Annotated in this window: 50 protein-coding genes and 6 tRNA genes (2 of these 56 cut by a window edge); 30 read left to right on the forward strand and 26 right to left on the reverse strand. The window is 53.7% G+C overall.

All coding sequences use genetic code 11. The annotated features are described in order from the left end of the window. Positions 1–252, reverse strand: partial view of a succinate dehydrogenase membrane anchor subunit gene (gene sdhD, locus M2403_RS03550; protein ID WP_152326490.1) — the 5' portion only. Its footprint begins 96 nt before the window's first position; the window shows 252 of its 348 coding nt (coding positions 1–252); the start codon lies at positions 250–252; the stop codon falls past the left edge of the window. Continuing rightward, complete coding sequence (gene sdhC / locus M2403_RS03555; RefSeq protein ID WP_104922897.1) at positions 246–635, reverse strand: succinate dehydrogenase cytochrome b556 subunit; 390 nt, start codon at positions 633–635, stop codon at positions 246–248. Before sdhC ends, sdhD begins: the two co-directional genes overlap by 7 nt. 873 nt (positions 636–1,508) lie before the next feature. Here sdhC and M2403_RS03560 point away from each other — a divergent pair. Beyond that, positions 1,509–2,792, forward strand: a complete 1,284-nt coding sequence (locus tag M2403_RS03560) for a citrate synthase (RefSeq protein ID WP_152326489.1) — start codon at positions 1,509–1,511, stop codon at positions 2,790–2,792. Positions 2,793–2,852: 60 nt separating this feature from the next. Here the strand turns inward: M2403_RS03560 and nei are convergent, their stop codons facing one another. Genes nei through pxpB form a run of 5 tightly spaced genes read right to left on the reverse strand, consistent with a single transcriptional unit; the run spans position 2,853 to position 6,638 of the window. Continuing rightward, entirely contained in the window at positions 2,853–3,647 is a 795-nt protein-coding gene (nei, locus tag M2403_RS03565; RefSeq protein WP_152326488.1) for an endonuclease VIII, read from the reverse strand. Then, entirely contained in the window at positions 3,647–4,297 is a 651-nt protein-coding gene (gene pcp, locus M2403_RS03570; protein ID WP_152326487.1) for a pyroglutamyl-peptidase I, read from the reverse strand. The genes nei and pcp overlap by 1 nt, the downstream gene beginning before the upstream one ends. Positions 4,298–4,322: 25 nt before the next feature. Then, the gene (gene pxpA, locus M2403_RS03575; RefSeq protein ID WP_152326486.1) at positions 4,323–5,060 is read right to left on the reverse strand and encodes a 5-oxoprolinase subunit PxpA; all 738 of its coding nucleotides are present in this window, start codon (positions 5,058–5,060) and stop codon (positions 4,323–4,325) included. Then, positions 5,050–5,979 (reverse strand): 5-oxoprolinase subunit PxpC, encoded by a 930-nt coding sequence (gene pxpC / locus M2403_RS03580; RefSeq protein ID WP_152326485.1) that lies wholly within the window; start codon positions 5,977–5,979, stop codon positions 5,050–5,052. Before pxpC ends, pxpA begins: the two co-directional genes overlap by 11 nt. Beyond that, the gene (gene pxpB / locus M2403_RS03585; RefSeq protein WP_152326484.1) at positions 5,973–6,638 is read right to left on the reverse strand and encodes a 5-oxoprolinase subunit PxpB; all 666 of its coding nucleotides are present in this window, start codon (positions 6,636–6,638) and stop codon (positions 5,973–5,975) included. The genes pxpC and pxpB overlap by 7 nt, the downstream gene beginning before the upstream one ends. Before the next feature lie 228 nt (positions 6,639–6,866). Here pxpB and M2403_RS03590 point away from each other — a divergent pair, with 228 nt between their 5' ends. Continuing rightward, positions 6,867–8,321: an MFS transporter gene (locus M2403_RS03590; RefSeq protein ID WP_152326483.1), complete on the forward strand. Its 1,455-nt coding sequence runs from the start codon at positions 6,867–6,869 to the stop codon at positions 8,319–8,321. Here M2403_RS03590 and M2403_RS03595 read toward each other — a convergent pair. Further along, a complete protein-coding gene (locus tag M2403_RS03595; protein WP_259228564.1) occupies positions 8,318–9,061 on the reverse strand; it encodes a type 2 GTP cyclohydrolase I in 744 nt (247 codons plus the stop codon). The two genes, M2403_RS03590 and M2403_RS03595, sit on opposite strands and share 4 nt — an antisense overlap. Positions 9,062–9,181: 120 nt before the next feature. Between M2403_RS03595 and M2403_RS03600 the strand changes: the two genes are divergently transcribed. The 3 genes from M2403_RS03600 to M2403_RS03610 all read left to right on the forward strand — a co-directional run bounded on the left by M2403_RS03600 (position 9,182) and on the right by M2403_RS03610 (position 11,397). Next, positions 9,182–10,474 (forward strand): FAD-dependent oxidoreductase, encoded by a 1,293-nt coding sequence (locus M2403_RS03600; protein ID WP_405047809.1) that lies wholly within the window; start codon positions 9,182–9,184, stop codon positions 10,472–10,474. Then, the gene (locus tag M2403_RS03605) at positions 10,471–10,743 is read left to right on the forward strand and encodes a ferredoxin family protein (RefSeq protein WP_165059458.1); all 273 of its coding nucleotides are present in this window, start codon (positions 10,471–10,473) and stop codon (positions 10,741–10,743) included. The genes M2403_RS03600 and M2403_RS03605 overlap by 4 nt, the downstream gene beginning before the upstream one ends. An 87-nt stretch (positions 10,744–10,830) precedes the next feature. Further along, on the forward strand, positions 10,831–11,397 hold the full coding sequence (locus M2403_RS03610) for a glycerol-3-phosphate responsive antiterminator (protein ID WP_101075745.1): 567 nt from the start codon (positions 10,831–10,833) through the stop codon (positions 11,395–11,397). On the opposite strand, the gene M2403_RS03615 is transcribed toward M2403_RS03610, so the two are convergent. From M2403_RS03615 to M2403_RS03635, 5 genes are all read right to left on the reverse strand, one after another. Further along, positions 11,394–12,353, reverse strand: a complete 960-nt coding sequence (locus tag M2403_RS03615; protein WP_259228565.1) for an electron transfer flavoprotein subunit alpha/FixB family protein — start codon at positions 12,351–12,353, stop codon at positions 11,394–11,396. The genes M2403_RS03610 and M2403_RS03615 overlap by 4 nt on opposite strands. After that, a complete protein-coding gene (locus M2403_RS03620) occupies positions 12,350–13,132 on the reverse strand; it encodes a hypothetical protein (RefSeq protein ID WP_259228566.1) in 783 nt (260 codons plus the stop codon). The genes M2403_RS03615 and M2403_RS03620 overlap by 4 nt, the downstream gene beginning before the upstream one ends. Next, positions 13,129–14,478: an MFS transporter gene (locus tag M2403_RS03625; RefSeq protein WP_165059453.1), complete on the reverse strand. Its 1,350-nt coding sequence runs from the start codon at positions 14,476–14,478 to the stop codon at positions 13,129–13,131. Before M2403_RS03625 ends, M2403_RS03620 begins: the two co-directional genes overlap by 4 nt. Positions 14,479–14,615: 137 nt before the next feature. Beyond that, positions 14,616–16,070 (reverse strand): FAD-binding oxidoreductase, encoded by a 1,455-nt coding sequence (locus M2403_RS03630; protein WP_165059451.1) that lies wholly within the window; start codon positions 16,068–16,070, stop codon positions 14,616–14,618. 68 nt (positions 16,071–16,138) lie between these two features. Then, the gene (locus M2403_RS03635; protein WP_259228567.1) at positions 16,139–16,924 is read right to left on the reverse strand and encodes an SDR family oxidoreductase; all 786 of its coding nucleotides are present in this window, start codon (positions 16,922–16,924) and stop codon (positions 16,139–16,141) included. 319 nt (positions 16,925–17,243) lie between these two features. On the opposite strand from M2403_RS03635, the gene M2403_RS03640 reads away from it, so the two are divergent. Beyond that, the gene (locus M2403_RS03640; RefSeq protein WP_259228568.1) at positions 17,244–18,533 is read left to right on the forward strand and encodes a nitrate/nitrite transporter; all 1,290 of its coding nucleotides are present in this window, start codon (positions 17,244–17,246) and stop codon (positions 18,531–18,533) included. Positions 18,534–18,546: 13 nt separating this feature from the next. Further along, positions 18,547–20,010 carry an FGGY-family carbohydrate kinase gene (locus M2403_RS03645; protein WP_259228569.1) on the forward strand — a complete coding sequence of 488 codons (1,464 nt, stop codon included), beginning with the start codon at positions 18,547–18,549 and terminating at the stop codon, positions 20,008–20,010. Positions 20,011–20,057: 47 nt separating this feature from the next. Here M2403_RS03645 and M2403_RS03650 read toward each other — a convergent pair whose 3' ends face one another. The 4 genes from M2403_RS03650 to M2403_RS03665 form a co-directional block, all read right to left on the reverse strand. Beyond that, positions 20,058–21,041 carry an MBL fold metallo-hydrolase gene (locus M2403_RS03650; protein ID WP_259228570.1) on the reverse strand — a complete coding sequence of 328 codons (984 nt, stop codon included), beginning with the start codon at positions 21,039–21,041 and terminating at the stop codon, positions 20,058–20,060. A gap of 35 nt (positions 21,042–21,076) precedes the next feature. Beyond that, positions 21,077–22,516, reverse strand: a complete 1,440-nt coding sequence (gene phrB / locus M2403_RS03655) for a deoxyribodipyrimidine photo-lyase (protein ID WP_165059443.1) — start codon at positions 22,514–22,516, stop codon at positions 21,077–21,079. A gap of 10 nt (positions 22,517–22,526) precedes the next feature. Next, complete coding sequence (locus M2403_RS03660) at positions 22,527–23,480, reverse strand: DUF523 and DUF1722 domain-containing protein (RefSeq protein ID WP_259228571.1); 954 nt, start codon at positions 23,478–23,480, stop codon at positions 22,527–22,529. Positions 23,481–23,671: 191 nt separating this feature from the next. Further along, positions 23,672–23,878, reverse strand: a complete 207-nt coding sequence (locus M2403_RS03665) for a YbfA family protein (RefSeq protein WP_095921190.1) — start codon at positions 23,876–23,878, stop codon at positions 23,672–23,674. A 296-nt stretch (positions 23,879–24,174) separates the two neighbouring features. Here M2403_RS03665 and M2403_RS03670 point away from each other — a divergent pair, with 296 nt between their 5' ends. From M2403_RS03670 to kdpE, 6 genes are read left to right on the forward strand one after another with little or no spacing between them, the layout of a single operon-like run. Beyond that, positions 24,175–24,264, forward strand: coding sequence for a K(+)-transporting ATPase subunit F (locus M2403_RS03670; protein WP_101075733.1), 90 nt, complete (start codon positions 24,175–24,177; stop codon positions 24,262–24,264). Next, positions 24,265–25,953, forward strand: coding sequence for a potassium-transporting ATPase subunit KdpA (kdpA, locus tag M2403_RS03675; RefSeq protein ID WP_152326468.1), 1,689 nt, complete (start codon positions 24,265–24,267; stop codon positions 25,951–25,953). A gap of 43 nt (positions 25,954–25,996) precedes the next feature. After that, positions 25,997–28,063 (forward strand): potassium-transporting ATPase subunit KdpB, encoded by a 2,067-nt coding sequence (gene kdpB / locus M2403_RS03680; RefSeq protein WP_152326467.1) that lies wholly within the window; start codon positions 25,997–25,999, stop codon positions 28,061–28,063. Positions 28,064–28,096: 33 nt separating this feature from the next. After that, a complete protein-coding gene (gene kdpC, locus M2403_RS03685) occupies positions 28,097–28,675 on the forward strand; it encodes a potassium-transporting ATPase subunit KdpC (RefSeq protein WP_193333154.1) in 579 nt (192 codons plus the stop codon). Positions 28,676–28,682: 7 nt separating this feature from the next. Then, complete coding sequence (kdpD, locus tag M2403_RS03690) at positions 28,683–31,379, forward strand: two-component system sensor histidine kinase KdpD (protein ID WP_217152806.1); 2,697 nt, start codon at positions 28,683–28,685, stop codon at positions 31,377–31,379. Next, a complete protein-coding gene (gene kdpE / locus M2403_RS03695; RefSeq protein ID WP_259228572.1) occupies positions 31,376–32,065 on the forward strand; it encodes a two-component system response regulator KdpE in 690 nt (229 codons plus the stop codon). Before kdpD ends, kdpE begins: the two co-directional genes overlap by 4 nt. On the opposite strand, the gene M2403_RS03700 is transcribed toward kdpE, so the two are convergent. The 3 genes from M2403_RS03700 to seqA all read right to left on the reverse strand — a co-directional run bounded on the left by M2403_RS03700 (position 32,055) and on the right by seqA (position 35,166). Then, positions 32,055–32,771, reverse strand: coding sequence for a PadR family transcriptional regulator (locus tag M2403_RS03700; RefSeq protein ID WP_217152805.1), 717 nt, complete (start codon positions 32,769–32,771; stop codon positions 32,055–32,057). The two genes, kdpE and M2403_RS03700, sit on opposite strands and share 11 nt — an antisense overlap. A gap of 171 nt (positions 32,772–32,942) precedes the next feature. Beyond that, complete coding sequence (pgm, locus tag M2403_RS03705) at positions 32,943–34,586, reverse strand: phosphoglucomutase (alpha-D-glucose-1,6-bisphosphate-dependent) (protein WP_259228573.1); 1,644 nt, start codon at positions 34,584–34,586, stop codon at positions 32,943–32,945. Between the two features lie 25 nt (positions 34,587–34,611). Beyond that, complete coding sequence (gene seqA / locus M2403_RS03710; RefSeq protein WP_152326461.1) at positions 34,612–35,166, reverse strand: replication initiation negative regulator SeqA; 555 nt, start codon at positions 35,164–35,166, stop codon at positions 34,612–34,614. A 233-nt stretch (positions 35,167–35,399) separates the two neighbouring features. Here seqA and ybfF point away from each other — a divergent pair, with 233 nt between their 5' ends. Both ybfF and ybfE read left to right on the forward strand, forming a co-directional pair. Next, positions 35,400–36,188, forward strand: coding sequence for an esterase (gene ybfF / locus M2403_RS03715; protein ID WP_259228659.1), 789 nt, complete (start codon positions 35,400–35,402; stop codon positions 36,186–36,188). A 255-nt stretch (positions 36,189–36,443) separates the two neighbouring features. Then, positions 36,444–36,725 (forward strand): LexA regulated protein, encoded by a 282-nt coding sequence (ybfE, locus tag M2403_RS03720; protein ID WP_104924773.1) that lies wholly within the window; start codon positions 36,444–36,446, stop codon positions 36,723–36,725. Positions 36,726–36,790: 65 nt separating this feature from the next. Here ybfE and M2403_RS03725 read toward each other — a convergent pair whose 3' ends face one another. Next, entirely contained in the window at positions 36,791–38,455 is a 1,665-nt protein-coding gene (locus M2403_RS03725) for a methyl-accepting chemotaxis protein (protein WP_208951665.1), read from the reverse strand. Positions 38,456–38,865: 410 nt separating this feature from the next. Here M2403_RS03725 and fldA point away from each other — a divergent pair, with 410 nt between their 5' ends. Both fldA and fur read left to right on the forward strand, forming a co-directional pair. Then, a complete protein-coding gene (fldA, locus tag M2403_RS03730; RefSeq protein WP_259228574.1) occupies positions 38,866–39,393 on the forward strand; it encodes a flavodoxin FldA in 528 nt (175 codons plus the stop codon). 316 nt (positions 39,394–39,709) lie between these two features. Then, entirely contained in the window at positions 39,710–40,165 is a 456-nt protein-coding gene (gene fur, locus M2403_RS03735) for a ferric iron uptake transcriptional regulator (RefSeq protein WP_152326459.1), read from the forward strand. Positions 40,166–40,305: 140 nt separating this feature from the next. Here fur and chiQ read toward each other — a convergent pair whose 3' ends face one another. The 4 genes from chiQ to nagE all read right to left on the reverse strand — a co-directional run bounded on the left by chiQ (position 40,306) and on the right by nagE (position 46,350). Then, complete coding sequence (chiQ, locus tag M2403_RS03740; RefSeq protein ID WP_208951672.1) at positions 40,306–40,647, reverse strand: ChiQ/YbfN family lipoprotein; 342 nt, start codon at positions 40,645–40,647, stop codon at positions 40,306–40,308. Between the two features lie 13 nt (positions 40,648–40,660). Next, positions 40,661–42,073 carry a chitoporin ChiP gene (locus tag M2403_RS03745; RefSeq protein ID WP_165059726.1) on the reverse strand — a complete coding sequence of 471 codons (1,413 nt, stop codon included), beginning with the start codon at positions 42,071–42,073 and terminating at the stop codon, positions 40,661–40,663. A gap of 468 nt (positions 42,074–42,541) precedes the next feature. Next, complete coding sequence (glnS, locus tag M2403_RS03750) at positions 42,542–44,212, reverse strand: glutamine--tRNA ligase (RefSeq protein ID WP_217152543.1); 1,671 nt, start codon at positions 44,210–44,212, stop codon at positions 42,542–42,544. 191 nt (positions 44,213–44,403) lie between these two features. Continuing rightward, positions 44,404–46,350: a PTS N-acetyl glucosamine transporter subunit IIABC gene (gene nagE, locus M2403_RS03755; protein WP_217152544.1), complete on the reverse strand. Its 1,947-nt coding sequence runs from the start codon at positions 46,348–46,350 to the stop codon at positions 44,404–44,406. A gap of 473 nt (positions 46,351–46,823) precedes the next feature. On the opposite strand from nagE, the gene nagB reads away from it, so the two are divergent. The 11 genes from nagB to M2403_RS03810 all read left to right on the forward strand — a co-directional run bounded on the left by nagB (position 46,824) and on the right by M2403_RS03810 (position 53,918). Then, positions 46,824–47,624: a glucosamine-6-phosphate deaminase gene (nagB, locus tag M2403_RS03760; protein ID WP_152326454.1), complete on the forward strand. Its 801-nt coding sequence runs from the start codon at positions 46,824–46,826 to the stop codon at positions 47,622–47,624. A 149-nt stretch (positions 47,625–47,773) separates the two neighbouring features. Further along, positions 47,774–48,913, forward strand: coding sequence for an N-acetylglucosamine-6-phosphate deacetylase (nagA, locus tag M2403_RS03765; protein WP_152326503.1), 1,140 nt, complete (start codon positions 47,774–47,776; stop codon positions 48,911–48,913). A 20-nt stretch (positions 48,914–48,933) separates the two neighbouring features. Continuing rightward, a complete protein-coding gene (locus tag M2403_RS03770) occupies positions 48,934–50,157 on the forward strand; it encodes an N-acetylglucosamine repressor (protein ID WP_152326453.1) in 1,224 nt (407 codons plus the stop codon). Between the two features lie 58 nt (positions 50,158–50,215). After that, complete coding sequence (locus tag M2403_RS03775) at positions 50,216–50,968, forward strand: HAD-IIA family hydrolase (protein ID WP_152326452.1); 753 nt, start codon at positions 50,216–50,218, stop codon at positions 50,966–50,968. Positions 50,969–51,330: 362 nt separating this feature from the next. After that, positions 51,331–52,995 carry an asparagine synthase B gene (gene asnB, locus M2403_RS03780; protein ID WP_152326451.1) on the forward strand — a complete coding sequence of 555 codons (1,665 nt, stop codon included), beginning with the start codon at positions 51,331–51,333 and terminating at the stop codon, positions 52,993–52,995. A 227-nt stretch (positions 52,996–53,222) separates the two neighbouring features. Next, positions 53,223–53,299 (forward strand) — tRNA-Met (locus M2403_RS03785). A gap of 8 nt (positions 53,300–53,307) precedes the next feature. After that, positions 53,308–53,392, forward strand: a tRNA-Leu gene (locus M2403_RS03790). 23 nt (positions 53,393–53,415) lie between these two features. After that, positions 53,416–53,490, forward strand: a tRNA-Gln gene (locus tag M2403_RS03795). Between the two features lie 65 nt (positions 53,491–53,555). Further along, positions 53,556–53,630: transfer RNA gene (locus M2403_RS03800), tRNA-Gln, on the forward strand. 92 nt (positions 53,631–53,722) lie between these two features. After that, positions 53,723–53,799 (forward strand) — tRNA-Met (locus M2403_RS03805). Between the two features lie 44 nt (positions 53,800–53,843). Then, a tRNA-Gln gene (locus tag M2403_RS03810) sits at positions 53,844–53,918 on the forward strand. Between the two features lie 108 nt (positions 53,919–54,026). On the opposite strand, the gene ubiF is transcribed toward M2403_RS03810, so the two are convergent. After that, complete coding sequence (ubiF, locus tag M2403_RS03815; protein ID WP_217152545.1) at positions 54,027–55,211, reverse strand: 3-demethoxyubiquinol 3-hydroxylase; 1,185 nt, start codon at positions 55,209–55,211, stop codon at positions 54,027–54,029. Positions 55,212–55,399: 188 nt separating this feature from the next. Between ubiF and miaB the strand changes: the two genes are divergently transcribed. Together miaB and M2403_RS03825 are read left to right on the forward strand one after the other, a co-directional pair. After that, positions 55,400–56,824: a tRNA (N6-isopentenyl adenosine(37)-C2)-methylthiotransferase MiaB gene (gene miaB / locus M2403_RS03820; protein WP_259228575.1), complete on the forward strand. Its 1,425-nt coding sequence runs from the start codon at positions 55,400–55,402 to the stop codon at positions 56,822–56,824. Between the two features lie 268 nt (positions 56,825–57,092). Then, positions 57,093–57,671, forward strand: partial view of a PhoH family protein gene (locus tag M2403_RS03825; protein WP_152326448.1) — the 5' portion only. Its footprint extends 498 nt past the window's final position; the window shows 579 of its 1,077 coding nt (coding positions 1–579); its start codon is at positions 57,093–57,095; the stop codon falls past the right edge of the window.

A 57,671-nucleotide genomic window follows, 5' to 3' on the forward strand; every position in this document is an offset into this window, starting at 1 on the left:
GACATAGTCCGTTAACACCTGCCACATGCCGATCCACGCATGAATCAAAATCGACAGCAATGCCAGCAGTGTGAATACTTTCGTGATGGAGGAAGAGAAGAAGCCATGCCAGACATCAAAAGTCAGTTCCTGAGCCAGAACCACAAAGCCCAGAATATAAAGGATGTACAAGGTGAGGATGATCGCGGAAGCACGCAGTAACAGCCAGTCGTGCACACCATTGCGTCCCAATGCAGAAACGTTGCTTACCATACGAGGACTCCAGCCAGAATTGACAGCACGACGGTCAGACCGATTGCCACCTGGGCAGAACGGGTACCGGCAGCCAAACTCTCTTCGATATAGCCAAAATCCATCAGCAAGTGGCGGACGCCACCGCAAACGTGATAGGCCAGCGCAGTGAGTATTCCCCAAAAGATGAATTTGACGAAGAAGCTATTCATGATGGCCGCAGCCTGTGCAAACCCTTCAGGAGAAGAGAGAGACAAACCTAACAGCCAGAGGAGGATACCGACGGCGACGAAGGTTATTACGCCAGAGACTCGGTGTAAGATGGACGCTATCGCAGTAACGGGAAACCGGATCGTTTGCAGATCCAGATTGACAGGTCTTTGTTTTTTCACGGTTTTGCCCACACAGCTCTTATTATTTTACTTCCTCCGGCCCGGAGCAGTATGTCAGACAGCATCTATCCTTCGTTCTTTGCGCCGCTGGTGCGTTGGCTGCGTTTACTCACCCTAATCACTGACTGGAGTCAGCTCATAGGGACTCGTTCGCTTGCCGCCTTCCCGCAACGCAAATGACCTGGATATATCAGAGCTAAAAGCTCAACTTCTCCCGCGCTCAAACAACGACATCCGATGTGCTTAAACGGCGCGATAGTCAATTTTCAAAGCCGTAACGTAAAGGCCAGGAAAATGATGCTGGGTGCTCCTACTTCGGATTGCCCGGAGACCTTGTAGGAGTATAGGTTGATCACATTCTTATTACAATTGCCCTACAAATGCTTTATTCACATTTCTTTTAAACAGTGAGTTAGCTCTCATTTTCCATAAAAGGCACAAAATAAATTATCTAGTTTGACATTTGATCAACATTTCCATTACATATGAGCTATCCCTAAAGGACTGTGATACTGAGCACATACCGGCTGACACCAACCGCACCAAAAAGGTGAAAGTCTCTGAAGAATCAGTGGATCACACAATCGTGATGCAGGGTCTTCCCTGTAGCCCCAAGTTATGCAAAAGTGGGGATTGTGTAAATCCTCATACTCTTCACAGGTACTGAGCGACAGAACAGTAATGATTTACCGAATCGTTAACAACGATGAAACGCCGCTTGTTGGTCACAGAGCAGTCTGAGACTGCAATTCGACTCAGCTCTACGTTCCCTCCCTATCCGATCGCAGAGTTAAGGCTGACAATAATAATGACCTTTCAAGGCGTCGCTTCCAGGCATTTCTGTTGTTACTGATTTTTAAAAATAAGGCGCTAAGGAGACTGTAAATGGCTGATAAGAAAGCGACACTTACCCTACAAGGTCACGACCCGATTGAACTGAGCGTGCTCACCGGCTCGCTGGGTCAGGATGAAATTGATATCCGTACCCTCGGTTCAAAAGGTCTTTTTACCTATGACCCCGGTTTCACCTCTACTGCATCCTGCGAATCCAAAATCACCTATATCGACGGTGACGAAGGTATTCTGTTACACCGCGGCTTCCCGATTGACCAGCTTGCGCAAGAGTCAACCTTCCTGGAAGTCAGCTACCTGCTGCTGAACGGCGAAGCGCCAACCCCGGAGCAGTTCGAAGAATTTAAAACTAATGTGACCCGTCACACTATGGTTCACGAGCAGATCACCCGCCTGTTCCACGGTTTCCGTCGTGACTCTCACCCGATGGCCGTACTGTGCGGCGTGACCGGCGCACTGGCGGCGTTTTATCACGACTCCATTGATGTCGAAAACGAACGTCACCGCGAAATTGCCGCTTACCGTCTGCTGTCCAAAATGCCGACCGTTGCCGCAATGTGTTACAAATATTCTATCGGCCAGCCGTTTGTGTATCCGCGCAACGACCTGTCTTATGCCGGTAACTTCCTGCACATGATGTTCTCCACGCCGTGTGAAGAATATAAAGTGAACCCGATTCTGGAACGCGCGATGGATCGTATTTTGATCCTGCATGCTGACCACGAGCAGAACGCGTCGACATCTACCGTGCGTACCGCCGGTTCTTCTGGCGCTAACCCGTTCGCCTGTATCGCAGCCGGTATCGCTTCCCTGTGGGGACCTGCGCACGGCGGCGCTAACGAAGCCGCGCTGAAAATGCTGGAAGAAATCAGCAGCGTGGATCACATCCCGGAATTCGTAAAACGTGCGAAAGACAAAAATGATTCTTTCCGCCTGATGGGCTTCGGTCACCGTGTTTACAAAAACTACGACCCGCGCGCCACAGTGATGCGTGAAACCTGTCATGAAGTGCTGAAAGAGCTGGATCTGAAAGACAACCTGCTGGAAGTAGCGATGGAGCTGGAACATATCGCGCTGAACGACCCGTACTTCATCGAGAAAAAACTGTATCCGAACGTCGATTTCTATTCAGGCATCATCCTGAAAGCCATGGGCATTCCGTCGTCCATGTTTACCGTGATCTTCGCGATGGCGCGTACCGTTGGCTGGATTGCTCACTGGAGCGAAATGCACCAGGACGGCATCAAAATCGCCCGTCCTCGTCAGCTTTACACCGGCTACGACAAACGCGATTTCCATTCTCAGCTGAAAAAATAAGTTCTAATTACTCAGACTTTAAAGGCTCCCGCGGGAGCCTTTTTCATTTCAACGTTTTCATCACACCTGACAAACCGGGCACCAGAAAAATGGCCGTGATGACACGCTGGATTTCGCTATCGGATCGCCGCAACGCTCGCAGGGTTTCCCCGTCCGCCCGAAAACTTTAAAACGAAACAGCGCACCGTGATGCACATTTTCATCCATTGTACCGCGCGTGGCGTAGGACAAACGCGCGACGGACAAACAGGCATCGGCCAGTGCATCCAGCTCTGCGTCATTCAGTTCATTCGGTTTATGGTCGGGCAGCAATTTTGCCAGCCACAGAATTTCCGCCCGCAGATAATTTCCTAATCCGGCCAGAAATGCCTGATCAAGCAACATCCCGCCGAGCTGACGGTTGCGGAATCTCGGCGAAAGTAACCGCTCACGAACCTGAGCGACGGTCAGGGTTTCATCCAGCACGTCCGGCCCGATACGTTGCAGGAACGGATGATTTTCAATTTCCGCCGTATCGTAAAGCCCGATCTCAGACGCGCTGTACAGCAAGATCGCCGCATCCGTGGTTTCGAGTTTTACCCGCAGCGAACGCTTGGTTTCCTTCGGGGTTTCACCGGCCTGAATAACCCGCCAGACGCCATAAAGCTGGTTGTGGCTGTAGAGCGTCAGGCCATTGGAAAAGTGCGTCAGCAACGCTTTTCCGCGGGTTTCAATCGCCGTAATTTTGGTACCACGTAATGCGGACTGGTAAGGCTTCAGATTAGGGAAAGCAAACCAGACATCCGTGAGCGGCTTGTTCACCACCGCAGCTGCCAGCAAATCGGCAGCGCGGCGGATTTCAGGACCTTCAGGCATCAGTGAGTCGCACCCTCGGCAATTTTCAAATCCTGCTCAGTATGCAGCGCGATAGCAATTGTCAGCTCAAGCGCATTCAGCACAGTGTGAACTGACATACTCGGCGCGCCCGGATGCTTCGCCGCCTGCTCCGGCAGATAAGGAATATGGATAAAACCGCCCTTCACCACTTTGCACGACGGCTGGGCAAGACGATGCAGCAGGCCATACATAATGTGATTACACACATAGGTGCCCGCCGTTTGCGAGACAGAAGCCGGAATACCGGATTCGCGTAACCCGCTCACAATGGTTTTGATCGGCAAGGTGGAGAAATACGCGGCAGGGCCGTCGGCGACAATCGTCTCATCCACCGGCTGATTGTTATCGTTATCAGGGATACGCGCATCGTTGATGTTTATCGCCACGCGTTCGATGCTGAAATCACTGCGACCGCCCGCCTGCCCGACGCAAATCACCATTTCAGGCTGCACTTCATCAATAGCGACATTCAGCGCGTCGATAGCTTTGCCAAACACGCACGGCAACTGGCGAACCACAATTTTCGCCCCGGACAACTCCAGATCGCCCAACTGCTTCACCACTTCCCAGGACGGATTAATTTTTTCACCATCAAACGGCTCAATACCGGTGACTAAGACTTTACGCATAGGTATTCCCCTGATTTTGCTGAAGTCAGCCTGCGCTGACCTGAATATCCCGCTCACCAAACGCTTCGCGCAGACGGCGCGCAAAGGTCAGTGCATGCTCACCATCACCATGAAGACAAACGGTGTCGGCCTGCACCGGCACCCAGACGCCTCCGCGGCTGAGTACTTTCTGTTCCCGCACCATCGCCAGCGTCTGATCCAGCGCCAGTTCATCGCTCTCAATCATCGCATCCGGCTGGCTGCGCGGCACCAGCGTGCCGTTACTCTGATAACGCCGGTCGGCAAACACTTCCTGCCGCGTTTGCAGCCCGAGACGTTCACCGGCCCGGATAAGTTCGCTTCCCGCCAGCCCGACTAAACGAAGGGTCGGGTCAACGTCATACACTGCGCGGGCAATGGCATCCGCCAGCAGCGCGTCGGTTGCCGCCTGGTTGTACAACATGCCGTGCGGTTTTACATGCACCATTTTGCCGCCTTCGGCGCGGGTGATCGCAGCGAGTGCGCCGAGCTGATACACCACCTGCGCATACACAGTTTCCGGCGGAAGTTGCATGGCCGTCCGGCCAAAGTTCTCGCGATCCGGAAAGCTCGGATGCGCGCCAATCGCCACGCCGTATTTCAGCGCCCAGCGCACGGACTGCTGCATGGTTTGCGCGTCTCCGGCATGAAAACCGCAGGCGATATTCGCCGAACTGACGAGCTGTAGAAGCGCCTCGTCGTTGGCGCAGCCTTCACCCAGATCGGCATTCAGATCAACGACCATGCAGCCCCCGTTTCACCTGTTCAATAAATAATGTCTGTTCACGCAGCGCTTTCTGCGCTTCTTCCGGCGTGCATTTTACAAAGTGAATTGGCTCGCCAAGGCGGATTTGCGCCAGATTGTACAAATCGGCTTCGATTACACAGGCAATGCGCGGATAACCCCCGGTGGTCTGCGCATCGGCCATCAGCACAATCGGCTGACCACCGTGCGGAACCTGCACCACGCCGGGAAGCAGCCCGTGGGAAAGCAGCTCGCGGTCGGTTTCGCGTTTCAGCACATGCCCGTGAAGACGATATCCCATGCGGTTACTTTGCGGGCTGAGCTGCCAGGCGGCGCGCCAGAACTCTTCGCGCGACTTAGCGCTGAACTCCTGATATTCCGGCCCCGGCAAGGCACGAATGCGGTTGCCAAACAGCAGTTGTTTAATGCCGCCGGAATGCTTCGGCTGCCGGTATGAGTCGCCGGTGGGCAGTTGATCGCCGTCCTGCAACTGACGCCCCTCAAAACCGCCAAATCTGGCTTTCAGATCCGTACTGCGTGACCCCATGATTTCCGGCACATCAATACCACCGGAAATCGCCAGATAGCTGCGCATCCCGCGCGCGGGCATTTTCATGGTCAGAATCTGACCCGGCTTCACCGGATAGTTCCAGCCGGTCCAGATTTCTTTGCCGTCGAGCTGCGCATGGCAACCTGCGCCGGTCAGCGCAATCCACCCTTCGCGGTGAAACTCCGCGCTGAACTGGCCCAGCGTGATTTCCAGACCGGCGGCATTTTCGTCATTGCCGACCAGCAGATTGGCAATCCGCAACGCCGGTGTATCCAGCGCACCGGACTGGCTGACGCCCTGCCTGCGATAACCATTGCGCCCCAAATCCTGAACGGTGGTAAACATCCCTGCGCGTAAAACCTTCAACATACGCCCTCCTTTTGTGGCACGAACCGTACGCTGTCACCCGGCAGGAGCAATGTCGGAATTTCACGCAGCGGATCAAACATCACCAGCGGCGTTTGCCCGATCAGCTGCCAGCCACCCGGCGTAGCGAGCGGATAAATGCCGGTCTGGCTGCCGCCGATCCCGACCGAGCCTGCGGGTACAGAAAGACGCGGTTCGCCGTGGCGTGGTGTGGCGAGTTTCTCGGACATACCGCCCAGATACGGGAACCCGGGCTGGAACCCCAGAAAATAGACGGTGTAATCAATGCCGGAATGCAGTGCCACAACGTCGCTCTCAGACATACCGGTGTGGCGCGCGACATTCCCGAGATCCGGCCCGTGCCCGCCGCCGTAAATCACAGGGATCTCAATTAAACGCGATTCAGGCACGATGGCCTCGCTCTCTTCCCACCAGGTTTGCAGGCGCTCAATCGCGTCCAGCGCAGAACTCTGGGCATCGGTCAGAAGAACGGTCAAATTATTCATGCCAGGAATGACTTCACGTACGCCGGGATAGGCAGCACGATCCTGCAAACGCTGGGTCAGCCCCCAGATCCGTTGCTGGCTTGCCAGCGACACCGGCGGTTCCAGTTCCAGCACTACTGCGCGTTCACCCAGCAGATAACATCGTGCTCGTTGCACTCAGGCACTCCTTAAAGAAAGGTTGTGGATCATCAGGTTATTCAGCAACTCAATGAATCGAAACTTACTCTCTGTTATGCGTGAAACTGACCGGACATGTCAACCTGTCCGCCCGTGCTTTCCCGGCTTCAGGGTTTCCCCCGCCGCCTTCAACTGCTACTCTCAGAAATGTTGCTGTTTTTTTTAGCGTTTGGATAACGCTTTCGCCACAAATGAAAGGGAGACGTCGTGAAAAAGCCACTGGCCTTATTTTTTCCGCTCTACACCACCACATTACTGATGCTGTTGGGTTCCGGCCTGCTCACTACCTACATTTCCCTGCGCCTGTCGGCGATTAACGTCAGCGGCGCGATGATCGGTGCCATCATTGCGGCGAACTACATCGGGCTGGTGATCGGCGGCAAAGTCGGCCATATCCTGATCGCCCGCGTCGGGCACATCCGCGCCTACGTATCCTGTTCCGGGATTATCACCGCCGCCGTACTCGGTCACGGCCTGACCGACATTATCCCGGTCTGGGTGGTGCTGCGCCTGATCATCGGTCTGTGCATGATGGTGCAATATATGGTGCTGGAAAGCTGGCTCAACGATCAGGCCGAAGCGAACCAGCGCGGCGTGGTCTTCGGCTTTTATATGGTGGCGTCGTATCTCGGGATGTCGCTCGGTCAGGTCGTTCTGATGCTCAACAGCGATTTAGGCGTCAGCACACTGATCGTTATCGCGCTGTGTTTTGCGCTGTGTCTGGTGCCGATTGCATTAACCACGCGCACCAACGTCGGCCATATGTCTCCCGCGCCGATGGAGCTGAAATTCTTCATCCGTGCCATTCCCAAAGTACTGGCGATCACGTTGGTCATCGGCATGGTGGTCGGTTCGTTCTACGGTATGGCACCGATTTACACCAGTCAGCAATCGCTCACTACGCAGCAAACCGGTCTGTTTATGGCGCTGGCGATTTTCGCCGGGCTGCTGGCCCAGTTCCCGCTGAGCTGGCTGTCTGACCGCTATAACCGCAACATGCTGATGCGGATTAACGCCATTTTGCTGGCGCTGACGGCGCTGCCCCTGGCGCTGTTCAGCCATATCTCTTTCCCGCTGCTGCTCGGCATCGGTTTTATCGTCAGCCTGATGCAGTTCACGCTCTATCCGCTGGTGGTCGCGCTGGCGAATGACATGATTGAGCCGGAGCGGCGCGTTTCGCTTTCCGCCTGTTTGCTGATGGCATTTGGCGTCGGTGCCTGTATCGGGCCGTTAGCCGTTGGCGCGCTGATCCAGCCGCTGGGCGGCAATATTCTGTATGCCTTTTTCGCACTGTGCGGCGCAGGCATTGTGGCGTTAAGCCGTACATCCAAGAAAGAAGAAGAAACGCAAATGGCGGTCGATGCACCCGTTCCGCACATCGCCATGCCGGACAGCCTGAGCAGTTCACCGCTGTCACCGGCGCTGAATCCGGCCTTTGATGAACAGATGATTCAGGACACCATGCCCGCCCCCGAAAACGTGGTTGAACCGGTTATCGGAGAGACAGACGAAGAGCCCGTCGAGGAAGAAGAGGAAAGCAAATATCCACCGCAGGGTGCAGACCCTGAAGTGGATACCGGATTACAGCGGGCATTTACGCTGCTGGAAGACAGCGTTTCAGAAAATAGTATTGCCGAAGAAACAACCGAAAAGAAAAATTAAGCCGGGTTATCGATGTCGATAAACATCACATCTAACCCGTGCTCATTTTGCAGCCATTCGCCCAGCGCTTTCACGCCGTAACGTTCTGTGGCGTGATGGCCAGCAGCGAAGAAATGCAGCCCCATCTCGCGTGCGATGTGAATGGTTTGCTCAGAAACCTCACCGCTGATAAACGCATCCACGCCAAATTCTGCCGCTTTCTGAATATAGCCCTGACCACCGCCTGAACACCACGCCACACGACGGATTTCCGCCGGTGCATTTTGCGCACTGTGCAGAACGCTGCGATCCAGAATTCTTTCGATGCGCTGACGGAATTCGTTGCCGCTAAGCGGCGTATCGAGCTCGCCATACGGCAGCAGCAACGCGATTTCACCCTGTACGGTAATGCCAAACAGTTTCGCCAGCTGCGAGTTATTGCCCAGCTCCGCGTGACCGTCGAGCGGCAAATGATAGGCGTACATATTGGTGTCAGTCGCCAGCAACGTTTTAAGACGGTTGCGTTTCATGCCGCGAATTTCAACCGGTTCGTCTTTCCAGAAATAACCGTGGTGAACCAGAATCGCATCGGCTTCAACAGCGATGGCGGCATCCAGCAGATCCTGAGAAGCCGTCACGCCGGTCACGATGCGCTGCACATTACTGCGGCCTTCGACCTGCAAACCGTTCGGCGCATAATCTTTGTAGTTGCTGATATCCAGTTTCTGGTTAATCAGCTTTTCAAGCTGGAAATTGTTCATGGAGTTTCACTTATCTGTCATGGCGAATGCAGCAGATAATATACGACAACGCCAGTCCTGCTCAAAATCAATGACGGGAACTGCCGGATTGTTATTCTGGTTTCCTCACTTTTCAACGGACTGAAGAAGATGCAGGAAAATGATTGCGACGTCATTATCGTCGGCGGCGGAATAGCCGGTTGCACCAGTGCATTGCTGTTAGCCCGCGCGGGCCTTAGCGTTATTTTGCTGGAAAGAGGCGCACAGGCGGGAAGCAAAAACAGTTCAGGCGGACGCATTTATACGCATACCCTTTCACAAATCCTGCCCGATTTCGCGCAAAGCGCCCCGCTTGAACGCCGCGTAACGCAGGAAAGGCTCTCAATGCTGACAGGCGACAGCATGACAACGTTGGATCACCGGCAGACTGCTGACGCCGCATGCTCATGGACCGTATTGCGTGCGCGGTTTGATCCCTGGCTGATGGAACAGGCGCAGCTCGCCGGTGCGCAGTGCATTACGGATACGCAGGTCGAAGGGTTGATGAAGCAAGGCAACCGCGTGACCGGCGTCAGAATCGGCGATGACCTGCTGACTGCGCGCGCCGTTATTCTGGCGGAAGGTGCGAATTCGCTTCTGGCGCAACGGTGTCTCGCCTCGCCAAAACCCTCTGCGGAAAACATGGCAACGGGCGTAAAAGAGGTGCTCGCGCTGCCGCGTGAAAAGCTGGAAGAACGTTTCGGGCTGGAAGGCGATCAGGGCTGCGCATGGCTGTTTTCGGGGCAGCCGACCGCCGGAAAAGTCGGTGGCGGTTTTCTGTATACCCATCGAGACACCCTCTCGCTCGGCGTGGTCTGCAACCTTTCTCAGCTCAGCGATAGCGCGCGCAGCCTGCCGCAGATGCTCGATGACTTCAAACAACATCCCGCCCTGCGCCCGTTGCTTAAACAGGCTGAAGTCATGGAATACAGCGCGCACATGATCCCCGAAGGCGGGCTGAATGCCCTCGCACCGCTGTCAGGCGATGGCTGGCTGGTTGCCGGTGACTGCGCCGGTTTTTGTCTGAATGCCGGGCACACGGTTCGCGGAATGGATCTGGCGATGATGTCTGCGCAGGCTGCGGCCGTAACGCTGATTCATGCGCACCGGAAAAGCGATTTCAGCGCCGCCTCACTTTCCCTATACCGCGAGCATTTGCAGCGCAGCACGCTGTGGCCGCTGATGACGCAATACCGCCATTTGCCCGCCGATTTACTCCGATCGCCGCAGGCTTTCAGCCGCTATCCGCAACTTTCCGCTGATATGCTGCACAGTCTTTTTCACGTCGGCGAACAACCGTCCGTGCCGCTTCGCCGTTTACTCTGGCGTCATGCCCGCCGTGCCGGGTTGTGGCAGTTACTGAAAGACCTGCGTAAAGGAGCGCGTAGCCTGTGAACCTGAATGACAAACTCGCCAAAAATTACTATCAGCCGGAAAATACCGCCCACATCGTGGTGGCCGGCAACGCGCAGCAAAGTGCGCTGAAGATCCTGCTGAATGCCTGCCCGGCCGGGCTTTACCGGATGAACGAAACCGGAGAAATCACCTTTGATCCGAACGGCTGTCTTGAATGCGGCACCTGCCGCATTGTCTGCCACGACGAGGCGTTTTCCCTCTGGCGTTATCCGGCTGCCGGTTGCGGTGTGACATTTCGTTTCGGGTAAAACTCTGGGAGGTGGCGCGGGGTTGTAAACACGGAAAGCTGCTATGTTTTCAGTTGCATAACATTACATTTCAACGGAGCTTCTCCTGTGTCTATTTTGCAATTATTGAATCAACACCCGGTCATCGCCGCAGTGAAAGACACTGAAAGCCTGAACGCTGCCCTGCTGTCGGACTGCAAGATAATCTCAGTGCTGTACGGGAATATCTGCAATATCGGCGCGATTGTTCAGCGGATCAAAAAGGCTGAAAAATACGCGTTTATCCATGTCGATCTGCTGGACGGCACGTCCAATAAAGAGATCGTGATTAATTTTCTGAAAATCGTCACCACGGCAGATGGCATCATCAGCACCAAAGCCTCGATGATCAAAGCCGCGAAAGCGCAGGGATTTTTTGGTATTCACCGGATGTTTCTGCTCGACTCGATTTCATTTCACAACATCGATAAACAGGTGGCGCAGTCGAACCCGGATTGTGTGGAAATCTTGCCGGGCTGCATGCCGAAAGTGCTGGGCTGGGTATCGGAGAAAATCGATCTGCCGATTATTGCCGGCGGGCTGGTATGTGATTTAGAAGATGCTACCAGCGCGCTGAACGCCGGTGCCGTGGCCGTTTCCACCACCAACACCGGCGTCTGGCAGCTGAAATTCTAAACGCTGGTGCAGGAATAACACGCGGCGAGCGCGGACAAAACATCATCCAGATCGTCCACAATGCCGACGTCCGCCTGCGCAAAAATCGCGGCATGCGGGTCGGTATTGATTGCCACGATAAACTCACTGCGATCAATGCCTGCCATCAACGCCGCGGCACCTGACGCTCCGGCCACGATGCACACGTCGGGCGCTGCGACCACGCCGGAAATCCCCACCATCCGCGACATCTCACACCAGGCATTCATCGCCACAGGACGGCTGCATCCCGGCTCTGCGTGGATTTGCCGGGCGAATGCCTCCAGCCGCCGCACTTGTTCCGCGCTGCCTGCTCCCTGCCCGATCACCAGAACGGCGGAGGCATAATGCAAACCGTTATCCGGCAGTTGCGGTTCCTGCTGAAAATCCACCAGCCAGCCAGCTGGCGCAGACGGCGCTGAAAAATCCGTTTCCTGGGCGTGAACTGGCGTGGTTCGCGCGGGTTTCCCGCCCGTTGCCGCCACCGAAATACACAGCGAAGAACCGTTCAGCGTTCGCGTCGCCCACATCCGGCTGCCGTACGCGGGCCTGACCACACGCCAGTGCGTATCACTTCTTTCGGCTTTAACGACGCCGGTTCCACTGACACAACCGATCCGGTACGCCAGCCGTGTGGCCAGTTCGTCCGCCGCTTCACCGCTTGCGCACAGTAAAAGTTTTGCCGGACGCTGATCAAACAAAGCCGTCAGTGCCTCTAGCGCCGGTTCTGCCAGGCCGTTTTCGGGAAGCGAAATCCAGACGATATGCCGCACATCGCAGGCCATTTGCGGTAAGACATCCGGCTTATCTGCGTCATACAACAACCACATCTCGGCGGAACCGGATAACATCGGATTCGCGCGGAGAAAATCATTTTGCATCTGCGCCTGCGACAAAAATCCCCGCTGGCGGCAGTCAAGAATAATAGCGATGTTCATCGGTTTCCCCGCGATTTCAGGTAACCGGTATACAGCGTCAGGGCTTTGTCCGCCGGGCTGCCGCCTTCGATGATCATTGCGCCGCGTCGCGCATTTCTCAGAGCCAGCGTAACGACCGGCACCGGCGGTAATTTCGCGAGCGATTCTGCCCGCAGGACATCAAGAGGTTTGCGCGCCGCCGCCAGTTTTTGTTTCAGCGTCGGAATACGCAACAGGCGATCCTGCGCAGCCTGCCCGGCGACCAGCACTACCGGCAGCCGCACAGTGAGTGTCTGCACCGCTTCCGGCGTTTTCCTGACGACGCGCAACAACGTTGGGTCTTCAGCGCGCCTGATATCGCAAACCTGCGTGATACACGGCCAGCCCAGCATTTCCGCCAGCAGCGGCCCGGTTTGCCGGTTCTGCCCTTCACTGCTCTGCGGGCCTAAAATAATCACCCCGGTTTTATCGTCCTGATGATGGAAACCGGCAATCAGCACAGCGATGGCTTCGGGATGAAAACGCAGATCCTCAGCCCCTGCGTCAATGCGCACCGCGCGCTGAAAATCCAGCGCCAGCAACGTTTTCAGCACCGGTGTGGTCTGTTCGCCGCCGACGGTGAGCAATGTCAGGCTGGCGTCGGTGAGGCTCAGGGCCATGTCTGCCGCGCTCTGGTCAAATCCGCTCAGCTGCCGGCGGGCGAAATCATAGGAAATGCCCTTTTGCTCAGCCGCCTGCCAGTCGCTGGCCGAAAGCATCGATAAATCCGGTTCCACTTTTACGCACACAACAATATTCACAGGCCATTTCCTTGTTTCGCCACGGTAAGCGGTGAAGACGCGCCGACCAGCGTCATTCCTTTAGTTTCCGGTGCCCAGAGAATCGAAATGACCGCGCCCAGCAGCAATATTCCCGCCAGCAGCAGCGTGGTGTTTTGGATCCCCAGCGTCAGCACGGAAACCGGCAGTAAACCGGTGCCGATAGCCGAACCGAAACGGCTCATCGACGTCGCAAATCCGACGCCCAGCGAGCGGATATCGGTGGGGAAACTCTCAGCCGGAAACACGCCGACCAGATTGCTGACCGCTGAAATAGCCAGTGTGAACAGGGCAAACAGAAAGAGCGTTAATCCGGCATAGCCTTCAGGAAGTACGCTCATCACAGCGAGACAAAACGTCAGCAAAAGGAACGAGCCAATCAGAAAGCCGCGTCGGGAGCAGGTCACCGTCAGGCCGATTCCGGCCAGCGAGCCCGCCACCAGCAAGGTATTGAGAAGCAAATCAGTGCTCAGGCCGGGCGTCAGGCCAATGAGGGCGATAATGGCGGGCAAAAATGTATAAATCGCAAAATACGGCACCACCAGACAGACAAAGAACAGGCTGTTAAACGCCGTCCGCCGCCAGTATCTGGCCGAAAAAAGGGTTTTAAGATGATGCGAAGTCGCCACGGCGATCTCATCGTTAAGCGTGACGTTCGGGCCAAAACAGCGCAGCACCACGCGATGCGCCGCTGCGAATTGCCCTTTTTGCATCAGCCAGCGCGGAGATTCCGGCGTGCCGATGCGCAGCAACATAATCAGAACCGCCGGGATCGCCGATGAGGCCAGAAGCCAGCGCCAGGCGTCCGGGCCGAAATCGGCCATCAGATGGCCGGTCAGCGTGGCGCTGACGTAGCCGAGCGTCCATATCACGCTGAAAGAACCGAGCAAAATGCCCCGGTGTTTACGCGGGGAAAACTCCGCCAGCATGGTGTGCCCGACGGAATAATCACCGCCCAGCCCGATACCCACCAGCACGCGCAGCCAGAACAACTGTTCCGGCGTCTGGGCAAAAAACTGACCAACAGAGGCCAGCGTGATGATGATAAAGCTGTAATTAAAGATTTTCTGGCGGCCAATATGATCGGATAACCATCCCAGAAACAGGCTGCCGATAAACAGGCCAAACAGCGCGGAACTGCCGATCAGCCCCTGCCAGAACGGCGTCAGCTGCATTTGCGGCGTGAGCTGAACCAGTGCAAAACCAATCATGCCGAGCACATAACCGTCTGTCAGATGCGCGCCGAACGTCAGCCCGGCCATTTTGATGTGAAAGGCGTTGAGCGGAATGTCATCCATACTGACCTGAACCGTTTTATCTGCGGCCATGTTTCGCTCCGTGTCGGGTGATTCTCATTATTCTTCCCTTTTAAGAAGGGAAAATGGGGGGTGAACTCAAACTGCATAGCCGCCAGCCAAGCCCCCTCCTAACACCTCCCCCTTCACAGGGGGAGGTGTAAATCACATTATTTTTCAATCGGATAAATTGTGCCCGCATTCATGATCCCTTTCGGGTCGTAAACGTCTTTCAGCGCCTTCAGAATGTAGTAGGCGCTGCCGTGCTCATCTTTGGTCCAGTGCGTGCGGTGTTTGCCGATGCCGTGGTGATGTACCATCGAGCCGCCCTGTTTGATGGTTTCCTCGACAATGATTTTGTTCAGCGGATTGTGGTACTTGTTGATTTCCTCTTCCGGCTTGCAGTCCATCACGTTGTAATCGTAGACAAAATACATGTTTGTGCCGTTGATGTAGCTGTGTGAGGAGTGACCGCCGAGCATGGTGATATCGTCCGCGTGCGGGAATTCATCGCGAATGCGGCGAATGACATTTTCATAAATAGTATGAATGCTCGACCAGTCGCCGGAGACTTCCGTGGTGAAGCCCATGTTATTGGTCTTCAGGATTTGCTCACGCTCTGCGGCCACTTTTTCCGGGCCCCAGTTCAGGTGGTTAAACCAGCGTTCGATGAGCGCGCTGTCCACTTTCTGACATTCCGGATGCTGCGCCACAATCCCTTCGATGCCTGCACCAGTCGCCCGCGCAATGCCCGGCGTCCCTTCGGCCATGAAGATCAGCACGCATTTACCGTCAGCGAAATGCGTAAAATGCTGGCTGCCGTCTTCGGCGTCATACAGACGGGCAATGGACGGACGATAACCGTCAACCATCACTTCACGCAGAATGTCGAAACCGGTTTGCATGTTTTCCAGCGTATAACCGTAGAACAGATTATTTTCCGGCATGTATTTGAAAATTTTCACCGTCACTTCAGTGATATAGCACAGCGCACCTTCGTTACCGATAATCACATGGCGGATATCCGGCCCGGCCGCCCGGCGTGGCACGTTTTTGATGCGGGTGATTTTTCCGTCCGGGAACACTGCTTCCAGCCCTACCACCATGTCTTCAATGGCACCATACAGCGTGGAAAACTGCCCGATGCTGCGCGTGGCGACCAGGCCGCCCATCTGCGCCAGCGGCTTGGACTGCGGCGAATGTCCGGTGGTGTAACCCTGCGCACGCAGCTGATTTTCCAGCACTTCCAGCGGCACGCCGCACTGCGCCGTCGCCTGCATATTGCGGATATCGATTTTGACGATTTTATTCAGACCGGAACCGTCGAGCACCACCGAGTTTTTCACCACGGTTTCCAGCCCGCCTTCAGTGGCGGATGCGCCGGTACGCGGCACGCAGTTAATTTCGTGTTTATTCAGAAACGCCAGCACGTCGGATACCTGCTGCGTGTTGTGCAGCTTCACGACCGCCGCAGGCAGTGGCAGCGTGAAAACGTTATGAATATCGGCATACTTACGGAAGCGATCGACGCTGTTTTTCTTCAGCACTTCCTCATCGGTAATGACCTGCGCCGGACCGACGATCTCTTTTAAATGATCAACAATGGCTTCACGGGATAACGACATAAATAATCCTTATTTCTTCAGTAAATTTAAATCAGACTCAGGAACCACCCTGAATACGCATAACAAAATTAACGGACTAAATAACCGCCATCGACAACCACAAGGTGTCCGTTAACATAATTTGACGCGCGACTGGCTAAGAAGACCATTGTCCCCATTAAATCCTGGGTTTCTCCCCAGCGGTTTGCCGGAATGTGATCTAATACGCGCTGATTGGTGACCGGGTTTTTGCGGGTTTCAACCGTAATATCGGTGGCGTAATATCCCGGCGCAATCCCGTTGACCTGAATGTTATATTGCCCAAGTTCGTCGCAATACGCTTTGGTAAAGCCGGCCAGCGCATGTTTTGTGGCGGAATAAGCCGGAGACCATTGCCCGCCCAGATATGAGAACAGCGAACAAATATTAATAATTTTCCCTTCATTTTTAGGGATCATGATTTTCGCGGCTTCATGGCTTAATTCGAACGCCGCGGTCAGATTTATATTAATCATCGGATCCCAGTCTTCACGACCAAAATCCAGCACTTTATTGAGCTTACAGATCCCGGCGTTGTTGACCAGAATATCCACCGTGCCGAAGGTTTTCAGACATTGCTCAATCACACGCGCCGGTGCGCCTTTCTCGGTGATGTCTACCTGCATAAACTCAACGCGACTTCCTTGCAATTCAATCAGTTCACGCGTTTGGCCTTTGTCCATAATGAAACTCGGAATAAACAAATTGGCTCCGGCCTTGGCCAGTGCGACCGCAAAGGCCTGGCCCAAACCACTATTTCCGCCAGTGACGATGGCCGTTTTTCCTTTCAGAGAGAAGAAATCCAGTGAAAACTCATTCAGCGCGTTCAACGACATGGTGAAGCTCCTTACCTGAAAAAATCCAAAAAAAAAGAGAAAAGCAATCTTCCCCGGAAATAAAGGGAAGCTACTTTTCTCATCGGCTCTAGTAACTGGCTTTAAGGTGTACCATGTTTAATTAGCCGGATTCCGTGAGCAGACTCACAAAAAACTCGTTTAATAATTCTGTGAGATTTCTCACGGTAAATTAATATTGCGGCATGCTATTACTATTCTCAGTTACCAGAGATCAAGAGAAAAGTAACTTCCCTCCTGCGGGGAAGTCTGCTTTTCTCTTTTTTTTTGCCTTAATCCGCTAAAAATACAGGGCAGCAATATGGAACCTTCTAATTTTCGTCGCTGGCTGACGCTGGCAATAATAAGTATCAGCGGCGGTGTCAGTTTTGATCTGGCTTACTTACGTTATATCTACCAAATACCCATGGCAAAGTTCATGGGATTTTCCAATACCGAAATAGGGTTAATTATGAGCACATTCGGTATTACGGCGATTATTTTATATGCACCCAGCGGAATTATTGCCGATAAATTCTCACACAAAAAAATGATGAGTTTTGCCATGATCGTCACCGGCCTGCTGGGCTTATTAATGGCCGTCTATCCGCCATTCTGGGTGATGATCGTCATTCAGGTGGCGTTCGCCATTACCACGATTTTAATGCTGTGGTCCGTTTCCATAAAAGCCGCGTCGTTGCTCGGAAATCACGAGGAACAGGGCAAAATCATGGGCTGGATGGAAGGCCTGCGCGGGGTCGGCGTCATGGCGCTGGCGGTCTTTACGATGTGGGTCTTTTCCCTGTTCGCCCCGGAAAATCCGGCCAGCCTGAAAGCCGTGATCCTGATTTACAGTGGCGTTTATATCCTGCTGGGCGTGCTGTGCTGGTTCTTCGTGCAGGACGGTTTTACGGTCCGCAGCGACGAGAGCGGCACGCAAAAGTTCAGCCTGAAAGACATCACTTCGGTGCTGAAAATCAGTACCACCTGGTATTGCAGCCTGATCATTTTCGGCGTTTACACCATCTACGCGATCCTCAGCTATTCCACCAACTATCTGACGGAAATGTATGGCATGACGCTGGTCGCCGCCAGCTATATGGGCATCGTCATCAACAAGATTTTCCGCGCACTGTGCGGCCCGCTGGGCGGCATTATCACCACTTATACCCGGCTGAAATCCCCGACCCGCGCCGTCCAGCTACTGTCACTCGTCAGCATCATCACACTCGGTGTTTTGCTGATGACCAACGCGCATCCCTCATCCGTCTTCATTGGCATCGGGCTTATTTTGCTGCTGGCGTTCGCCTGTTACGCTTCGCGCGGGTTGTATTTTGCCTGCATCGGCGAAGCCCGCACGCCGAAATACATCATGGGCACCACGGTCGGGATTTGCTCAGTGATTGGCTTTCTGCCAGACGTGTTTGTTTATCCGCTGGTCGGCCACTGGCAGGACACCCTGCCCGCCGCCGTGGCCTATCGCAACATGTGGCTGCTCGGCCTGGCGGCCACGGCCATGGTGCTCATTTTTACAGCATTACTGATCAGAAATATCCGCAGCTACGCCGTTCCTGCCGGGACCGCAAAGCAGCCAACACAGGAATTCATCTAACGGAGCGTTAAATATGGACAGCTTTTCAATGAACAAAAAATATCTGATGGGCGTGGATGTCGGTACACAAAGTGCAAAAGTGGTGATTTTCGATACGGAAGGCAACGTCATTTGCGAAGGCAAACAGGCGTTGCGAAAACTGGATATCCCCGCGCCGCTGCTGGCTGAACACCCGGACGATGACCTGTGGGATTCCCTGAAAGTCGCCTTCGGTAAAGTCATGGACAACTTCCATGCGCAGGGCGGCGACGCGAGCCAGATTCTGGCGATGGGCGTGTGCGTCATCCGCTGCTGCCGCGTGCTGCTCAAAGGCAACGGCGAGCTGGCGTGGCCGGTGATCAACTGGATGGATAAGCGCCTGAATAAACCTTATCAGCCACTTGAGTGCTACGGCGAGGTGAAATATGTCACGACGACATCCGGCTACATCACTCACCGCCTGACCGGCGAATTTAAAGATACCTGCGCCAATTACATCGGCTGGTGGCCGATGGACAATGACATGCTGGACTGGAGCACCGATCCTGCGCAATGGGAAAGCTGCAACCTGAGCCGCAGTCAGGTTTTCGATGTGGTGAAACCCGGTGAGATGCTCGGCTATCTGAGTGAAAAAGCCGCGCGCCAGATTGGCCTGCCCGCCGGGATCCCGGTGATTGCTACCGCGCACGACAAAGCCGTCGAGGCGCTGGGCGCAGGCACGCTCGAACCGGGTATCGCACTGATTTCGTTGGGCACCTACATTGGCGCGATGGTTCACGGCCACGAAAACGTCAAAAATGCGCAAAACTTCTGGCCGTTCCAGGCGTCAGTTCCGGGGCATTATTTGTATGAATGTATGGGCGTGCGCCGCGGAATGTGGACCATTAGCTGGTTCCGCGACCAGTTTGGTGCCGCCGCGCTGGCCGATGCGCAGGAGAAAGACCTGAGCATCGAAGAATTACTCAACCGTGAAGCGACGAAAATTCCGGCAGGCTGCGAAGGATTGCTGACGGTTCACGACTGGGCACCGCCGTCAGAAGCCGAGTTCCGCAAAGGCGCGATGATAGGATTTGACGGACGCCATACCCGCGCACATATGTACCGCTCAATGCTCGAAGGCATCGCGTTTACCATGAAAAATCATATGGATAAGATGGCGGAAGAACTGGGCATACCGTTCAAAGGCCTGATTATTTCCGGCGGCGGCGCAAACAGTGATTTATTCATGCAAATCTTCGCCGACGTGTTTGGCGTACCGACCCGACGTAATCTGATGAAAGGCTCGGCCGCCGTCGGGTGCGCGGTCAACGCCGGAATGGCCGCGGGTGTTTTTGACAGCTACGAAAAAGCGACCGAAAAGATGGTGCGGATGGGCGGACATTTCACGCCCGACGGGAAAAATCATCAGCTTTATAACGCCCTGAATGCAGACGTTTATCAGAAAATGAATACCCATTTAGATCCGCTGTTGCAGGCGCTGAGCCCGCGGGTGGATTAACGCGATACAGCTCAGAGGGAAACGGCCGTTTCCCTCTTTTTTAGCCCCTATTCCAGCGTCAGTCTGTCACCCTGCTGCATCCGGACAAACTTCAGACCCAGATTATTGCCTTTCTCAAGCTGCGCCATGATCTCTTTTTCGGGATCGGCACCGGCTTTCAGGCTGGGTTTGACGTGGCTGATAATTACCGTCAGCCCGTTCAGCGAACCTTCGCCACCGGCGTATTGTTGCAGGTAGCCAAGTTCTTTGAGCAACCAGTCTGGCGTCAGATGTCCGAAAAGTTTGCTGTCAGGCACGCCGTCCGGATACGACGTTTCGATGATTATCCCTTTCAGGCGTTTCGCTTTGACCTCTTCGCCGAGCACGCGCCAGGTGGCGTCGAGGTTTTTCGATTTCTCCACTTCATCCGGACCGGTATCACCGAAGAAAGCAAACGACTCTTTATTGCGGCTGATCAGAATCATGCTCGATGGCGTGCCGCCATGGCTAAGCGGGAAGATGCGGCCATCAAGGCCGGTCAGCCCCAGCGAGAAACGCTGATCGGGGCGTTGCAGATTCAGGCGGTACGTGCCGATGCGCAGGCCGCTGCCGGAATCCGTGAAATTCGGCCAGACGCGACCATTGAAGTAATGCTGACGCAATGTGCCGATAGTGTCGGCGGTGCCGTAAATCGGCTTTTTCGTGTCTTCCGGCGAGCTGATAATCAGCCCGGCCAGATGGTCGAGATGACCATGACTGATAAAATAACCGCCAATCAGATTACGGAAGACCGCGCCCTGCGGCGTCAGCGGGGTGGCGTTTTCTGCCGTCACCTCAGGGAAACTCCCCTTCTCCAGCGCCTTGCGGATCCCCGGTAAAACCGACCCGGCATCCAGCCCGAGATACAGTTTCTGGTCATCGCTGCGCACCAGATATGACGTCAGATTGCCCTCTTCGACGCCGCCGTTAACCCCGAGGGCGATGACATCAAAGCCCGCGGCTGCCGGGTTAATCCAGCAGCCAATCATCAGCGCCAGCAGGTATTTTTTCATCACATCGCTCCTTGTCGTGGTGAGCCTCGATAAGGTCAGCCCTCAGGCTGACTGCGCTTTTTCGCCGCCTCAAACGCCGCCAGCGTGTCCTTGCGGGCACGGGCGTGATCGATAACCGGCAGCGGATAGTCTAGCACGCGATGCTGTTTTTCAGCCCAACGATGCGGTTGATGAATGTCTCGTTCCGGCACATCCGCCAGTTCCGGCAGCCAGGCCTTGATAAAGCGTCCGGCTTTATCGAACCGTTCGCCCTGTGTGGTCGGGTTGAAAATGCGGAAATACGGTGCGGCGTCGGTACCGGTGGAAGCGCCCCACTGCCAGCCGCCATTGTTAGCGGCAAGGTCGCCGTCGAGCAGTTGCGACATAAAATAGCGCTCGCCTTCGCGCCAGTTGATCAGTAAATCTTTCACCAGGAAACTGGCGACAATCATCCGAAGACGGTTGTGCATCCAGCCAGTGGAATTTAGCTGGCGCATCGCCGCATCCACAATCGGATAGCCGGTTTTACCGTTTTTCCACGCCTGCAAATCGTCCGGCGCATCGCGCCAGCGCACGCTGTCAGTCCATTCAACAAAAGGCTGATGTTTGCAAAGCTTCGGCCAGGCGACGATCAGATGGCGGTAAAACTCGCGCCACACCAGTTCGTTCAGCCACCCGAATGCGCCGCCGTCGGTTTTTTCCAGCACGTCGGGGCATTCCGTGCGCAGACGGTTAAGGCACTGACGCGGCGAAAGCACGCCAATCGCCAGATAAGGCGACAACGAACTGGTGCCGTCGATGGCCGGTAAATCGCGCTGTTCGAGATAATCCTGCACCTGCTCGCGGCAAAAACTGCGCAACTGATTCCGGGCGGCTTCCTCGCCGATTGCAAAATCATCGCCGATGGCCGCCAGCGGATAATCAAACGGCATCAGTTTATGCATCACCGGTTTTTCTACGTTTTCACGCGCCTGCGGCGCAGGCAGGGAACGGCTGTCAGACTCCGTTAGCCGCGCCAAAAAAGCCCGGCGGAACGGCGTGTAAACCTTGTACATTTCGTCGTTACCGGTGGTGACAGATCCCGGTGGCAACAGCAGGCTGTCATCAAAAGCGTGGCACATGACGGTATCGCTGACCGCTTTTTCCAGCGCCAGATCCCGCTGACGCTCGTTGATTTCATACTGTTTGTTGTAGAAAAGCGCATCAACCTTTTCACTGGCGCAAAAATCTTTCAGCCAGCTCACGCTGTCAGCAAAATCATCACACTGATGGTAATGCAGCGCAATACCGCGCTCTGCCAGGGAATGCTGTAATGCCTGAAGGTGCTGGTAGATAAACGTCGCCTGACGCGGCGCCATCTCGTGCTGTTTCCACTGCTCCGGCGTGGCAATAAATATCGCGATCACGCGCGCCTGCGGATCCTCACAGGCGGCGTGTAAGGCACGGTTATCGGTAATGCGCAGATCGTTGCGGAACCAGACTAAATGCGTGGTCATAACTGTCCTTCTAATGTCCGTATCGTAAGCATAAGGCTTCAGGATAGGGCTCAAAATAACGCTGGCCCGAAAGGTAGGCGTCGGGATATTCCGACATGTAATGTTTCAGTAACGTGATGGGCGCGAGAAGCGGCTGCACGCCCTGACGGTAACGGTCGATCAGTCCCGCCAGTTCCTGGCGCTGTGACGAATTCAGCTGTTTACGGAAATAGCCCTGAACGTGCATCAGCACATTGGTGTGATTGCGCCGCGTGGCTTTGTGCTGCAACAGATTCATCAGGCGCTGGCGGTATTCAAGAAAGTATTCATCGAGGGAATCCCATTCCGCCATCGCGGCGACAAAACGCCCGAGCTCACGGTATTCCGGCTGCGAATGGGCCAGCAGGGAAAGTTTGTAGCGGCTGTGAAACGCCATCATTTTGCCGCGTGTCAGGCCGCTTTCGCGCAGCTGATTCAGCTCAAACAACGTGAAAACGCGTTCAACGAAATTCTCGCGCAGGACGGGATCATTCAACCTGCCGTCTTCTTCCACCGGCAGCCACGGATGCTGTTTCATCAGCTCCGCGGTAAAAATTCCGGTGCCGCTTTTCTTTGCATCCTTGCCGTTGGCGCTGTAAACCCGCACGCGTTCCATGCCGCAGCTTGGGGATTTCGCGCAAACGATATAGCCACACAGGTGCGTCATAGGCGCGACACGTTTTTCAGAATAGCTCTGCATTTTGCCGGTGATATCGACGGTTTCGTCATTGCTGAAACGCATCGCAACGCCGTCATCCATTCTGACCAGTCGCAGTGCCGGACGCGGCGTCGGCAGACCAACCGCCATTTCAGGGCAAACCGGTTCGAAGCGAACATAAGGCGCGAGTTGCTCTACCGCAAATGCGAAACGCTTGTGGCCGCCATCGAAACGGACGTTGTCACCCAGCAGGCATGCGCTGATACCAATAGGAATTGTTTTCGTCATTGTCAGCTCCCGGCGTTGAAGGAAGAAATGGGAGTGTCAGCAGATCATCACCCTCATGTATAACCTTATCATAAGTTATACATAAAAATAATGTTGTACAGGTTTCTAAAAAGGACAATAAAAAACCCCGTTGGGAAACGGGGTTTCTGGCTCCTCCCCCTGCGAAGGGGGAGGCCGGGAGGGGAGCTAAATCAGTAGAAATCCTGGGTCGCCATTTCAGCATGACTCAGCCACACCGGCTTATCGCTGGTTTTCATCCAGACACGGTGTAAATAGCTGTAAAAACGGGCGCGGTCAGCGCGAAACAACATGACCGGCAGGGCCAGCACACCGGCTGCGATAACAAAAGCGCGGCGGGCCAGTATGCGGGTCATTGTGTACGGCGTGTATTCATTCATGGCGTTGCTCCTGTATCTATTTTTCGGAAACTGTAAGTTGCGAAAAATTTTACTGCAACCGGTGAAATTTTACTACTCATCTGACCACTTTGAAGTGTAAATTTTCGCCATTTTTGGCTATCGCTGTAATTGAGTTACAAAATGGTTAAATAAATACGTATGTAAAGTTTCTTTTGGGTTTCATTTTTGCGCATTTTTATACTTTTTTTACACCGCGATGCCCTTTCTTTTCAGGATCTTTTCCCGCCTTTTCTTATTCTCCTCCCAACATAAAAACACACCTGTGGAGGTGGATTGTGACTGTTGGCGTAATCTGCGGCGCATTGCTGGTTCTCCTGCTGCTCGGCTATCTGGTTTATGCCCTGCTGAATGCGGAGGATTTTTAAATGGCCGCAACCGGATTCTTAATGATTGCCAGTTTTATGCTGGTGCTTTTGCTGCTGGCAAAACCACTGGGTAACTTTATTGCTCAACTGATTGAAGGACAGCCCGGCGCATTTTTACAGCGCATCGAATACGGCGTATTACGCACTTCCGGCAGCCGCGAGGCTGAGATGAACTGGTGGCAGTACGCGCTGGCGATCATGGTATTCAACATTCTGGGGATTATTGTCCTGACCGCCATGCTGATGGCGCAGGGCGTTTTACCGATGAACCCGCAGCATTTCGGCGGGATGTCCTGGGATCTGGCGTTTAACACCTCCGTCAGTTTCGTGACCAACACCAACTGGCAGGCGTACAGCGGCGAAAATACGCTGAGCTATCTCAGCCAGATGGTCGGTTTAACGGTACAAAACTTCCTTTCTGCCGCCACGGGTATCGCCGTTGCCTTTGCGCTGATCCGCGCTTTTGCACGCCCTTCCGCGCAAACCATCGGTAACGCCTGGACGGATTTATGGCGCATCACAATCTATCTGCTGCTGCCGGTGTCGTTCCTGCTGGCGCTGTTCTTCGTCAGTCAGGGCGTGATTCAAAACTTTGAAGCATATCAGCACATCACCACGCTGGAAGGCTTGCAGCAGACGCTGCCGATGGGGCCGGTGGCCTCTCAGGAAGCCATCAAAATGCTGGGGACCAACGGTGGCGGTTTCTTCGGTGCAAACTCCGCGCATCCGTTTGAGAACCCGACGGCGCTGACCAACATGGCGCAGATGCTGGCGATTTTCATCATCCCTTGTGCGCTGTGTTTTGCTTTTGGTCGCGTGGTCGGAGACAACCGCCAGGGCAACGCGCTGGTCTGGGCGATGTCGGTGATTTTCGTCGTCTCAGTGGTAGTGGTGATGTACGCAGAGCTCAAAGGCAATCCGCACTTCACGATGCTTGGCGCTAACAGCAACATCAACATGGAAGGGAAGGAAAGCCGCTTCGGCATTCTGGCCTCGGCAATGTATGCGGTCGTCACGACGGCGGCCTCCTGCGGCGCGGTTAATGCCATGCACGATTCTTTCACTGCACTCGGCGGCATGGTGCCAATGTGGCTGATGCAAATCGGTGAAGTGGTGTTCGGCGGTGTGGGCTCCGGGCTGTACGGCATGCTGCTGTTTGTGCTGCTAACGGTGTTTATCGCCGGGCTGATGATTGGCCGCACGCCGGAATATCTCGGCAAGAAAATCGACGTTTACGACATGAAGATGACCGCGCTGGCGATCCTCGTGACACCCACGCTCGTGCTGCTCGGCACCGCGCTGGCACTGGTCACCGATGCCGGCCGCGCGGGGATCGCAAACCCCGGTGCGCACGGGTTCAGCGAAGTGCTTTACGCCGTGTCTTCTGCCGCCAATAACAACGGCAGCGCGTTTGCAGGGCTGAGCGTCAATACGCCGTTCTACAACCTGTTGCTGGCGGTATGCATGTTCTTCGGACGCTTTGGCGTAATCCTTCCGGTACTGGCTATCGCCGGTTCGCTGGTAGCGAAAAAACGTCAGAAAGCCGGCAACGGCACACTGCCGACGTCCGGTCCGCTGTTTATCGGCCTGCTGGTCGGCACCGTGTTGCTGGTCGGTGCGCTGACCTTTATTCCGGCGCTGGCGCTGGGGCCGGTCGCAGAACATTTGCAGGTTTGGTCAGCACAGTAATGCTGCGTAATTCGTTGAATTAATGAATATAGAGATTAATAAAATGAGCCGTAAACAACGTGCATTATTTGAACCTCAACTGATCCGCACCGCCCTGCTGGATTCAGTGAAAAAACTGGATCCGCGCGTTCAGTGGCGCAACCCGGTGATGTTCGTGGTGTATCTGGGCAGTATTCTCACCACGCTTATCTGGCTGGCGATTCTGTCACACCACACCGACGGCAGCGCTGCTTTTACCGGCAGTGTGTCGCTGTGGCTGTGGTTCACCGTGCTGTTTGCTAACTTCGCCGAAGCGCTGGCGGAAGGCCGCAGTAAGGCGCAGGCGCAGAGCCTGAAAGGCGTGCAGAAAACCAGCTGGGCGAAGAAGATTTACGAACCGCGCCCGGAATCACCGGTGATCAAAGTCGCGGCCGATACGCTGCGCAAAGGCGATTATGTGCTGATCGAAGCCGGAGACACCGTGCCGTGTGACGGCGAAGTGCTGATCGGCGGCGCGTCCGTCGATGAAAGTGCCATCACCGGGGAATCCGCACCGGTGATCCGCGAATCCGGCGGGGACTTTTCGTCCGTCACCGGCGGGACACGCGTGTTGTCCGACTGGCTGGTGGTCGAGTGTTCGGCCAATCCCGGTGATACTTTCCTTGACCGCATGATTGCCATGGTCGAAGGCGCGAAACGTCGCAAAACCCCTAACGAAGTGGCGCTGACCATTTTGCTGGTGGCGCTGACGCTGGTGTTCGTGCTGGCAACCGCCACGCTGTATCCGTTCTCGCTGTTCAGCGTGGACGCCAGTCACGCCGGTATTCCGGTCACCGTCACCGTTCTGGTCGCCCTGCTGGTGTGTCTGATCCCGACCACCATCGGCGGTTTGCTGTCAGCTATCGGCGTTGCGGGGATGAGCCGCATGCTGGAAGCCAACGTTATTGCCACCAGTGGCCGTGCGGTGGAAGCCGCCGGTGACGTGGATGTGCTGCTGCTGGATAAAACCGGCACCATTACGCTGGGTAACCGCCAGGCATCGCAGTTTCTGCCCGCACCTCAGGTGACGGAACAGGAACTGGCCGATGCCGCGCAGTTATCGTCGCTGGCCGATGAAACACCGGAAGGCCGCAGTATCGTGGTGCTGGCGAAACAACGCTTTAACCTGCGCGAGCGCGATATTCATTCGCTGAATGCGACCTTTGTGCCGTTCTCTGCGCAAACCCGCATGAGCGGCGTGAACGTCGGCGACCGGAATATCCGTAAAGGTGCGGTGGACGCCATCCGTCGTCATGTGGAATCCAACGGCGGTACGTTCCCGAAAGCCGTTGACGGGCTGGTGGAAAACGTGGCGCGTAAAGGCGGCACGCCGCTGGTCGTCGCAGAAGGTGCGAAGGTGCTGGGCGTGGTGGAGCTGAAGGATATCGTTAAAGGCGGTATCAAGGAACGCTTTGCCGAGCTGCGCAAAATGGGTATCAAAACGGTGATGATCACCGGGGATAACCGTCTGACCGCCGCCGCGATCGCCGCTGAAGCGGGTGTCGATGATTTCCTGGCCGAGGCCACGCCGGAAGCCAAACTGGCGCTGATCCGCCAGTATCAGTCGGAAGGCCGTTTAGTCGCGATGACCGGCGACGGGACCAACGACGCCCCGGCGCTGGCGCAAGCTGACGTGGCGGTGGCCATGAACTCCGGTACGCAAGCGGCGAAAGAAGCCGGGAACATGGTGGATCTGGATTCCAACCCGACCAAACTGATTGAAGTAGTGCATATCGGTAAGCAAATGCTGATGACGCGCGGTTCGCTGACCACATTCAGTATCGCCAACGACGTCGCGAAATACTTTGCGATTATCCCGGCAGCCTTTGCGGCGACCTACCCGCAGCTGAACGCGCTGAACGTGATGCATCTGACTTCTCCGTCGTCGGCCATTATGTCTGCGGTTATTTTCAACGCCCTGGTGATTGTGTTTCTGATCCCGCTGGCGCTGAAAGGCGTGAGCTATAAAGCCATGAGCGCCGCATCGCTGTTGCGCCGTAATCTGTGGATTTATGGCGTCGGCGGCCTGCTGGTGCCGTTTGTCGGTATCAAACTGATTGACGTGATCCTGACCGTTTTACATCTGAGCTGATTTTTGAGGAAGACCATTATGTCCGTTAAAAGAATGTCCTATGTCCGCCCGGCTCTGGTGATGACGGTTCTGCTGACGCTGGCGACCGGCGTCGCTTATCCGCTGCTGACCACCGGCGTTTCAGAGCTGGTATTCCGCGCGCAGGCGACAGGTTCGCTGATGAAAGACAGCAGCAACAAAATGATTGGCTCAGAACTGATCGGGCAAAATTTTACCCGCAATGATTATTTCTGGGGACGTCCGTCCGCCACCTCTGACTCGCCGTATAATCCGATGGCGTCCGCAGGCAGTAATCTGGCGGCCAGTAATCCTGCACTGGATCAGGCGGTGAAAGACCGTGTGGCGGCGCTGCGTAAGGCTAATCCGCTAAGTCCTGCGGCTGTGCCGGTGGATCTGGTGACCGCCAGCGCCAGCGGTTTAGATCCGCAAATTTCGGTGGAAGCCGCCCAATGGCAGGCACCACGCATTGCGGCTGCGCGGGGTCTGCCACTGGCGCAAGTGAATAAATTGATTGATGATAATACATCATCACCGCTGATTGGTTTCCTCGGCCCCGACGTCGTTAACGTACTCGGTCTGAATCAGGCACTGGATGAACTGAAATCTCAATAAGGAAAATATGACTGACGATCGCCCTGATCCAGACAGCCTGCTGGCGCTCGCTAACGAGAAGCCGCGCGGGCAACTGAAAGTCTTTTTCGGCGCCTGTGCGGGCGTCGGGAAAACGTTTGCCATGTTGCAGGAAGCGCAGCGTCTGCGCGCCACCGGTCTCGACGTGCTGGTCGGCGTGGTGGAAACCCACGGAAGGCAGGAAACGCAGGCGCTGCTGCCGGGGCTTTCTCTGTTACCGCCAAAACGCATTCACCACCGCGGCCGTCAGGTTTACGAATTTGACCTCGACGCCGCGCTGGCCCGCCGCCCTGCCCTGATCCTGATGGACGAACTGGCGCACAGTAATGCCGCCGGTTCGCGCCATCCAAAGCGCTGGCAGGACGTCGAAGAACTTCTCGATGCCGGTATCGACGTGTTTACCACGGTGAACGTTCAGCATCTCGAAAGCCTGAACGACGTGGTCAGCGGCGTGACCGGCATTATTATTCGTGAAACGGTGCCCGACCGTTTATTTGATGACGCCAGCGAAGTGGTGCTGGTGGATTTACCGCCCGACTCCCTGCGCCAGCGCCTGAAAGAAGGCAAAGTTTATATCCCCGGTCAGGCCGAACGCGCCATCGAACATTTCTTCCGCAAAGGCAATCTGATTGCCCTGCGCGAGCTTTCCCTGCGTCGCACCGCCGATCGCGTGGACGATCAGATGCGCGAATACCGCGACGATCAGGGCGTCAGCCGCGTCTGGCATACCCGCGATGCGTTGCTGCTGTGCATTGGTCACGACGGCGGCAACGAGAAGCTAGTTCGCGTCGCGTCACGTCTGGCGGCGCGTCTGGGCTGCGTTTGGCATGCGGTATATGTCGAAACCCCGCGCCTGCACCGTTTGCCGGAAAGCCAGCGCCGCGCGATTTTGCATGCGCTGAAACTGGCGCAGGAGCTCGGCGCGGAAACCGCCACGCTGGCCGATCCGCAGGAAGAAAAGGCCATTCTGCGTTACGCCCGCGAGCATCGTCTGGGCAAAGTGATGACCGGCCGCCGTCGCGAGAAACGCTGGAAATTCGGCCCGAGCTTTGCCGATAAACTGGCGGAGATCGGGCCCGATCTCGATCTGATTGTCGTCGGTCTGGAAGACACCCCGAATAATTCGTCGCGAAAAGAGCAGGATCCCCGGACATTCGTTGACCGCTTCAGCCGCCAGATCCGCGGGTGTGCGCTGGCCGTCGCGCTGTGCGCCATCATTACGGTGCTTTCGCAATGGCTGGTGCCCGCGTTCGATCAGGCCAACCTGGTGATGGTGTATCTGCTTGGCGTGGTGATCGTGGCGCTGTTTTATGGCCGCTGGCCCTCGGTGCTGGCGGCGGTAATCAACGTCGTCAGCTTTGATCTGTTTTTCGTGCAACCGCGCGGGTCGCTGGCCGTCACAGACGCGCAATATCTGGTGACGTTCGGCGTCATGCTGATCGTCGGGATTTTGATCGGGAATCTCACTGCCGGTGTGCGTTATCAGGCGCGCATCGCCCGTCACCGTGAAAAGCGCGCGCAGCATCTTTATGAGATGTCCAAAGGGCTGAGCCAGTCGCTGACACCGGAAGCGATCGCGCAAACCAGCCGCCACTTTATTTCCTCCAGCCTGAACGCCAAAACGGCCATTTTGCTGCCCGATGAATACGGTGAACTGGTGCAACCGGCCGGTGAAATCACCTCGATTGTGGTGGACGACGCCATTGCCCGCTGGAGTTTCGATAAAAAACTGCCCGCCGGTGCCGGGACCGATACGTTGCCCGGCGTGCCGTATCAGCTTCTGCCGCTGGTGGCCTCGGGCGAATCGCGCGGTTTGCTGGCGGTTGAGCCGCCGAATATCCGTCAGCTTCTGGTGCCGGAACAACAGCGGCTTTTGCAGACATTTACGGTGCTGATCGCCAACGCCCTTGAGCGTCTGCATCTTGCGGCCAGCGCGGAAACATCACGTCTGGAAACAGAGCGTGAGCAACTGCGTAACTCGCTGCTGTCCGCGCTTTCCCACGATTTACGCACCCCGCTCACCGTGCTGTTTGGACAGGCGGAAATCCTGACGCTGGATCTGGCCTCCGAAGGCTCGAAACATGCGCCACAGGCCAGCCAGATCCGCCAGCAAGTGCTGAGCACCACGCGACTGGTGAACAATCTGCTGGATATGGCGCGCATTCAGTCCGGCGGATTTAATCTGCGCAAAGAGTGGCAGTCGGTGGAGGAAATCACCGGCAGTGCCCTGCGGATGCTGGAACCGGTGCTGGCACATGACCATATTGAAATCGATTTGCCTGCCGAAATGGTGCTGGTCAATTGTGATGCAAGCCTGATCGAACGGGTGCTGATCAATCTGCTGGAAAATGCCCATAAATATGCCGGTGTCGGTGCCACCATCGGCATCAGAGCGTTACCGCTCGGCGACTGGCTGGAGATCGAAGTCTGGGATAATGGTCCGGGAATTCCGGAAGGCGCGGAGCATGCGATTTTCGAAAAATTCGCCCGCGGAAATAAAGAGTCAGCCATTCCCGGCGTGGGTTTGGGATTAGCGATTTGTCGTGCCATTATTGAAGTACACGACGGACGGATTTGGGCTGAAAATGGCCCGGACGGCGGCGCGCGTTTCCGCTTCAGGCTGCCGCTGGAAGCAGTGCCTGACATGGAAACGGATATGGACACAGACATCGACGAGGCAACGTGAGCGCATCCCCGGTAAATATTTTAATTGTGGAAGACGAGAAAGAAATCCGCCGCTTTGTGCGCACAGCGCTTGAGGGGGAAGGTTTACGGGTATTTGAAAGTGAGACACTGCAACGCGGGCTGATTGAGGCCGGAACCCGTAAACCGGATTTGATTATTCTCGATCTCGGTTTACCGGACGGTGACGGCCTGACCTATATCCGCGATTTGCGCCACTGGAGTGCCATCCCGATTATTGTGCTGTCGGCACGCACCAGCGAAGAAGATAAGATTGCGGCGCTGGATGCCGGTGCCGATGATTTCCTCACAAAACCATTTGGCGTCGGTGAACTGCTGGCGCGGGTTCGCGTCGCGTTACGCCGTCATTCGGGCAGTTCGCAGGAAAGCCCGCTGGTGACGTTTGCTGATGTGACGGTGGATTTGATCAACCGGCGCGTACAGCGCAACGGTGAAGATTGTCATCTGACGCCGATTGAGTTTCGCCTGCTGGCTGAACTGCTGGCAAACAGCGGCAAAGTCATTACTCAGCGTCAGTTACTGAGCCATGTGTGGGGCCCGAATTACGTCGAACACAGTCATTATCTGCGCATCTACATGGGGCATTTACGCCAGAAACTGGAGGCCGACGCCACCCGGCCGCGTCATTTACTGACCGAGACCGGCGTGGGCTATCGTTTTATGCCTTAGGTTCATCAGTCTCCGGTTTAGCATCGCCGAATTCGGCTTCCAGACTTTCAGCCGCCTGTTGCAAAATTGCATTCACCCGCACAACCTGCTCCGGCGTCAAATCCGCGCGCATCATGTTTGTGCGCAGCGCATGACGCAGACGGTGCATAGATTCATGAATGCCTTCTGCCAGATTGTTTTCAGGCGGACGCTGTGCGCCAGCCAGACGGGCAAAAATCACATCTACCGCAGCCTGATGTTGCGCCAGTTCCACTTTCCCGGCTTCGGTAATCTGATAGCTTTTACGGCCATTGCCGGTGGCGACAGGCTCGAGGAAATCCTGTTCTTCCAGCAGGGTCAGCGTCGGGTAAATCACGCCTGGGCTTGGCACGTAAAGGCCAGACGACGCTTCTTCAATCGCCTTGATCAGCTCATAACCGTGACTCGGTTTCTTCGCCACCAGCGCCAGCAGTACACGGCGCAAATCACCGTGTTCAAACAAACGATGTACACCGCGATCGCCACGCCCCCCGCGACGACCTTCGCCACGTCCGCGACGTTCACGCCCTTCCTCACCGCGTTCTTCACCACGATGGCGGCCATCGCGGCGCAACATGTGACGTTCGCTGTGATCGCTGCGTTCTGATTCATGACGGCAATGACCGCGATGCCCTTCTTCCCGGCAACCATGACCGCGATGGCGCCCTTCAAACATTTTGCTAAACATAATTTATGTCCTATTTAGATATATCGATTTATTTCGATATATCTAAATTAGATCGGATTTCAGAAACTGGCAAGCCCAAAAATGCATTTAGATATATCTTTTTATGTCTGAAACGCGGGCAAAAAAAAAGCGCTGAATAATCAGCGCTTTTGATGAGATGAAGAAAGGGACTTATTTCGCGTCGGCCAGCACCTTGCTGACGATTTCTACCGCTTCTTTCTCGATTTGTTCGCGGTGTTCAGCACCGAGGAAGCTTTCACAATAGATTTTGTAAGCTTCTTCTGTACCGGACGGACGTGCCGCAAACCAGCCGTTTTTGGTCATCACTTTCAGGCCGCCGATTGACGCGCCGTTACCCGGAGCGTTGGTCAGACGGGCAGTGATCGGGTCACCGGCCAGCGTGTCAGCTTTCACCTGTTCAGGAGAAAGTTTAGACAGCGCGGCTTTCTGCGCGTGAGTCGCAGGTGCCTGAATACGGTTGTAGCTTGGCGCGCCGAAACGGGCAGCCAGTTCGTTGTAATGTTCCTGCGGGTTTTTACCGGTCACGGCGGTGATTTCCGCGGCCAGCAGGCACATGATGATCCCGTCTTTGTCGGTAGACCACGGTGTGCCGTTGAAACGCAGGAAAGAAGCCCCTGCACTTTCTTCGCCACCAAAACCGAAGCTGCCGTCAAACAGGCCATCCACGAACCATTTGAAACCCACCGGGACTTCGACCAGTTTACGGCCTAAGTCTTCAACAACGCGGTCGATCATCGCACTGGAAACCAGCGTTTTGCCAACGGCGACGTCTTTGCCCCACTGCGGACGATGCTGGAACAGGTACTGAATCGCCACCGCCAGATAATGGTTCGGGTTCATCAGACCGGCAGGCGTCACGATACCGTGGCGGTCATAATCCGGGTCGTTTGCAAAGGCCAGATCGAATTTATCACGCAGCGCCAGCAGGCCGGCCATTGCGGATTCAGACGAGCAGTCCATGCGGATCACACCGTCGTGGTCGAGATGCATGAAGCGGAAAGTCTGATCGACTTCATCGTTAACCAGCGTCAGATCCAGTTTGTAATGCTCTGCGATACGCTTCCAGTATTCGATACCGGAACCGCCGAGCGGATCCACACCGAGTTTCAGGCCCGCTTTCTGAATCGCGGCCATATCGACGATGTCGGTCAGTCCTTCAATAAACGGCTGAACCAGATCCTGCGCCACCAGATGGCCACTTTTCCACGCCAGATCCAGAGACTGACGCTTGACGCCTGCGAGCTTAGCCGCCAGCAATGCGTTAGCGCGTTTCTCAATCACGGAGGTCAGATTGGTATCTGCCGGGCCGCCGTTGGTCGGGTTGTATTTGATACCGCCATCTTCCGGTGGGTTGTGCGAAGGCGTGATGACGATGCCATCCGCCAGCGCGCCGCCGTTGAGATTGTGGGTCAGAATCGCGTGAGACACCGCCGGAGTCGGGGTGAAACCGTTATTTTCCTGCACAATGACATCTACGCCATTCGCCGTCAGCACTTCCAGCACAGAGATAAACGCCGGTTCGGACAGGGCGTGGGTGTCTTTCCCCACATAGCACGGGCCGGTTGTGCCCTGCTCTTTACGCACTTCAGCAATCGCCTGCGCAATCGCCAGAATATGCGCTTCATTAAAGCTGTGACGCAACGAACTGCCGCGGTGACCGGACGTACCGAATTTCACGGCATGGGCCGGGTTTTGCGGGTCCGGTTGCAGAACGTAATACTGTGACGTTAACTGCGCCACATTAATCAAATCGCTTTGCTGAGCAGGTTGCCCTGCACGGGGGTGATTAGCCACTGGCGCTTCTCCCTTACGCTGAAATTTAGAGGGTGCCGCACACTTTGTCAGTCAGTTCCGCCGGGAACTGCATGAGCTGCATGATGTGTTCGATCATGCTGCGTTTGCGACCTGTGTTGGTGTTAGTAATAACCCAATACGGCGTTCCGGGAACGTGTTTAGGCTTGGTATGAATGCCGTTTTGCAGCAGGGTTTGCTGGTCGCCGGCAAAATAGGTACGCGTGCGGCCATGAAGTGAATCGGTCGCAGCGGCAAATTCTTTTGGGTTCAGGCAATACAAGGTCGACAGGATCAGCATAAAGCGGTTAACCGCTTTGGTCTGCTCTGCATATTCGTCAGACAGTAACAGTTCGCGAACGGCGCGGACTTTATCACGCGACGTCGGCGCGGCGGCGGCAACAGGTTTTTCCTGTGCGACGGTCCCGGCAATAACGGCGGATGTTACTGGCGCGGCAGGAGCGGTCTGGCCAGCAGTAAATTTCAACATACGGCGCAAAATATCAGACGCACTTTCACCGATTGCTTGCGTGTGGCTGGCAATGTAGCGGTAGAGTTCTTCGTCAACCTCAATAGTTTTCATCTTTATCCAGTACTGTTTTTTCTACTAAATTCATTCAAAAGGATTATACAAATTTCTACGCGTTTACGAACAGGTGAATTGCGTCGCTAAGCAAAAAGCAGATTACTTCCCGTTTTCGCTGCCTTCGCCTTCTGTTCCACGTTGTCAAATCCCACTCAGGCATCTGGCAGAAACTTTCTGTTTTAAAAAAATCATCCGCTACTCATGATAACCTAATGAGATTGTTTATCTGTATGAACTTCGCCATGAAATTACATTATCGCCTGCAAGAACCTGAAGTCGCTGGCAGCGATGCGCTGCCGGTTCTCCTGATCCACGGACTGTTCGGAACCCTTGATAATCTGGGCGTTCTCGCCCGCGACCTGAAACAACAGCATAGAGTGTTGCAGGTTGATTTGCGTAATCACGGGCAATCCGGGCGTTCGCCGGAGATGTCTTACGCCGCAATGGCGCAGGATTTAATGGAAACGTTAGATGAAGTCGGTTTCCAAAAATTCATCGTAATCGGCCATTCCATGGGCGGGAAAGCGGCTATGGCGCTGACGGCGCTGATTCCCGACAGAATTGAGAAGCTCATCGCCATTGATATCGCGCCAGTGGATTATCACGTGCGCCGTCACGATGAGATTTTTGCTGCGATTAATGCCGTCACCGGGGCCGGATTGCGCGACCGTACCTCCGCTACCGAATGTATGCGTGAGTATATAAAGGAAGACGGGGTGATTCAGTTTCTGCTGAAATCCTTCCAGCAGGGAGAATGGCGCTTCAATGTGCCGGTTCTGCTGAACGAGTATGCCAAAATTGTCGGCTGGGAAGAGGTTCCGGCGTCGGATCGTCCGGCGCTGTTCATCCGTGGCGGGGATTCGCCTTATGTGCAGGATGCGTATCGCGAAGATATTGGCCGCCAGTTCCCGCAGGCAAAAGCCTATGTAGTCGCCGGAGCCGGTCATTGGGTGCACGCAGAAAAACCCGACGCCGTCCTGCGCGCTGTGCATCGTTTCATCGATTCGCCGTCGGTTTAACATCCTGGGGATAAATTGTGCAAAAAGTCTGCACAACTTCGAAAGTTAACGTGAAATCAGGGCAATCAGGCGTTGTGAACCCCAGGCGCGCCAGTGTATGATTGCGCGCTATAATTTTGCCGCCCCGTTTTACTCGAAGTGAGTTACGGGGGGTAAATTGGGTCAGGGTTTCTTAGCCCGAAATGTGTGAAACGCTCGTCAGGAATCGGCTTGCCGTTTTCCGATGTAAAAACTTCCCTGGTTGTACCGCTACCTATGGCAAAAGAACAACTGGATCGCACGACGATTGATCTGTTCGCAGATGACCGCCGTCCGGGGCGTCCAAAAACTAATCCGCTTTCCCGTGATGAACAGCTCAGGATCAACAAGCGCAACCAGTTACGCCGCGATAAAGCGAGCGGTCTGCGTCGCGTAGAGCTGAAAATGAACGCCGATGCTGTTGATACCCTCAATAAGCTGGCAGAAGAACGCAATATCAGTCGTAGCGAACTGATTGAAGAGATGTTGCTGTCGCATCTTAACGGTCAGGAAGGCTGATAAAAAAGCGGATAACCTCCCGGTTATCCGCCTGTTTTCTTTCCTTTTACGCCTTAACTCTCATCTCAGAACGTTTCCCAGTTTGCACTGCTTTTCGATGTCATTACACCGGTTGCAGGCCGTAACAACGGCTGAGAAACCACGCTGGCGGGTCGTTTTCCGACATTCGTGATACTGTCTTTGAGTTTGAACGTCGCGACGGCGTTGTTCAGCAATGCAGCCTGCTCTTCCAGCGAAACCGCCGCGTGTGAAGCCTGTTCCACCAGTGCGGCGTTCTGCTGCGTTACGCTGTCCATTTGTGTGACTGCTACCGCAACCTGGCTGATGCCTTTGCTTTGCTCATCAGACGCCGAAGCGATTTCCGCCATAATATCCGTGACATGCGTGATTGAACGCACCACTTCGTTCATTGTCTGACCGGCGTTTTCCACCAGTTTTGAACCGCTGTCGACGCGGGAAACGGATTCACTGATCAGTGATTCGATTTCTTTCGCCGCCTGCGCACTGCGCTGGGCCAGATTTCGGACTTCACTGGCAACCACCGCGAATCCACGCCCCTGTTCGCCTGCGCGCGCGGCTTCTACCGCGGCATTCAGCGCCAGAATGTTGGTCTGGAAGGCAATGCTGTTAATAACCGAGGTGATCTCTGCAATTTTCTTCGAGCTGCCGGAGATATCTTTCATGGTGCTGACGACGTCAGCCACAATGTTACCGCCTTTTTGCGCGGTAGAAGACGCTTCCATCACCAGCTGGCTCGCGTGATGCGCATTGTCTGCGTTGTGTTTTACCGTTGCAGTCAGTTCTTCCATACTGGCTGCCGTTTCTTCCAGTGCAGACGCCTGTTCTTCGGTTCGGGAAGACAGATCATTATTCCCGGCAGAGATTTCGGACGCGCCCTGATAGATGTGGTTGGTACAGTTGCGGATGGTCTGAACGGTATTTTCCAGACTGGACTGCATAACGTTGAGCAACGGGATCAGTTTACCCGCGCAGTTTTTGCCGAACTCTTCCAGATAATGCGTCAGGTCGCCGCTGGCAATTACGGCGAAATGATCGCGGATTTTATCCAGCGGTTTCACCAGTGCCATCACCAGATAACGGTCGGTCAGCAGCAAAATAAGCAGGCCGAGAGAAAAAGCCGTCAGCAGAATAACTTTGCTGTAATAAGTCAGATGGTTTGATTTGGTCTGCGCCGCCTCGAAATCGACCGCAATCTGCCCGCTGACTTTCGTCATTGAGGCACCAAAATTGCGGCTCAGCGCTGGAACGGTATCGTTCGCCAGCTGATTATAGGCATCGAAATTTTTGCCGATGGCCGCTGAATATAACGGCGTAACGCCTTGCGCGACCAGACTTTCCCAACTGGAGACCAGTTCCTGAACTGACGCTTCATCTAATCCCGGATGCGGAGCCGTTTTGAAACTCGCCAGCGCCTGTGACAGACCATCGAGTGACTGTTTTGCCGTATCAAAAATTTCCTGCCCTTTTGACGGATCCGCCTGGAGCTGCCCCACGGCACGACTTAAACGTGTCACGGTACGAAAGTACTGATCATTTCCTTTATTGATCAGCGCCATATTGTTGACCAGTTCGGTACTGTTTTGGGTGTTCTGAGTCAGCGTATTCAGGGAGGTGACGGTGTAAATAGACACACTCGCCCACATGACGCAAAAAATGCCCAGAATCGTTAATAATGCGGCCCTGATGGTAATATTTTTTAAAAACTGCACGATATGCCTCTCTCGAAACAGGACTGTTTCTGGTCTGAGGATTGACGGGGATGCGGAGAATCAAGACAGGTAGCCAGCAGGCGTTTGCCCCCGGACATGTTTGAACACCTCTCCGGGCATCGATTTCTTTATTATGTTGAGATTCCTCTCGCATCATCTATCGGCGTTCAACGGGCAAACTTAAGGAGTGGCGGGAATTATTTCTTAATTTTGCTTTTGCCCTCAATAAGTTTGAGGTTATTAAAAGCACACGAAGGCGATAACACTTAAAAAGATTGCCCGATAAACTTATTCACCAGTTAAGAAGGCGAGCTGAAACATATTCTCCGCCGCGCGAGTTTGCTATCATCTGCGTTATTATTGCCTGCAATGCAGAGCACTTCATTAAGAACAAGAGGTTAGGTAATCTTATGGCCGTAGTAGGTATCTTCTTTGGATCCGATACAGGTAACACCGAAAACATCGCGAAAATGATCCAGAAGCAATTGGGTAAAGATGTTGCAGAGGTGCATGACATTGCGAAGAGCAGCAAAGAGGATCTGGAAAAATTCGATATTTTGCTGATCGGTATTCCAACCTGGTATTACGGTGAAGCGCAGTGTGACTGGGACGACTTTTTCCCGACGCTGGAAGAGATAGATTTCGAAGGTAAGCTGGTTGCGCTGTTTGGCTGCGGCGACCAGGAAGACTATGCCGAATACTTCTGTGATGCGCTCGGTACCGTGCGTGACATCATCGAGCCACGCGGCGCGGTGATCGTAGGTCACTGGCCAACTGAAGGCTATCACTTCGAAGCTTCAAAAGGTCTGGCTGATGATACGCACTTCATCGGGCTGGCAATTGACGAAGATCGTCAGCCGGAACTGACCAACGAACGTGTTGATGCATGGGTCAAACAGATCACAGAAGAACTGAGCCTTTCAGAAATTATTGGCTAAAAACCCTGTTGGCCCTGAGGATTTATTCTACAATTGAAGGGCCAAACTATTACTGAAATTAACAATTTAACCGCTACAAAATTGTAACTTTCGGTGGTATCAAGGTACACTGAGTTCATCTGTTTTTTCTATCGATCAAGTCGTTGCATTATTGAATGTGACAGGCATTTTGTGATCTTTATTAACAGGCTACGTTTTTGAGAATCGGCACACTTCCCTTAAACGAAGAATCCTTAAACGACAAATTTTTGTGCCGCCGATGCCACAGGCTGCATGCCTCAACTTGATTAGCACATAGTAACAGGACTGAATCCGCATGACTGACAACAACACCGCACTGAAGAAAGCCGGCTTAAAAGTCACGCTTCCGCGCCTCAAAATCCTGGAAGTGCTGCAAGCGCCGGAAGGTCATCACGTTAGTGCGGAAGATCTTTATAAGCAACTGATTGATATGGGCGAAGAAATTGGTCTGGCCACGGTTTACCGTGTTCTTAACCAGTTTGATGATGCCGGTATCGTCACCCGTCATAACTTCGAAGGCGGCAAGTCTGTTTTCGAACTGACTCAGCAACATCATCATGATCACCTGATCTGCCTTGATTGCGGCCGCGTTATTGAATTCCGCGACGAATACATTGAAGGCCGTCAGCGTGAGATTGCGAAGAAACACGGTATTAAACTGACCAACCACAGTCTGTATCTGTACGGACACTGTGAAGCGGGCGATTGCCGCGAAGATGAATCTTTGCACAATGACAAACCTGCGCAGTAATCTGCACGGTCAGTCCGAATAAATTAACCGCTGAAAGGCGGTTTTTTTATGTCTGTGTTCCAGGATGAGAGTTAAAACGCAAAACCCCGGCAAGCCGGGGTTTTGCGTTCCATGATGGTGCTTGTTTCAGATCCCTGCTTTTAGTTAACCGGATTAGGTGCGTTATTGGCTTTGATTTCCTGCCAGATCTTGCCGCAATCCGCCGCATACGCCTGCCCGTCACCGGTCTTACGCGCCGTCAGACAGCGCTGATAATCCACCACACGAACCGTTTCCTGTTCCGCAAATTTCTGGTGGGCTTTTTCCTGTTTGAGCTTGTTCAGCAATACCTGACAGGAGGCCAGTTTGTCCGGATTGCCTTCTGCCGAATTAATACACGCGCTGTATGCCTCACGCGTTTGAGAAATCTGAGCCTGATCCGCGGTTGGCGCACAACCTGCCAGCACAACGGAGGAAACCACAATCATCAGTAATTTTTTCATCGACATAGCGACCTCAGAAAATAGTGAATGGAGCGATAACGATGAATTTCACGTCTTTTTCATCCTGGAAAATGTTGCCGTACCCGCCGCCCCAGCTCGGGATATCCGAGTGGTTGTCGTACTGGGTGTAATGCAGTTTGAACAGCGTACCTTTCGCGCGCCCTTCCTGAATGGTGTACAGCGCATCAAGGCTCCAGGCACTTTCTTTCAGGCGCTGGCTCTGATCATAGATTGGATTGGTACTCGGTTTGGCATCCCACGCGTAAACATAAGAACCGCCCACTGCGAAGCCCGGCAGATCCCATTTCGCCAGATCGTAAAGTACGCCTGCGTACACCGCTTTTTCGCCGTTGGCGTTGAAGTCAGAACGGTTGTCCCACCACACATCAAGACGTCCGTTAGAAGAAGAATACGTCGGGGTCATGCGTTGTAAAAAATAACCCTGATTCCCCTCAGCTTTGACCATCGTCCCTTCCAGACGCCAGTTGAACTGGCCGGTGGTGTAACCGAAAGTCAGTGCCTGCAACCAGGCCAGACCGTCATACAGGCTGTTCGGATCGTTCTGGTTGCTGATACGATCTTCCGCACCATAGAATTGGTAGCTGGTGGTGAGCGGATTGCCCATCAGATCAATTTTGTACGACGCTTTGGCGAAGTACTGATCGACGTAACTTTCTGCCTGACCGAATGCCGCTTCCAGTACGAGATCATTTTTGAAGTCGTATTTCGCACCCAGCGAGTGGATATAGGAAACACCGGTTTTCTTGTCGTTCTGGCGGAAATCATCCATCTCCAGATGCCACGGCGATTTGTATTCATCTGCCCACATGTAGGAGAAACTCAGTTCGCCCGGATCGCCAAAATCATGTTTATACCCGGCTTCGGCACCGCGATAGGTACCCGGCATAAAGCTCCAGTGCGGGGCGATCAGCGTTTGTCCGGTGGGCTGAATGTAACCAGCATGGCCCCAGAATCCGCCGTATTTGAATTTACCGGCCGCTTTGTAGAGGCTGACGCCACCTTTATCGCCGGAATAGTCTTCGTCATACGCATGGTTTTTGGAGGAGAACGCGATTTCGTTCGGATGACCGCTGTCGCTGGCTTCGGCTAATTCGATCGCGGTAAATGCGGCGACGTCGATACCGAACATGTCCCAGGCATAGCCGGAAGAGAAATCAAGGTTCAGGTTGGCGGTCGCGTGCGAAAGGTTGGTGGCGTATTTATCGTAATCGGGGTTATTCACCGTGACTTTTGTGCCGTCAGGGCGGGTTTCTTCTTTGGTTTTGTTCAAATCTTTGCGGTCGCGTTCGCGCTGCCAGTAATACACACCGCCGGTCAGCGTCGAATCATCAATAAAGCCAGCCGCTCTGGCCTCTTCAGGGAACATCATTCCGCCGCCCAACAAAGTGCCAGCCAGCGTGTACATCACAGGTTTCAGGTAAGCCGATCCCCTGCCCCTGTTAAGGTGCTTGTGCATAGAAATTCCTCATTTTGACTAAAAAAACGTGCAAAACCCAAACGGGTATTAAAAGCGGCCGCCAGAGGCGTAACCGTATAAAGCAGGATTAAGAGTATTTTTCGCGACGCGAATTATCAATGGGTAATTAAACCCTGATAGCTGAAGTATGACAAAGTGCACATAAAGATGAAAAAGTGTTACAAACGAGGAATGCGAAGGTTTAAATCAGTGGACTCTGACAATCGATAACTAAAACAGATAATTAAGTAAAAACCGTATTGACTTAAACGTTTCAGCACGCTGATATTCGGAAAGGAAGGTCCTAAAAAGCAAACATGAAAAACGCATTAATTCGCGATGAAAAAGAAAATTCCGTGAATTTCAGACATAAAAAAACGCAGCCGGAGCTGCGTTTAGCAATCGTTCATCGGTGACTTACGCGACGGGTTTTGATTCCCAGGTATCACGCAGGCCAACGGTACGGTTGAAGACCAGATTTTCAGCGCTGGAATAGCGGCTGTCAGCACAGAAGTAACCTTCACGTTCAAACTGCAGGCTGATTTCAGCCTGTGCAGCCACCAGAGAAGGCTCAACGAAACCGTGCGCGATCACCAGGGATTCCGGGTTGATCGTGGTCAGGAAATCTTCTGCCTGGCCAGGATTCGCGACGCTGAACAGACGGTCATACAGACGGAATTCCGCCGGTTTGCCTTCAGACGCAGAAACCCAGTGGATCACACCTTTTACCTTGCGGCCATCGGCCGGATCTTTGCTCAGCGTTTCGATATCGTAAGAACAGAAGATCGTCGTCACATTGCCTTCGGCATCTTTTTCAATGCGTTCCGCTTTGATGACATACGCATTGCGCAGACGAACTTCTTTGCCCAGCACCAGACGTTTGTATTGCTTGTTCGCTTCTTCGCGGAAATCAGCCTGATCGATATAAATCTCACGGGTGAACGGCACTTCGCGCGTCCCCATCTCCGGTTTGCTCGGATGATTAGGCATTTTCACCATTTGCACATCTTCACCGGTAAAGTTCTCAATGATCACTTTAACCGGATTGATGACAGCCATGGCGCGCGGCGCATTTTCGTTCAGATCGTCACGGATACAGGATTCCAGCGCCATCATTTCGACATTGTTATCTTGCTTGGTCACGCCGATACGACGGCAGAATTCACGGATAGACGCAGCAGTGTAACCACGGCGACGCAGGCCTGAAACGGTCGGCATACGCGGGTCATCCCAGCCTTCGACGATCTTATCCGTCACCAGCAGGTTCAGCTTACGCTTGGACATGATGGAATATTCAAGATTCAGACGGGAGAACTCGTACTGACGCGGGTGGCAAGGGATGGTGATGTTATCGAGAACCCAGTCATACAGACGACGGTTGTCCTGGAATTCCAGCGTACACAACGAATGGGTGATCCCTTCCAGCGCATCGGAAATGCAGTGGGTGAAATCATACATCGGGTAGATGCACCATTTTTTGCCAGTCTGATGGTGTTCCGCAAACTTAATACGGTAGATAACCGGATCGCGCATCACGAAGAATGGCGAAGCCATATCGATTTTTGCACGCAGACACGCCGCGCCTTCAGCGAATTCACCGTTGCGCATTTTTTCGAACAGCGCGATGTTTTCTTCTACGCTGCGATCGCGGTACGGGCTGTTTTTGCCCGGAGACGTCAGTGAGCCACGGTATTCGCGGATTTCATCCGGAGACAATTCGTCAACGTAAGCCAGACCTTTGTTGATCAGCTCCAGCGCGTAGCCGTGCAGTTGATCGAAGTAGTCGGAAGAATAGTGAATATCACCGCTCCAGTCGAAACCTAACCACTGGACGTCGTGTTTGATCGACTCAACGAATTCGATGTCTTCTTTTGCCGGGTTGGTATCGTCAAAACGCAGGTTGCACTGCCCCTGATAGTCTTGCGCAATACCGAAGTTCAGGCAGATAGACTTCGCATGGCCGATATGCAGATAACCATTAGGCTCGGGCGGGAAACGGGTATGAACGGTATTGTGTTTCCCGGTCGCCAGATCTTCATCAATAATCTGACGGATAAAATTTGTTGGGCGGGCTTCAGCCTCACTCATTGTGCAATTCCTCTACGCAACATTGACTCTACAGATAACCTGTTATGTTCCAACAAGCCACGTCGGGAAACAACCGTTACTTGCATAAAATAGTGGTTATCTGCATACCGCGTGTCCGTAAACAATAAAAAGCGGGAAGAGATTGCTCTCTTCCCGCTAAGACTTAACTCAACTGAATCAGCGTCAGGAAATTATTTACCCTGAATCTCAAACAGTTTGGTCTGACCGGCTACGACTGAACCGCTGGCCAGTGAAATCACACCGGTGTAATCATCGATGTTGCTGACCACAACCGGGCTAATCATTGAGCGCGCGTTAGCGTTCAGGTAAGCCAGATCCAGTTCCAGTACAGGCTGACCGGCAGTGACCGTTGCGCCTTCTTCAATCAGGCGGGTAAAGCCCTGGCCGTTGAGTGCAACGGTGTCGATCCCCATGTGCACCACGATTTCAGCACCGGAAGTGGTTTCCAGGCAGAACGCATGGTTGGTGTTGAAGATTTTCACCACGGTACCCGCAGCCGGAGCGACAACTGTTTTATCCGTCGGACGAATCGCGACACCATCGCCCACCGCTTTGCTGGCGAAGGCTTCGTCTGGCACCTGATCCAGCGCTACGATGTCACCGGTAACCGGAGCCACCAGCGTTTCAACGACCGCTTTAACGCTGTTTGGTACAGCCTGCGGAGACGCTTTCACAACCACGGGGGCTGCTGCGCTGCCTGCCGCAACCGGACCACGCGCCATCACTTTCTTCATTGCATCAGCCAGAGATTCCGCTTTTGCACCGACGATAACCTGAATGCTTTGTTTGTTCAGACGAACAATACCGGACGCACCCAGACGTTTGCAGGCTGCATCATCAACAGTACCAGCATCTTTCACGTTCAGACGCAGGCGGGTAATACAGGCATCAATACCTTTGAAGTTATCAGAACCGCCCAGCGCACTGATGTAGCTCACGGCCAGCTGGTTCAGACCTTCTTCAGTATTGCTGTTCGCTTCCGGTTCACCGATATGGTCGGCGTCGTCTTCACGGCCCGGCGTTTTCAGGTTGAACATGCGGATAATTACGCTGAACAGTACGAAGTAGATGACGAAGAACACAACGCCCATCACCAGCAACATCCAGACGTTTTTACTTGCCGCCGGCAGGTTGTACATCAACGCGTAGTCAATCGCACCCGCAGAGAAGGAGAAGCCAGCATGGATACCCAGCGCAGTTGCAACGTACAGGCTGATCCCGGTCAGGATGGCGTGGACTAAATACAACAACGGAGCAAGGAACATGAACAGGAATTCTAACGGCTCGGTCACACCGGTCAGGAATGCAGTCACCGCAACGGAGACCAGCATACCGCCCACCAGTGGACGACGTTCTTTCGGTGCGGCGAAGTACATTGCGCATGCTGCGCCTGGCAGACCAAACATCATGATTGGGAAGAAGCCGGACATGAACATCCCTGCGGTGCCGTCACCCGCGTAGAAGCGGTTGATGTCGCCGTGGAATACTGTGCCTGCTGCGTTGGTGAAGTCACCAATCTGGAACCATGCGATAGTGTTCAGAACCTGATGCAGACCGGTTGGGATCAGCAGACGGTTTACGAAACCGAAGATACCCGCACCGAATGCGCCTGCGCCTACGATCCACTCACCACCGGCGCGGATTGCATCCTGCACCGGAGGCCAGACGTAACCGAAGATCGCGGCCAGAATCAGACAGAAGAAGCCTGTTGCGATAGGAACAAAACGTTTCCCACCGAAGAAGCTCAGGAAATCAGGAAGTTTGATATCAGACCAGCGGTTGTAAACCATACCGCCGACCAGACCGGTGATGATACCTGCCAGAACGCCCATATTGACGGCCGGGTTGATGGTAATCATCGCCTTGGTCAGAATGAAATAACCAATACCACCCGCCAGTGCCGCAGCACCCGCGTTATCTTTAGACCAGCTTGATGCCACACCAATAGCAAAAATCAGGGCCAGGTTATCGAAGATTCCGCCACCGGCTTGCGCGATGAACGGCATATTAAGAAGATCAGGCTGACCGAAACGCAGCAGTAACGCAGCGACAGGTAGCACGGCTATCGGCAGCTGAAGTGCTCTGCCTAAACGCTGAAAGAATCCAAGAATATTCACATTTCCCCCTATCCGCCGCCAGGCGAATCACCTAAGTAGTTTAATTAGTATGGTTACTACCTTTACTCACTTACCGTTCCGATTTAACCAACTGCTTTGCGAGTGTAAAAAGATTATTTCGTATCGCAAATTAAAACCTCTATTTTTGTGATAATTATCACCAAAAAGAGGTCATAACATGCCATCAGGCTGGTCAACACACAAAACTTATTTTATCATTAAAAAAATCTAGACGGCATTGTGCCAGCCACAAACCGTCACGGTGGTTTACGCTTAACATGACCGCCCTGAACCAAAACAGCTTTGACTTCCTTATCCGGAGTCACTGGGTTACAGGCAGGCGGCAATCGAAAAATCCGTTGCGCTTACTCCGTTAAGCCAGGCAGAGATTCGAAAGCAGCCAACACCCCTGCAACGTCAAGGACAAAGGATATACACAGTATATTCAATATTCTGAAACTAAGAGGTACGTGATGAGACTTATTCCTTTAAACACCACCACTGAAGTTGGCAAATGGGCAGCACGTCATATCGTTGAGCGTATTAACGCCTTCAAACCCACTGCCGACCGCCCGTTCATTTTGGGCTTACCTACCGGTGGCACACCACTCGAAGCTTACAAACATTTAATCGCCATGCATAAAGCAGGCCAGGTTAGCTTTAAGAACGTGGTTACTTTCAATATGGACGAATATGTTGGCTTACCGCAGGAACACCCTGAGAGCTATCATACGTTCATGTACAAAAACTTCTTTGATCACGTTGATATTCCACGCGAAAATATCAATCTGCTGAATGGTAATGCACCAGACGTCAACGAAGAATGCCGTCAGTACGAAGCAAAAATTAAGTCTTACGGTAAAATTCACCTGTTCATGGGTGGCGTGGGCAACGACGGTCACATTGCCTTTAACGAACCGGCATCTTCACTGGCTTCACGCACCCGTATCAAAACCCTGACACACGAAACCCGCATCGCGAACTCCCGTTTCTTCGACAATGACGTATCTCAGGTGCCAAAATACGCCCTGACCGTTGGCGTAGGCACACTGCTTGATGCAGAAGAAGTGATGATTCTGGTCACCGGCCACGCGAAGGCGCAAGCGCTTGAAGCGGCCGTCGAGGGAAACATTAACCACATGTGGACCATCAGTTGCCTGCAATTGCATGCAAAAGCCGTTATGGTGTGTGACGAGCCGTCCACCATGGAACTGAAAGTCAAAACTGTTAAATATTTCCGCGAGTTAGAAGCGGAAAATATGAAAAACCTTTAACAAAATTTATGCCCAAAGCCAGTCGCGTTGCAGCAAGGCGGCAATGACGCGAATCTCCGGGAGTTTACTGAAGTAAGTGAGCGGAGTGAGTGAGGCAGCCAACGCAGCAGCAGCGTGACTGGAGAAGGGCAAGCGAACGAGGGGGCATGATGTACGCTTTGATTAACGGCCGGATCTATACCGGCCACGACGTTCTGGATAACCATGCGGTCGTGATTGCCGATGGCAAAATCGAACGTGTCTGCGCGGTCAGCGAGCTGCCGGACAATGTGGAAACCCGCGATCTGGACGGTGCCATTCTTGCCCCCGGATTTATCGACCTGCAACTTAACGGTTGTGGCGGCGTGCAGTTCAACGATTCACTGGAAGCGATTTCCGTAGAAACGTTAGAAATCATGCAGAAAGCCAACGAAAAATCCGGCTGTACCAGTTTCTTACCTACGCTGATCACCTGTAGCGATGACTACATGAAGCACGGCGTCAGCGTAATGCGCACGTATCTGGAAAAATATCCGAATCAGGCGCTGGGTCTGCATCTTGAAGGCCCGTATCTGAGCCCGTTGAAAAAAGGCACCCACAATCCGGCCTTTATCCGTAAGCCCGACGACGCCATGATTGATTTTCTGTGTGAAAACGCCGATGTCATCACACAGCTGACGCTTGCACCGGAACAGGTTGAAGCCCGCTATATCCGTCAGCTGAGCGCTGCCGGTATTGTGATTTCCGCAGGCCATTCCAATTCGACGTATGCCGAAGCCCGCGCGGGTTTTGCGGCCGGTATCACCTTCGCAACGCACCTTTATAATGCAATGCCAGCGATTACAGGTCGTCAGCCTGGCCTTATTGGTGCAATCTTCGATACACCGGAAGTGTATACCGGTGTGATTGCCGACGGTTTGCATGTCGATTACGCCAATATTCGCAACGCGAAAAAGCTCAAAGGCGAGAAACTGGTGCTGGTCACCGACGCCACTGCGCCAGCGGGTGCCAATATTGATGAGTTCATTTTTGCCGGTAAAACAATATACTACCGTGACGGACTCTGTGTGGACGAAAACGGAACACTGAGCGGCTCTGCGCTGACCATGATCGAAGCAGTTCAAAACAGCGTTGAACATGTCGGCATTGCACTGGATGAAACGTTGCGTATGGCATCGCTTTATCCGGCCCGCGCGATTGGCCTCAACGGCCAGCTGGGTAGCATTGAAGCAGGCAAAGTCGCCAACCTCACCGCGTTCACTCATGATTTTAAAATCACAAAAACTATCGTTAATGGTGACGAAGTTTAATTGAGCGGATAACAGCATTGATGACAACTGGCGGACAGCAGGCACAAATCGGCAACGTTGATCTGGTTAAGCAGTTAAACGGCGCGGCGGTTTACCGCCTGATTGACCAACAAGGGCCCATTTCGCGCATTCAAATCGCCGACATGAGCCAGTTAGCGCCCGCCAGTGTCACCAAAATTACCCGACAGTTACTCGAGCGCGGGCTGATCAAAGAAGTGGATCAGCAGGCTTCCACCGGGGGTCGCCGCGCTATTTCGATCATCACCGAAACCCGTCCTTTTCATACCATCGCTGTTCGTCTTGGCCGACATGACGCGACCATCACGCTCTACGATCTCAGCGCCAAGTCACTGGCCGAACAACATTATTCCCTGCCCGAACGCACTCAGGAAACGCTTGAGAACGCCTTATTTGAGGCAATCGCGCAATTTATCGAGCTGAATCAGCGTAAAATCCGCGAACTGATTGCCATTTCTGTCATCCTTCCAGGCCTGGTCGATCCGAATAAAGGCATCGTCCGCTATATGCCGCATATCAGCGTCGGTGCGTGGAAATTAGTCGATGCGCTGGAAGCCAGATTCAAAGTCACCAGTTTTGTCGGCCACGATATCCGCAGTCTGGCCCTCGCCGAGCACTATTTCGGGGCAACCCGCGACTGTCAGGACTCCATTTTGGTTCGTCTTCACCGCGGTACCGGCGCAGGAATTATCGTTAACGGCCAGATTTTCCTGGGCAGCAACGGCAACGTGGGTGAAATCGGCCACATTCAGATCGACCCGCTGGGCGAACGATGCCATTGCGGCAACTTCGGCTGTCTGGAAACAGTCGCCGCGAATGCCGCTATCGAAAACCGTGTACGCCATCTGCTCACGCAGGGTTACGCCAGCAAACTCAGTCTGAACGATTGCTCAATTTCCGCTATCTGCAAAGCCGCCAATCGCCATGATGCGCTGGCCACTGAAGTGATTGAGCATGTGGGCCGTCAGCTTGGCAAAGGCGTTTCCATTGCGATCAACCTGTTTAATCCGCAAAAAGTGGTGATTGCCGGTGAAATTACCGAAGCGGATAAAGTCCTGCTGCCGGCCATCCAAAACTGCATTAATGCTCAGGTTTTGAAAGATTTCCGCCGCAATCTACCGGTTGTGACTTCCGCGCTTAATCATCAGTCCGCGATTGGTGCATTTGCGCTGGTCAAACGGGCTATGCTGAATGGCGTTCTGTTGCAGCGTCTGATGGAAAATTAAGGCGTGCTATAGTAATTGGCTGCCAGGAATGGGGCTGAAAAATGTGGGTTTGGAAATCATGACAATTAAGAATGTAATCTGTGACATTGATGGCGTGCTGTTGCACGACAACACAGCTGTACCCGGCGCCGATCGCTTTCTGGCCCGAATTCAGGAACAGGGAATGCCTCTGGTCATTCTCACCAACTACCCTTCCCAGACAGCGCAGGATCTGGCAAACCGCTTCAGCGCTGCCGGTCTTGAAGTGCCGGAAAGCGCGTTCTTCACGTCCGCGATGGCGACAGCTGATTTCCTGAAACGTCAGGAAGGTAAAAAAGCCTACGTCGTTGGCGAAGGCGCTCTGATTCACGAGCTGTATAAAGCGGGTTTTACCATCACAGACATCAATCCTGATTTTGTGATCGTCGGCGAAACGCGTTCGTACAACTGGGACATGATTCATAAAGCGGCGTATTTCGTGGCGAATGGCGCGCGCTTTATTGCGACAAACCCGGACAATCACGGCCACGGTTTTGTTCCAGCCTGTGGCGCGTTATGCGCACCAATCGAGAAAATTACCGGACGCCAGCCGTTTTACGTCGGCAAGCCGAGCCCGTGGATTATCCGCTCGGCGCTCAATAAAATGCAGGCGCATTCCGAAGAAACGGTCATTGTGGGCGACAATCTGCGAACAGATATTCTGGCGGGTTTCCAGGCGGGTCTGGAAACTATTCTGGTGCTGACCGGCGTTTCTACCCTCAATGATATTGAGGGAATGCCGTTCCGTCCGACCTGGATTTACCCTTCCGTTGCCGATATCGACGTGATTTAACAGCCACTCATAAATATATGAAAACGAGCCCGGATTGCTATCCCGGCTCGTTTTTTTTCGTCCTGCTGCTTGATTTTCATTCACTTTTCTCTTTTTTTGAATCCCCCTCAATTTTCGGCGATTAAATTAATAATCCGCTAATGAAAATGCCATAAAACTACTGATTCGTTAAAGATTACCTGCACTCAACCAACTATTTATCAGAAGAGCGTTAAACCACTTGCACAACACAGGGGTTTTGACGCATTTTCATAGTCAGCAACGCAACAAAGCCTGACTAAAACTGAAAGAACGGCAACGTTGATCCTCATTCGCAAACATAAAAATGACAGCCAGAGAAACGTCGTTAGGGAGATAGATATATGTGTTCAATTTTCGGTGTGCTCGATATCAAAACTGACTCCGTCGAGCTGCGCAAAAAAGCGCTGGAACTCTCGCGCCTGATGCGTCACCGCGGGCCTGACTGGTCCGGCGTGTTCGCCAGCGACAAAGCGATTCTGTCGCATGAGCGTCTGTCGATTGTCGACGTGAACAACGGCGCACAGCCTTTGTACAACGCAGCACATACCCACGTTCTGGCTGTAAACGGCGAAATCTACAACCATCAGGCTCTGCGCGCTGAATTGGGCGATAAGTATGAGTTCCAGACCGCGTCTGACTGCGAAGTGATTCTTGCGCTGTATCAGGAAAAAGGCCCTGAATTCCTCGATGAACTGCAAGGCATGTTCGCCTTCATTCTCTATGACACAGAAAAAGACGCGTACCTGATTGGCCGCGACCATCTGGGCATCATCCCGCTGTATATGGGTTACGACGAACACGGCAACATGTACGTGGCGTCTGAAATGAAAGCGCTGGTGCCGGTTTGCCGCACCATCAAAGAATTCCCGGCAGGCAGCTACCTGTGGAGCCAGGAAGGCGAAATCCGTGAATATTACCAGCGTGACTGGTTCGATTTCGAAAACGTCAAAGACAACGTCACTGACGCTGCGGCGCTGAAAGATGCGCTGGAAGAATCGGTGAAAAGTCACCTGATGTCTGACGTGCCTTACGGCGTGCTGCTGTCCGGTGGTCTGGATTCTTCCGTGATTTCAGCAATTACCAAGAAATTTGCCGGTCGCCGCATTGAGGATAAAGATCAGAGCGAAGCGTGGTGGCCACAGCTGCACTCCTTTGCGGTCGGTCTGGAAGGTTCTCCGGATCTGCGCGCTGCTCAGGAAGTCGCAAACCATTTAGGCACCGTGCACCATGAAATCCACTTCACCGTGCAGGAAGGTCTGGATGCTATCCGTGACGTGATTTATCACATCGAAACTTACGACGTGACCACCATTCGTGCGTCAACGCCGATGTATCTGATGTCCCGTAAAATCAAAGCGATGGGCATCAAGATGGTGTTGTCCGGCGAAGGTGCTGACGAAGTCCTGGGCGGTTACCTGTACTTCCATAAAGCGCCGAACGCGAAAGAATTCCACGAAGAAACCGTGCGTAAATTGCTGGCCCTGCACATGTATGACTGTGCCCGTGCCAACAAAGCGATGTCCGCCTGGGGCGTTGAAGCCCGCGTACCGTTCCTGGATAAAAAATTCCTCGACGTCGCAATGCGCATCAACCCGAAAGACAAAATGTGCGGCAACGGCAAAATGGAAAAACATATCCTGCGCGAATGTTTTGAGTCTTATTTGCCACACAGCGTGGCATGGCGCCAGAAAGAACAGTTCTCGGACGGCGTAGGTTACAGCTGGATCGATACGTTAAAAGAAGTCGCGTCTCAGCAGATTACCGATCAACAGCTCGAAACTGCGCATTTCCGTTTCCCGTACAACACGCCGACGTCAAAAGAAGGCTACCTGTACCGCACCATTTTCGAAGAACTGTTCCCGGTTCCAAGCGCGGCTGAATGTGTTCCTGGCGGCCCGTCAGTGGCCTGTTCTTCAGCGAAAGCCATCGAATGGGATGAAGCGTTCAAAAACATGGATGACCCTTCTGGCCGTGCGGTTGGCGTTCACCAGTCAGCGTATAAATAAGCCTTTACCGGTTATTTTCCATGAAGCAAGCGGGCCTTTTCAGGCCCGTTTTTTTATGGGTAAAGCCAGTAAAAATAATGTCTTTTGCCCAATTAATCACCAGAGTGGTTATAAGCCAGACAAATGGACGCTCTCACGCCTTTTTCTCCAAAAAAGGTGTTGACGCAAAACGGTCATATACGCATAATGCGCCCCGCAACGCCGATGAAGGTAGCGCGAAAAAAGAGGGCTACGTAGCTCAGTTGGTTAGAGCACATCACTCATAATGATGGGGTCACAGGTTCGAATCCCGTCGTAGCCACCATCTTTTTTGCGGGAGTGGCGAAATTGGTAGACGCACTAGATTTAGGTTCTAGCGCCGCAAGGTGTGCGAGTTCAAGTCTCGCCTCCCGCACCATTTCATCGAGTCGGCAGCACAGTTGGGGTATCGCCAAGCGGTAAGGCACTGGTTTTTGATACCAGCATTCCCAGGTTCGAATCCTGGTACCCCAGCCATTTTCTTACCCTTCGCATCTCTGATGTGAATGTGAGAAAAAACCAATTTGAAGAAGTTGTACTGTTGGGGTATCGCCAAGCGGTAAGGCACTGGTTTTTGATACCAGCATACCCTGGTTCGAATCCAGGTACCCCAGCCATACTTCTTTCTGTATAATTGGTAAGCACTTGAAATTTATTATTAAGTTAGTTAAATTAGTGCTTGAAGTTTTGAAGTAAGTCAGTAGAATTTGGCTACGTAGCTCAGCTGGTTAGAGCACATCACTCATAATGATGGGGTCACAGGTTCAAATCCCGTCGTAGCCACCATTTTACTTGCAGTGCACTGCTCAAAAGGTAGTGAGTTTTAAAATTGGGGTGTCGCCAAGCGGTAAGGCTCTGGTTTCTGATACCAGCATACCCAGGTTCGAATCCTGGCACCCCAGCCACATTAAGAAAGCCCGCCTCGTGCGGGCTTTTTGCTATCTGTCGGTTGAGTCAGACTCAAAAAAAACGGGCAAGCCGACATTCATCCGGCCAGCCCCTCTCTCACTTCATTAAATGCCTAAGGCGTATTTCAGCGCTTTGGTTTTCAGTGCGCCTGCACGCTGTGCCGTCATCAGTGCCAGATTTCTCAATGCTTTGACGGGCGCCAGATCGTTACTGAACGCGGTATAGAACAAATCCATACCGCTTTGCATCAGCAGATTATCCAGGCGACGCTGACGCTGATAACGTATCAGCACGCTCTCGCTACTCCACGCTTCATCGTGGTCACGCGCTTTTTCCAGCACCGAAAGCAATGCTTCTACGTCGCGATAACCCAGATTCACGCCCTGCCCGGCCAGCGGATTGATCGTATGCGCTGCATCGCCCACCAGCGCCAGTCCCGGCAGGACATAACGCTGCGCATGGCGGCGAACCAGCGGGAACGCGCCCGCTGCTGTTGCATTGATTTTTCCAAGGCGCGGCGGAAAGGCCTGCATAATCTCCGCCGTCAGCTGTTTCATGTTCAGCGTTTTCAGATAACGGATGCGCTGCGGGCTGTCGTACCACACCAGTGATGCCTGATTGCCAAACAACGGCAGGAATGCGCGCGGGCCGGAAGGGAAAAACTGCTGCCAGGTGACATCCTGATCCGGCGTTTCGGTTTCAACGTTAATCAGCATACAGTGCTGGCGATATTCCCAACCATCAACGCCGATGCCCGCCAGCTGGCGTACCAGAGAATTCGCTCCGTCGGCGGCGACGACCAGTTTTGTACGCAGCAGTTCACCGGTGGTCAGCTGAAGTGACCAGGTTTTATCGTCATGTTGCAGAAGATGGCGCAGTTTCGCCGGGCAGAAGCGGGTCAGATTGGAGAAAGTATCAAACTGTTGCCAGAGCGCCAGCTGAAGCACGCGGTTTTCAACCATGAATCCCAGCTCCGGTAATCCGAGTGATTGCGCATCGAATTTGACGTCGGAACCGTCAACTTCCCAGGTTTCCAGGCGGCGATACGGCACCGAGCGCATTTTTTCAACAGCAGGCCACGCCTCTAATTTCTGCAAGAACCGCACCGAAGCGCAGCCAATCGCAGAAATTCGCAGGTCTGCTGCCGCTGATGCGTCAAATTCAGCCGGCTCTTCATTTTCGATCAATGCAACCTGAAGCCCCTGACGGGCCAGCCCGAGAGCTGCCGCAGCGCCTACCATCCCACCACCGACGATCACTGCATCAAATGACTTCTCTGAATTATTCATTTTATTCCAGCTTTCTATTTCAGTTCATTATGCGAAGTGTACCGGATTTTTGTGTCTGCATCAGGGCCTAAGCTGCTTTCCCGCACTGGTCAGCGCTAAGGTGAGGGTTTACAATACCGCCCCTGAACAACGCTATGCACTGCGGCACTGCCGATCTAACGTTCCCCGTACTGAGTACTGACACGCTGATGACTAAAAAACTGCACATAAAAACCTGGGGCTGCCAGATGAATGAATATGATTCATCCAAAATGGCCGATCTTCTCGATAGCACCCACGGTTACCAGCTGACGGATAACGCTGAAGAAGCAGACATTCTGCTGCTGAATACCTGTTCAATCCGGGAAAAAGCCCAGGAGAAAGTGTTCAGCCTGCTGGGACACTGGAAATTATTAAAAAAGAAAAACCCGGATATTATTATCGGCGTCGGCGGCTGTGTGGCATCTCAGGAAGGGGAATTGCTGCGTAAGCGTGCGCCCTGCGTTGATATCGTTTTTGGCCCGCAAACCCTGCATCGCCTGCCAGAAATGGTCAACCATGTTCGCGGCACCAAAAGCCCGGTCGTGGATATCAGCTTCCCGGAAATTGAGAAATTTGACCGTCTGCCGGAACCACGCGCGGATGGCCCGACCGCATTTGTCTCCATCATGGAAGGTTGCAACAAATATTGCAGCTTCTGCGTGGTGCCTTACACGCGCGGCGAAGAAGTCAGCCGCCCGTGTGATGACGTCCTGTTCGAAGTCGCTCAGCTTGCCGCTCAGGGTGTGCGTGAAGTTAACCTGCTGGGGCAAAACGTCAACGCCTACCGCGGCGATTCCTTTGACGGTGGCATCTGCACGTTTGCAGAATTACTGCGTCTGGTGGCGGCCATCGACGGTATTGACCGCATCCGCTTTACCACCAGCCATCCGGTAGAATTTACTGACGATATTATCGAGGTCTATAAAGACACGCCTGAAGTGGTGAGTTTCCTGCATCTGCCTATTCAGAGCGGTTCTGATCGCATTCTGACTATGATGAAGCGCCCTCACACGGTGCTGGAATACAAATCGACTATCCGTAAATTGCGGGCTGCGCGTCCGGATATCCATTTCAGTTCTGACTTCATCATCGGCTTCCCGGGCGAATCCAACGATGATTTCGAACGCACTATGGATTTAATTGCACAGGTCAATTACGACGTCAGCTTCAGTTTTATCTACTCTCCACGCCCGGGAACACCTGCGGCAGACATGGTCGATGACGTCAGCATGGACGAGAAGAAACAGCGTCTGGCGCTGTTACAGGACCGGATCACGCAACAGGTAATGCGGTTTAGCCGCGCCACGCTGGGCACCGTTCAGCGCATTCTGGTGGAAGGGACGTCCCGTAAAGACATTATGGAACTGACCGGACGCACAGAATGCAACCGTGTGGTCAATTTTGAAGGTACGCCTGACATGATTGGCAAATTCGTGGATGTCGAAATTGTCGATGTCTATGCCAACTCCCTGCGTGGCATAGTCATCCGCACAGAAGAACAAATGGCGCTGCGTCTGCACGAGTCACCACAATCTGTTATTGCCCGCACACGCAAAGAAAATGAATTGGGCGTTGGGCTCTATCAGCCGTAAATCATTGAAGCGAAGAATGACAGAACCTACAGGGCGCTCCGGCGTCCTGTTTCTTTTGAGAATTCAGACGCAACACCGGCTTCCAGGGGTTAATTTTCCAGGAAAGGCCGCATATCCGGATGCAGGTTCATGTAACTGCCTGCAAGCCGCAGCATATTTTGCCAAGGGCATGTATTATTAACTCAGGTATGGTTGACGGCTGAAAGCAGTTTACGGCCGTATGTCTCACTGAACGTACCCTGAAGTATGCAGGGTAAACTGGTCCAGAGTGGCCCAAAGGATAAGTTTGAACGTTGTAACACAAGAGATTTTACTGGAGCCCGAAGACAATCAGCGTCTGCTGAGCCTGTGCGGGCCGTTTGATGACAATATCAAACAACTGGAACGCCGGTTGGGCGTTGAAATCAACCGTCGTGATAACGCATTTAAGCTTGTTGGAAAGAGCCTGCCGGTTGCGGCAGCCGCTGATATTCTGCGCGACTTATACGTAGACACCGCGCCGCTGCGTGGCGAGATTCAGGATATCGACCCTGAAAAAATCCATCTGGCGATTAAAGAAAGCCGCGTTCTTGAGCAAACGGCTGAAAGCGTGCCTGATTTTGGCAAAGCGGTCATCATCAAAACCAAGCGTGGCGTGATCAAACCGCGTACTAAGAATCAGGCGCAGTACGTTGCCAATATTCTGGATCACGACGTCACGTTTGGTATCGGCCCTGCCGGTACGGGTAAAACCTATCTGGCCGTTGCCGCTGCCGTTGATGCGCTGGAACGTCAGGAAGTACGCCGTATTCTGCTGACGCGCCCTGCCGTTGAAGCCGGTGAAAAGCTGGGTTTCCTGCCGGGTGAT

Origin of the sequence: Rahnella sp. BIGb0603, from assembly GCF_024808755.1 — a bacterium.
Taxonomy (GTDB): domain Bacteria; phylum Pseudomonadota; class Gammaproteobacteria; order Enterobacterales; family Enterobacteriaceae; genus Rahnella; species Rahnella contaminans.

Excerpts from the sequence above, each read along its gene's own strand:
- pxpC (WP_152326485.1), bottom strand. The coding sequence starts at position 5,979 with ATGTTGAAGGTTTTACGCGCAGGGATGTTTACCACCGTTCAGGATTTG.
- M2403_RS03625 (WP_165059453.1), bottom strand. The coding sequence starts at position 14,478 with ATGGCCGCAGATAAAACGGTTCAGGTCAGTATGGATGACATTCCGCTC.
- kdpA (WP_152326468.1), top strand. The coding sequence starts at position 24,265 with ATGGCCGCAACCGGATTCTTAATGATTGCCAGTTTTATGCTGGTGCTT.
- M2403_RS03630 (WP_165059451.1), bottom strand. The coding sequence starts at position 16,070 with ATGTCGTTATCCCGTGAAGCCATTGTTGATCATTTAAAAGAGATCGTC.
- M2403_RS03700 (WP_217152805.1), bottom strand. The coding sequence starts at position 32,771 with ATGTTTAGCAAAATGTTTGAAGGGCGCCATCGCGGTCATGGTTGCCGG.
- nei (WP_152326488.1), bottom strand. The coding sequence starts at position 3,647 with ATGCCTGAAGGTCCTGAAATCCGCCGCGCTGCCGATTTGCTGGCAGCT.
- pcp (WP_152326487.1), bottom strand. The coding sequence starts at position 4,297 with ATGCGTAAAGTCTTAGTCACCGGTATTGAGCCGTTTGATGGTGAAAAA.
- M2403_RS03770 (WP_152326453.1), top strand. The coding sequence starts at position 48,934 with ATGACAACTGGCGGACAGCAGGCACAAATCGGCAACGTTGATCTGGTT.
- M2403_RS03745 (WP_165059726.1), bottom strand. The coding sequence starts at position 42,073 with ATGTACACGCTGGCTGGCACTTTGTTGGGCGGCGGAATGATGTTCCCT.
- ybfF (WP_259228659.1), top strand. The coding sequence starts at position 35,400 with ATGAACTTCGCCATGAAATTACATTATCGCCTGCAAGAACCTGAAGTC.
- ubiF (WP_217152545.1), bottom strand. The coding sequence starts at position 55,211 with ATGAATAATTCAGAGAAGTCATTTGATGCAGTGATCGTCGGTGGTGGG.
- miaB (WP_259228575.1), top strand. The coding sequence starts at position 55,400 with ATGACTAAAAAACTGCACATAAAAACCTGGGGCTGCCAGATGAATGAA.
- asnB (WP_152326451.1), top strand. The coding sequence starts at position 51,331 with ATGTGTTCAATTTTCGGTGTGCTCGATATCAAAACTGACTCCGTCGAG.
- kdpC (WP_193333154.1), top strand. The coding sequence starts at position 28,097 with ATGTCCTATGTCCGCCCGGCTCTGGTGATGACGGTTCTGCTGACGCTG.
- glnS (WP_217152543.1), bottom strand. The coding sequence starts at position 44,212 with ATGAGTGAGGCTGAAGCCCGCCCAACAAATTTTATCCGTCAGATTATT.
- M2403_RS03635 (WP_259228567.1), bottom strand. The coding sequence starts at position 16,924 with ATGTCGTTGAACGCGCTGAATGAGTTTTCACTGGATTTCTTCTCTCTG.
- chiQ (WP_208951672.1), bottom strand. The coding sequence starts at position 40,647 with ATGAAAAAATTACTGATGATTGTGGTTTCCTCCGTTGTGCTGGCAGGT.
- M2403_RS03615 (WP_259228565.1), bottom strand. The coding sequence starts at position 12,353 with ATGAACATCGCTATTATTCTTGACTGCCGCCAGCGGGGATTTTTGTCG.
- kdpD (WP_217152806.1), top strand. The coding sequence starts at position 28,683 with ATGACTGACGATCGCCCTGATCCAGACAGCCTGCTGGCGCTCGCTAAC.
- fur (WP_152326459.1), top strand. The coding sequence starts at position 39,710 with ATGACTGACAACAACACCGCACTGAAGAAAGCCGGCTTAAAAGTCACG.
- ybfE (WP_104924773.1), top strand. The coding sequence starts at position 36,444 with ATGGCAAAAGAACAACTGGATCGCACGACGATTGATCTGTTCGCAGAT.
- M2403_RS03650 (WP_259228570.1), bottom strand. The coding sequence starts at position 21,041 with ATGAAAAAATACCTGCTGGCGCTGATGATTGGCTGCTGGATTAACCCG.
- fldA (WP_259228574.1), top strand. The coding sequence starts at position 38,866 with ATGGCCGTAGTAGGTATCTTCTTTGGATCCGATACAGGTAACACCGAA.
- M2403_RS03660 (WP_259228571.1), bottom strand. The coding sequence starts at position 23,480 with ATGACGAAAACAATTCCTATTGGTATCAGCGCATGCCTGCTGGGTGAC.
- nagB (WP_152326454.1), top strand. The coding sequence starts at position 46,824 with ATGAGACTTATTCCTTTAAACACCACCACTGAAGTTGGCAAATGGGCA.
- M2403_RS03560 (WP_152326489.1), top strand. The coding sequence starts at position 1,509 with ATGGCTGATAAGAAAGCGACACTTACCCTACAAGGTCACGACCCGATT.
- phrB (WP_165059443.1), bottom strand. The coding sequence starts at position 22,516 with ATGACCACGCATTTAGTCTGGTTCCGCAACGATCTGCGCATTACCGAT.
- pxpA (WP_152326486.1), bottom strand. The coding sequence starts at position 5,060 with ATGGTCGTTGATCTGAATGCCGATCTGGGTGAAGGCTGCGCCAACGAC.
- M2403_RS03640 (WP_259228568.1), top strand. The coding sequence starts at position 17,244 with ATGGAACCTTCTAATTTTCGTCGCTGGCTGACGCTGGCAATAATAAGT.
- M2403_RS03645 (WP_259228569.1), top strand. The coding sequence starts at position 18,547 with ATGGACAGCTTTTCAATGAACAAAAAATATCTGATGGGCGTGGATGTC.
- M2403_RS03775 (WP_152326452.1), top strand. The coding sequence starts at position 50,216 with ATGACAATTAAGAATGTAATCTGTGACATTGATGGCGTGCTGTTGCAC.
- M2403_RS03665 (WP_095921190.1), bottom strand. The coding sequence starts at position 23,878 with ATGAATGAATACACGCCGTACACAATGACCCGCATACTGGCCCGCCGC.
- M2403_RS03595 (WP_259228564.1), bottom strand. The coding sequence starts at position 9,061 with ATGAACAATTTCCAGCTTGAAAAGCTGATTAACCAGAAACTGGATATC.
- nagA (WP_152326503.1), top strand. The coding sequence starts at position 47,774 with ATGTACGCTTTGATTAACGGCCGGATCTATACCGGCCACGACGTTCTG.
- kdpB (WP_152326467.1), top strand. The coding sequence starts at position 25,997 with ATGAGCCGTAAACAACGTGCATTATTTGAACCTCAACTGATCCGCACC.
- seqA (WP_152326461.1), bottom strand. The coding sequence starts at position 35,166 with ATGAAAACTATTGAGGTTGACGAAGAACTCTACCGCTACATTGCCAGC.